Below are 57671 nucleotides of genomic sequence, written 5' to 3'. Positions count from 1 at the left end.
CGAGATTCTGGAGGTGATGCTGCATGCGGGATTGCTGAAAGCGTGTTCCGTTTTCACGGAAGGTCAAGCGGAGCGGCCCATCCGGCTGCCGATGCGGGCATAGAGCTCGATTTGCCGGGCTGAGTTTTCCACCAAGTCGGCTTCCAAACGGACTTTTCCCGGTTCGAAAAGGGTGAGCGTGGAGGATCCGCCAAAGGCGAAATAGCCTTTTTCCGCGCCTTTCGCGACGGTCCGGCCGGGCGTGAAGGTTTGCCGTATGGTGCCCACGCACGTCGCACCGATTTCCATGCAGATCACCGTGCCGAAGCGTTTGGTTTCCAGCTTGGTGATCGTGCGCTTGTTAGTCCAAAGGTAGGCGAGGCGTTGCCGCAGGGCGATCGGGTTGACGGAAAAAAGTGGCCCTTCGATCGTATGCGTTTCACCGGGGATGCCGGCGGCGGGGAAATGAAATCGATGGTAATCCACCGGGCAAAGTCGCGAGAGAACCAGCGATCCATCCGCATATTTCGCCGCGAGTTTCTCATCGCCCAGCAGCGACGGCAGGTCGAATTTCTGCCCCTTTACGAAAACTCCTTCGATGTCAGAGGCCCGCTCGAATCCCAAATGCCGCCCGTCCGCAGGGAAGACCACGCTCGCGTCACCGGCATCCACCGGCCGCGCTTCGGGTTTCAATTTCCTGTAGAAAAACTCGTTGAAACTCCGGTAACTCTCCGGCGCTTCTCCGAAATCCTCAGGATCGAGCCCATATTTTTCGATGAAAGGCATCACCCGCGCCGCCGACTCGGGAGTGCTCATGCGCCGACCGTACCATTTCGAGAAAAACGGCCGCTTCACAAATGCCTCCAGCGAGATTTTTCCCAGCGGATTCCCATAGGACCAGCGCAGAAATCCTTCGCCGTAAACCTGCTCGGTCTCCATCGCTCCCGAATGGCGGTTGAAATAGCGGATTGGTTCCACGGCGCGCTTGTAGCGGCGATGTCGGGGGTCCGCAAGAGTTGATGGATCGCATGTTTGTTGGCATCGGGCTCAGATCCAGACCGTGATAAAATTGGGCCTTGCCAATCTGTTGGGGAATGCGCCTGATTATTTCGTCCATCTTGGTGGACGAGGATTTCGTAGTCCGAACACAGAGCGGTTAGCAATGACCGCCCACATTGCTGCCAAACCGACCCAAGGGCCGGGGAGGCAGCGGCGCATGTCCAGGCTGCTTCTTCGGAAGGGGCTAAAGGCCGTTGCGGTCGTCTCTGTGCGACTCTACGAACTCCCCGTCCACCAGGAAGGACTCGACCATACCTTCCCCATGAAACCAATCCCTCTAGTCCTTCTGGCCTTGATGGCCAGCTTCTCGCCCGTCCGCTCCGAGGACGAAAACTCCGCGATTCCTGGCGTTCCCACCGCCAGCATCCTCGGTGATCTACAGGATGGCACGCCGCCAGCTCCTGAAGCACCAAAGCCCGGATTCATCGTCCCGGCTGAAGACGTTCTTGATACCAGAACCATCGAGCAAGGCGGTCGCACCATCACCGTGCAAAAAATCAACCCCATCGAGGTGCCGGAGCCGACGGTGTCCGCGCCTGCGGTGACCGAGAGCACCCCGGAGGTCAAAGCCCGCATGGCGGCAATCCGGGCGCAGCATCCCAGAGACCTGTTGATCCGCCTCGGAGCAACAGTTTACCTATCAAACGCCTCCCCGCCGCGCACCCTCGCCAGCTATTGGCCGGACGGTGCTGCCCAGCCCGTCAAATTCTGGTCCTCCGCCGATTTCGCACTGCTTTCCGGCTTATCCTCCTTCTCCGGTTCCGACGGCCAAACCTGCATGCTGATGATGATGTGGGACTCGGTGGACATCGACCGGATGACGGGACTGCTGGCTCAACAAGGACGCACCTACGCCGCACCGGAAATCCCCGCGTTTCCCACCGGCAACGCCACTTTCCAAATCACCGCCGGTCAGCCCGATGCCAAGTCACTCGCCGCCATCCAGTCACTTCACGATTTATATAACAACGAACACGAGCGGCTTCTAGCAGCCTTCCAAGGCCGCGAACAGGCCCGTCTCCAACAGGAAGCCGAACTGAAAGCCCACCCTCCGCAACCCAAGGACATCGTTCTCAACTACTGGCTCACCGAAACACCCGCTCCCGCCGCAAAAGGAGGCGATCAATGAGTCCCTCTCTCCGCTCTAGCATGAGTAAATTTCCCCAGACCGTTGGAGCAGCGTCCCGTTCCCTGCTTCTCTTTCTGGTCTCTGGTTTCCTGATTTTGTCCGCTCCGAAATCCCACGCCATCATCGACGCCAACACCAACGGACTCAGCGATGTTTGGGAAATGGATTACAACGGCCAGCTATTTGCTAACACATTCGATCCCCAGGCCGATCCGGACGGCGACGGCTGGACCAACGCCACCGAAGCCGCCGCTGGCACCGATCCCCTCGATGCCAATCCGCCCGGTGGATTCATCCGCCCCGAACTCGATCACCACTCCGCCGTTTACATCACCGGCGAAAACGGCCCCGAAATCCTCACCCCGGAAATCTACACCCTCAGATGGCCCTCCCTCATCGGAAAACAATACACCCTCCTGTTTTCCGCCAGCCTCGCACCGGGAAGTTGGCTCCCCATCGGCCCGCCCGTCACCGCCACCGGGCCTGAAGCACTCGCGGGAATCGCGATCGCCCAGCCGGACGGCAGCATCCCCGCCGCCATCTTCTGGAAAGTGGCCGTCAGCGATATCGACGCCGACAATGACGGGCTGACAGGATTCGAGGAGGCCAGACTCGGCACCGACGATTATAATTCCGACAGTGACGGAGATTCCGTCCCCGATGCCTTGGATGCGGATACCTATGGCAGTTCCCCCCAGCTTGCCCCATCCGGCGCGACCGGAGGCGGCACGGGAAGCGGTACACCCACCACGCCACCCGAGCCGCTCTACATGAATTTCTCCAGCAAATATTATTCGGAATACTCCGCAACCGTATATCCTGAAGACCCCGGCGGCACTGATGAAACCATCTACTACGGCTACACCTACCGGGGATCGTCAACCGTTAATGAAGTTGTCACCGCCGATTTGCAAATATACTCCACAAATCTCAACACATCGGCACTTTCGATTCTAACGGGACGTGACGGTATCCCATATCCTCCATTTCCAGTGTCCGTCAGCGGGGATCGGGTGGGATCCGCCTACGGATCCGCTGAGCATGGCTGGGGGCCGGATGCATTTTACAACTACTCCGAAATTCAAATAGACAATACCAAAGCTGCTAGTGGTGAAGCCGCTTCCACGCGGTTTCGCGTGGAACGGCTCCAGGCCGCCACGACCCCCCGCACCGCGACCTATTTGAAATTACATCAAAACCACTGGTGGGACTCTCCGACCGCCATCGAGTCCGTCAAACTCACGATCCCGCCGAACCAGCTTGTCTCCAACGAGGAGGAAATCAAAACGGATGATAATGAAACCCGGTTGCGTCTCGCCCGCTTCACCATCAGCGACAACCTTCCCGCCACCGGAGTTGATGATGTCTCAAACACGGTGGAGAATTTGCCCGGCTCCGGCTATCAGGACATGCCATGGATCATGGCCCCTTGCGGAGGAGACATCAAAATAGGAACGGCGATCTTCCCGATGACCAACGATGTTTGTATCTACATCGGCAATGACATCCCGGCCTTCATGCAAATGACCTGCGCGAACGCGAACGGGATTTACTTGGATGCTCAGCGCCACCCTGCCGCGACACCACCCCCGATCACCGGTCAAACTGTCCTCCAGACCTCTTGGAAGGGGACCGGAACGGAAACCAGCGAGGAAACCCCTGTCTTCAAATTCGGCACCGGCGCGACCATGCTCTCCACGGAACTCCCCGTGCGGGTGAAGGTGATGAAGAAGCGAACCATCAATGCTAGTGTCTGGTTGGTCCCGCTCTTGAAATCTGATGGGACCATCATACAACCAGTAGTAAAGCCTACAAAGACCGAGCTGGAGGAATATCTGAGCGGTGTTTTCACTCGGCAAGTCAATGCCAATTTCAACTGCACGGTCGTCGAAACGGACCCTATCGATTTTGACAAGGCGGACGGCACGGCCTTCGGCGCTCCCGCCGAAGCCATCTCACTTGGAAATGGTAGTTTGGATACCGATAGAAATGGAAACTCTGAGGCCAAAACGATAACTAACTTGCATTATAATTCCAGTGCGAACATCAATATATACATCATCGGAGGAGTCATCGGGGTGCGTTCTAGAAATTGGAACCAGGAAAAGAATAAATTTATTGGCGATGTTGTTGCTAGCGGACTTACAATTCTCGGAGATAGAATCTGCTTGATTCCCTCATTCTCTATGATTAGTGATGATCCATTGGATCTAAAAGACACAATTGCTCATGAGATCGGCCACATCATTCTGGGAGCCGGACATCCTGATGAATATAAAAAGCCATACACTTATTCTGACGGATCAGTTTCAACGGCAGGTGGCGGGGTCGCCCCATTGCAAGGGGCAGACCCTGTGAGCCGCCTGATGTGCTCTGGTTATAAGCGCCGTAGAGACGGCACTTCCCGACTTCTTGTGAAAGGCGAGTGGGATAAGGCTGATAAGTGGTTGGATGAAAACATCAAAGATCCACAATAATGATTTTACTCAAAAAATTAATCAACCTGTTTGTAGGTCTGCTATTGATTCAAGGATCTAGCATGGCTGCATTACCAGAAGTGCCAGATGACGCGAATGCGGCAAAGGTTTGGAAATTACGACGAGATGAATCTATTAGTGAATTGCTTGGCAAGCCGGAAAATGAGAAAATTCCAGGTCTCGGAGAAATGCTCAGGCAGCTAGAATCTCTTCATTATCGGGAATGCTTGGAGCGGGATCAGGTTGTTTTATCACTCCGTACAGCACTCCTCGCCATACCCGGCCACGCAAAGTATTTCGCCGAAGAGATCGCACGGGAACAGAAAGAGGTGGAACCTTATCTAACGAATACTGGCCCTCGAGTCTCGTACGATTTCAACCGGACCATGTATTTCAAAACATTGAGCTATCTGCCCAGTCCTGAGACCATTGCCGTGCTCGGGCAGTTTTTATCTGATGATAAGGACACTCCCGTTCCCTTGGAATCTCCGGGAAGTGACTGGGGAGAGAACCCTAGGGCCAACTCCTACGGATCAACGGTTACGATCATGGACATCGGATTGAGAAATCCACCCGTCGCCGTCACTCGTCGTGATGAGAATCCAGATACACTGCTGGCCGAGACACGCGCCTGGTGGGACGAAATTAAATCCGGCAGACTCCCTTTCTCCTTCATCGGTCAGCTTCTGGAATACCGCTTCAAGCCGGATGGGACTTGGGAAAGCACGCCTCTGCCACCGTCGGTGCTGGAGCAAGATCCCAAACCTGTCGTCTCACCGGCTTCGCGGGTGGCGCAACCTGCAGCTATGAACACTGCGCCAATCCTAACGACAACGAAACCGCGATGGCCGTGGATTCTGGGTGGCGTCACGGCAATGCTGGTGGGAATAATTTGGTTACGTCTCAGGCTTTCAGCATCGAAATGACGTGAGTCCAATACCTAACAAAAGGCCCGCTGACAATCACCCGCCAGGTATCTCTCATGGGCACGAATTGCCTCAACCGGTTGATTTACTCGGATCTCACCGACAAGACAACGCAAGCTCGACCACAGTCTCCTGGTCAAAGCTGAATGGAACGGGGCGGAAAAGTGGTTTAGCAACGAAGAACAGGAAGGCAGGATGAAAAAATTACTATCGGTAATTTTTCTGTTTTCTAATAGCGGATACAGCTATGAAAAAGAAAAATATGATCTGCTGGTGTGTCATGTTCTTGTGCGGTTCGGTTGCAATATCGCGGGGGGAGGATCAGTGGGATCGCGACCAACTGGCTAAGTTGGCAAGCATGCCAGCCAGCGCGACAGCAGAAGATCTAGCCTACTTATGTGATATCTCCGGAGCTCAGGTAAACGATGATGATAGAAAAGTGGTGGCCCTTGTCAGGGAACGGATTTTAGCTACCCCCGATTTCCCCGAGAAACTGAAAGGGTATCTGGGTGAAGAGCGGGCTAAATGGAAGGCAGGCGGGTGGTTTGGCGATTACGATACACGGCGTTCAAGTCTTCTGGATGGTATCGGACGGATTCCAGATCCAAGAGTGGTGAAGATGCTGGGTGAATTGCTTCCAGATATGGAGTGGAGCGCTGATCTGGCCGGATACTATGCAAGTAAAGCAGATTGGACGCTTATCGCGCCCAACGGATTGTTGGCAGCTGAGTCTCTTGCAAAATTGCTCAAGGATTCTCCTGCTGACAAGACCCCCAATTTTCTTGATAAAGACATCCTTGTTTGGCGCGCTTGGTACGATGAAGTAAAGTCAGGAAAGCGCAGCTTCTCCTTCATCGGCCAGAACGTCGAGTATCGTTTCAGGCCGGACGGCACGGTGGAAAACACACCACCTTCGCCTGTGGGGCAACCCAGCGCATCAGTTGCCGCTCCAACCCATACAGTGGCGAAACCGCTCTGGCTCTGGATCCTCGGGGGGGGATGGCGTTGCTGGCGGGAGTAATTTGGCTGCGTCTCAGGCTTTCCGCATCGAAATGAGTAGAGTCCCATACGCCACACAAGGCGTGGAATTCTTCTGTCCGGCGTAGTTGCCGCAGCAACGGCTTGGTATTTCCGCAAGCACCGGCAGGCCTGATGAACGGGCGAAGAGAGAAGGCGATGATTTTCCCCTTGCGGGCTTCTAATTTTCCGATAGGTCTAACGTGCTTTCAAGCCCATGTGGGGCTTGTCTAGCAAACCAACCGCCCGCGATGCCCCTTTTGTGCGGAGCGGCCGGGAACAACCATTAGAAAATCATCCCTATGGCACTACCCATCATCAATCTCGCCGACCTGGACATCCCGTCGGCGGACCTCACCCAGATCGAAGCGGCGCTGCTGGTTCTGGAAACGAAACTCAAGCCCCACTTCGTCCCTCTAACCGCCCAACAGCGGTCGAACTTCACGAAAATGGGTACCCGCGAACAGCTTGTGCGCCAGGCGGTCACCGCAGCCCAACAGAACTCGGGCGACCTGCCGACTTCCATCGGCACCGCCGCCGCCGTGGCGGATGTGGTGGCGCTGGACAAATACCGCCCGCTGTTCGCGCGGGTGCAAGCCCTCGCGGAGGGCTGCGATGATACGGAGATGGCCATTGGCATCGACCTGATGAACTTTTCCCTGCGCGTCTATGGACAGCTCAAGCTGAGTGCCTCGGATTCGCTCAAGGGCCTGCTGGAATCGCTGGGGAGTTTCTTTGGCGGTGGCCGCCGCGCTGCCACGCCTGCTTCAACTCCATAATTCATTCAAAATCAGCACTTTTTGCCAGATGTTTTACGCAAAGTGGCGTGATTGCCCTGCAAAAAGTGGGATCAACGGCCCGGAAAGCTCCGTGAGTGCGCCAAATTGGCGCGCTGACGGAGCTTTTTACTGCATGGGCAGGGTAATTCACCGGGGTAGCCGGACGATTCTCTGAAGCGGGGAAGCCGTTTACTGAATTGGTAGGGCAACTCGGTGCATCGGCGGAGCGATGCGCAGGAATCCCAGGCCGTAAACATGCTCGGTTTCGAAGGCTCCCGTGTGGCGGTTGAAATAGCGTATCTGTTCCACGGCAGGCTTGTAGGGGCGATGCCGGGAGTCCTCAAGGTCAGCCACGTTGGATTTTGCCGACCATTCAGTTACCCGGAGCTGCCCGTTTCCACTTGCGCGGGACATGGGGCGGGCTTATCGCCGCCTGCATGAAAAACCGCGCCGCCTGTTTGCTTGCCAGCGTTTTGGTCTTCTCCGGCTGCGAGGAGAAAAAGGAAATCACGGTGACGGAGACCCGCAAGGAAACGACCCGCGACACCGCTCCCAAGCTTTTCGCCACCAGTGACGAGCGTTTCCGCGACGCCAAACCCAGCCCGGTCAAGGCCGACACGCCTGCGGGTTGGCTGGCTCTTCCTGCCTCCCAGATGCGTCTGCTGAACTACCGATTCGGCGAGAGCGGCATGGGCGAAGTCTGGGTCACCATCTCCCAAGGTTCCATTCTCGACAACGTCAACCGCTGGCTGAAGCAATTCGGTACCGCCCCCTTGGACCCAGCCGGGGTCGCCAAGCTCCCATCGGTGATCGTTGCCGGTTCTCAAGGTGTCTGGGTCAGCGCGGAAGGCGAATATGATACGAGTAGCATGGGCACAGGGAAAAAAACCGGATTTGCACTCGCGGGCGTGGTTGCGTCGGTTGGGGCCCAGATCCTCACCGTGAAAATGGTCGGTCCCAAAGAAGAGGTCCAAGCCGCAAAACCGGTCCTCGAGACCTTCGCCAAGAGTCTGCGCATGGCTGAATGATTGTCCGCTGAAATTTCGTATTGCGACCCGCTTATTTGATCATGGAAATCTCCGAAACTCCGCCCGCCAAGGCACCCAGATCCCTTCCGGGAAAAATCTTCGACGTGCTTTCCGGGTTTGGGCTCGCGACCGCCACCTTGCTGATTCTCGGTTTGTTGACGTGGTTCGCCACGCTTGAGCAGGTCAACAACGGCCTTTATCCCACACTGAACAAGTATTTCGCCACGGACTGGAGAAATATTTTCCTGCTGCCCGAACTCAACGGCAAGACGGTCTGGCTGCCTTTGCCCGGCGGTTATTGGACCTGCGCCGTGTTGCTGCTGAATCTCATCCTTGGCGGTATCATCCGAATCCGCAAAGGTTGGAAACATGTGGGCAATCTCATCGCCCACTTCGGCATCATTTTCATGCTCATCGGGGCTGGCGTGACCTATCATTTTTCCGAACGTGGGAATATGATGGTTTGGCCGGATGAGCAGAGCGATGCGGCGGAAGACTATTTCGAATACGTCGTCGAAGTCGCGGAAATCAAGGACGGCAAGCCGGAGAACATTCACGTCATCCGAGGCAAGGACATCGTAGATCTGGAAGGCGCGAAACTCCGCACGTTCCACTTGCCTGAAATGCCTTTCGATCTGGAACTGACCGGTTATCTGCCTAACGCGCTTCCCGTTTCCAGCGCCGAACGTGCTCCGGACCAGCAGCAATATGTAGCGGACGGCTATTTCCTGATGGCGAAACCGAACTTGGGGAAAGCGGAAGCCGCCGAACAATACATCGCCGGTTGCTACGCCCGCATTGTTGAGAAGAATGGCCCGAAGTCGTCACCCTTCATCCTCAGCGGCGCGAGTTATTATCCGTTTTCCTACCGCAACGGTGATCGGATCTTCACCGTGAATATGCGCAAGAGGCTATGGCCGATGCCCTTCACCGTGAGGCTCAACAAGTTCACGGCGGAGTTCCACCCGGGTACCATGCGGCCGAAGAAATTCGTCAGTGAGGTCACCCGTTTGGAAAACGGAGTTAAGGCCAACTTCACCATCCAAATGAACGAGCCGATGCGCTACGAGGGGTTGACGTTTTTCCAAGCCAGCTACGGCCCGCTAGATGCGATGCCGGGGCAAACGATGTATTCCGTATTTGAAGTCGTCAGGAATCCAGCCGACCAATGGCCGAAATACAGCCTCATCATTGTCGCCATCGGCATGGCGGTCACCTTCCTCATCAAACTGGCATTCTTCCTCGGTGCCGGACCACGCAAATTCCGCAATGTCTAACTCATCATCAAAAACAGGGCGTTGGGTCGCCGCCGGACTTGCGACACTTCTGCTCGCTGCGGTTTTTTACAACGTGGTCAAGGACAACACGCCAAAGGGAGAGGTGCGGCAGATCGAAGATTACACGCCATGGGAACCGGAAACGCTTAAGGTTGCCGAGACCATTCCCATTCAGAACGGTGGCCGGATCAAGCCGCTCTCCACCTATGCCGGGTTCACCATGCTGAGCCTGCACGGCGCCCGCTCGATGGAGATCACGGGCGCAGCGGACAAGAAAGTGACCATCACTCCGGCGGCTTGGCTGATGGATACGCTGTTCCGTCCCGAACTCGCCGTCAAACTGCCCACCTTCCGAATCGACAATTCCGCCGTGCTCGATGCCATCGGTGTCAAATCCAGTGGCAAGCGTGACCGCTACAGCTACGCGGACATCGAACCCGGCCGCGAGAAACTCGGTGAACTGGCGAAATCCTACGACGCCATTGAGAAGGCGAAACGCGATCCGGTGCAGGAGCAGACCATCGCCCTTGCCTACAACCTCCAGCAATATGAACGGTTGTTAGGTTATTTCGGCTTTGCCCGCTTCGGCGTGATTCTCCACGGCAGCGGCAAGAACGGTGCTCAGGATCAACGGGCGGACATCAGCGCCGTCATGGCGACCGCTCCGGCAATCCGCCAACAGGCCTCGCTCTCGAAATCCCAAGGGCAGCCGGTCGATGAACATATCGTGAGTCTGATGGAGCAGGTCGAGGACGCCACGAACTTCTCGAAGTTCGAACTCTTCATCCTGCCTCCGGCCAGTTCCAAGGCGGTCACTTGGCTGAGCGCCGGCGACTCGATTTACAAAGTGATCGCCGATCCCCAGATGGATCCCCAGCTTGCCATTTCCGATATCAAATCACTGGAAACCACCGCCCGCTCCATCGGTGAAAGCCAAGCTGCTTTCCGCGAGCAACTGGTCATCCTCCGCGATGCGCTCGCCAACCGCGCCGAAGCCCGCGGTGAATACAAGCACATCCAAATGGAAGCTGATTTCTATCGACTGAATTTCTTCCTCAATGCCCTGGTGTTTTTTATCCTCGGCACCCTCACCGCTTTGGCCATGTGGACTGTCGGTAAGGGAACCGCCGGCAAAATCCTCTCGTGGATCACGTTGGGTTCCACTGCGGCAGGCCTGGCGCTATGCGTCGTCGCCATCGTGCAGCGGTGCATCATCATGCAGCGTCCGCCTGTTGGGAATCTCTACGACACCATCATCTTCATTGCCTCCATCGTGGTCTTGATGGCGTTGGTCATCGAGTGGATGACCCGTCGTCGTTTCGCACTCGGCATCGCGCCGATCACGGGTACTCTCCTGATCATCCTTTCCCGCCGGTTTGAACTCGGCGATGCCAAGGACTACATGGATCCGCTGGTGGCCGTGCTGAATTCCAACTACTGGCTGACCACCCACGTGCTCACCATCACCCTCGGTTACGCCGCAGGACTGCTTAGTGCTTTCCTCGCCTTCATCTATCTGCTCATGCGCGGGCTGGGTCTCGACGATGGCGATCGCGACATCCGCCGCTCTCTCACCCGCGCGGTTTACGGAATGGTGTGTCTAACTCTTTTTCTCGCTCTCGTCGGCACCGTGCTCGGCGGCATCTGGGCCAACGATTCGTGGGGGCGTTTCTGGGGCTGGGACCCGAAGGAAAACGGCGCGCTCCTCATCGTGCTCTGGACCCTCTCCATCCTCCATGCCCGCCTTGGCGGCTACATTCGCGAGTGGGGCCTTCATTTCGCCGCTGTCTTCACCGGTGCCGTGGTGACTTTCTCGTGGTGGCACGTCAATTTCCTCAACACCGGCCTTCACAACTACGGCTTCACCGCCGGCAAGGACTCCATCAAGGTGTTTTACGCCATCATCGGACTCATCCTGATCTTCGGCGTGATCGTTAAAGCCATGGAGCAGAGTTCCAAAGACCGCACCGACTCGAAGCCGGTGGAGGCTGAGCCTGAGCCGACGATGTATTGAAACGCCCGGTCCCGCGCGCTCAGTGCGTGTCGCGGACCTTTTGTTTCACGAAAAGCGGAGTCCTCGCTAACAGCGATCCATCGACGATTGCGTCGATGTAGAAAATCCCAGGTTTCGGCAGCGGGAACGCACGGATGTGCCACAGGTGGGTGTGATGCGCGCTGCCGTCGATGTCGATAGTCACGTCGATACTCGAATCCGCCGGGGGAATCACGTCCTGGCCGTCCGGATCGATGATCCGCAGCTTGAGGTCGTGTTTGCCTGAGTCCTGATGGTCCATCCGCAGCTTGCAGATGACCACGCAGGCCGAATGTCTGGCTGGGAAACTGGGAGCCCCGAGATGGTCGAACGACCCCAGCATGTTGAGCATGCCTGCGGAAATGGTGGCTGCGTCCGCGATCGTGAAAATTTCGGTTTGCATGGAGTGGATTGCTTGAAGTTTTACGAAGTCTCGCCGTTCCCGGCAGTTTGGCCAAGGGAATCGCTTGAAATGCACGGTCCGATTTTCCAAGCTGCCGGAGTGCTTGATACCGGACTCCGCCCCATCGCCTTTTTCGCGCACGAGCGCGGCGATGCGCGGGTGATGAAACGGATCGCTGCCTTGCAGGATCAGGGGCGCAAGGTCATCGGCTTCACCTTCCACAGGGTGCGAGACAAGCCGGACACACCGCCGAGCTGGGAGAACATTCACCTCGGCACCACCTACAACCGCCGCTATTTCCAGCGGCTCCGGGCGTTCGTGAAATGCATCGGCGTGCTGTGGACGAACCGCGATCGTCTCGGAAACTGCGGCGTCATCTATGTGGTGAACACCGACAACGCCGTGCTCGCGCTGCTGGGCCGCTTCTTCTCCGGTCGCTCGATCCCGCTCGTGCTGGAGCTGGCGGATATCCAACCGGCGATGACCGGAAGCGGAATCGTTTCGAAAATCCTTCGCACCATCGAGCGGGCGGTATTGCAACGAACCGCCTTGCTGGTCACCACCTCTCCCGGATTCGTCCGCGAGTATTTCGAGCCGATGCAAGGTTACGCTGGTGGAATCTTTCTGCTGGAGAATAAGGTCTATCCGAGCCGCCGCCTGCCGCCGGTAGTTTCCGAAAATCACCGCGCAGTCTCCCATGGCCGACCGTGGGTGATCGGTTGTTTCGGAGCCCTGCGCTGCCGCCGCAGTCTGGAAATCATGCATGCGCTGGCGTTTCAGTTAGGAGAGCGCGTTCGGATTATTCTGCGCGGTTATCCGGCAGGAACCATTGCCGATGACTTCGACAAGTTGTTGGGCGACCTGCCGAATTTCGAATTCGGCGGTTCGTATTTCTATCCGGATGAACTCGCGGAAATGTATGCCGACATCGATTTCAACTGGGCCTTCGACATGAGCGATCCGAACGGCAACTCCGCCTGGCTGCTGCCTAACCGAATCTATGAAGGCGGCTGCTTCGGCGTTCCCGACATCGGTGCGACGGATACCGAAACCGGACGCTGGATCGAAGAACACGCTCTTGGTTGGACCTTCGCAGAGCCGCTGGCGGAGAACCTCGCGAAGTTTTTCGAATCCCTCGATCCGGCGGATTGGGAAACCGTGAAACACCGCTGCGCCGCCCATCCCCGTGAGGAATTCACCGGGGAATCCGACTACGCCAGGCTGGCTGCTTTGCTAGGCGAGCTGGAACGCGGATGAGAGCCATTATAGGGGGCGGGGACGTCTCGTCCCCTATCTCACACTGCCGCCAGTAACTCCGTCAGAATCCGATCCAGCCGCGCCAGAGAATGATCCTCCCGATAGTCCTCGAAATGCGGTGAAGGCGGTTGTTCGTTGGGACCTTTTCCCGCGGTCAGAAGTTGGACTGCGGTGAGGGCTTGCTCCGCATCACCTTCGTGAATCGTCAGCCCCATCCCGTATTTCTCGACGCGCTGGCCGATGCATTCACCGGTTGAGGCGATGCAGGGGATTTCGAACAATGCTGCTTTGCTGAGGGTGCCGCTGCTGCCTTGGAATCCCTCGTAGGCGGCCCAGGCGATGTCGAAAGTTAGAAAAAGCGAGTTGTAGTCGGCTTCCCCCGGAATCCGTCCGGCGGAGGGATCGAAATGGAGGTTGTCGATTTCTCCGGAGGCGATTCCCCGGCTGAGGGCTCCGAGCATTTCCTGTTCGCTCTCGGTGAATTGAGCCAGGCTGATAGTTCCCGCGCAGACGAAGTAATAGGGGAGATTCTGTTTTCGCGCGAGTTCGGCGGTCCTTAAGAGTGTTAGAAAACCCTTGCGGCGTTCGAGACCGATCATGCCGACGATTTTCCTGCCTCTCGCCTTCCTCTGGATTTCCAATGCGAGTGGGAAGGGTTTGGCGGGTAGCCCGCCCTGGGTGACATCGGGATAAGGGATGATGATGCGTCCCGTGTATCGTTCCATCGCCGGGATGAAGCGCTCGTCCAATACGCCGATGCCACGACAGAGATCGCTCCGGAGGATTGCGTCGCCCTTGGCAAGAAGACGCAAGGCTTTGGCCGGTGATTTGGATTCGCCGTGATGGTGGTTTCTGAGGTAAAGCCCGCTCCATGGCCGGTTGAGCAGGAATTTGGGGATGGCGGGGAACGGTAGGAATCGCAAGTAGCTGTCGAGATAAGGGAAATAGACGAGGTCGGATTTCATCCCGCTGTTAGCCTCGGCCTCGGCGAGGACATCGGCCGCCCGCTTCCAGCGGGAAAAAGTGCGGGCGGGATCGCCCTCGAAGCGGCCGTTGAAAAAACTGCGTCCGCCGGAGGGAAGTTTTTGCAAATGCACGCGCTGTTCGAGGGTTGCCGCCATGTCGGGATCGACGGCTTCGAGCAAGTCGCGCATGGCGGCTTCCGGTTCGGGGCAAAGGCCGATGACTTTGGCTCCTGTCCGCAGGAACGAAGCCGTGAACTGGCTGAAATACATCGGATGATGCCCGATCCAAAGGGGATCGATGAGTGCGACGGTCTTTCCACTGGCGGGCATCATGATTCAATTGGCGGGAAGCTGCCGGGAGTTGGTGTGGATCCAAGACGAACGAACCATGAATGCCTGCGGCAGCCCGACCATCATTCCGAAAATGATCCCGACAAGCCGTTCTTGAAATGGATTGGCCGTGAGTGACTCACTGAGGAGGCAACAGGTGGCGACGAACGGCAGAAATGCCAGCCACTGGTCCGGCCCCGGGTGGGTGGCGTTTGCCCGAGCGGCCACCAGACCGAATGTGGCGGTGCTGACGAAGAGAGTGACATAAGCTGCCAGGGCGATCACGCCTCCTGATAGGAGTCCGTAGGTCCAGATCGAGTGACCGGCGAACCAGATGTCATCGAACTCCACCTGGTCCTTCGGGAAGACCATCCAGATTTCCGACATGTAGGCGGGGTCCCAATAATACGAGGTGCCCACTCCGCGTCCGTGGATGAAATGCACTGGATCCTCCATCAGGATTTTCCACATGGCATCTGCCTCGGCCTTGCGGGTGAGGTAGGAAATGTCCGAGCCGAGGTTCAGGGTCCCGGCATTGTGAAACAGGCGCTCGTTCCAGCGCTCGATCATGAGCGGTTGAACCACCGCGATGATCCCCAAGGCCAGGACGACGAGGACGACGGCCGAAGTGAGTGGCAACACGCGTTTCGCCAGGCCCGACCAGCGGAAAATCCCCCAGCGGATGCCGAGCAGGTAGCAAAGAGTGCAAGCCAGTCCGGAGGCCATGACGGGAAATATCAACGAACGGGTCACGGTGATGAAGATGCCGATGAAAAGCACGAGGCAGGCCATCGGCAGCGTCCAATGAAGTCTTTTTCTCAACAGGATCGAGCAGCCGATCCACGCGGCGAGCCAGTTGGTTGCCGGGCTCTGGACTTCGATCCGGACGGTTTCCAAAGTGGATTCCTTGAACAGAAATCCCTGAACGATCCGCCAGAGGATGTTGATGCACGCGGCGGCGAGGATCGGGGTGACGATTTTCGACGGCCGGATCCCCATGCAACCGGCGATGTGGGCGTTCATGATCCCGAACAGGCAGAAGACGAGCGGCAGGATGACCCGGATCGAACGGCCGGGCGGCACACCCTGCAGCAGGGAATTGCACAGCATGAAGGCGATGAACAATCCCCAGAAGGTGACGAGCCACGCGCCCGGACGGACAATTAGATATTTCCAGCCGATGGCGAGGATGGCCACTGACGAGCCGATGCACGAGCTGAGGAAAAGCAATTGGTCGATGCCCGCGCCGCCCGCACCCTCGCGCGCCACCGAGTTTCGATAATCCAGCGCGAAGGACATCATGAAAATCCAGATCAGCCGTTCCACCCAGATGGCATTCCTCGCCGTGGGAATGTGGATGTGGTCCGGTGGATCTGCGCTGAAGAACACGGGTTTACCGGGCGAGGATTTTGTCGAACAGCGCCGCCGTTTTCGCAATGGGGAAGGTGGCCTCCGCATACGCCCGCGCGTTGCCGGCGAGTTCCGAGCGCAGCGGCTCCGAGTCATGCAGCTTTGCGGCGGCATCGAGGAAACCTTCAAGATCACCCGGTGCGACGATGAGTCCCGCCTTGTTCTCGCCGGTGATGCGGGCCGCCAGGTTTTTCAACGGCATGGCTAACAGAAGGGGGCGCGCGGCGCAGAGGTAGCTCAGTGTTTTCGATGGAACGGAAAAAATCCCGGCTTCCTCCTCGAGGATGCCGACCAGCACGTCACCGGTGGCGAGCACGGCGGGGAGTTCCTGAAACGGCTGATAGGGAAGGATCAGCAGATTGGATAGATTGGCCGCCGCGGCTTCCTTTTTCAGCCAATCCGCGCCGATGCCTTCGGAGACGATCACCACTCGGACTTCCGGGTTCTGCGAGTGCCTGCGGGCGAGTTCCAGCAACATCGCCGGATTGTGCTTCATGCCGATGGTGCCGGAGTAAAGATAGACGAATTTGTCATGCAGCGCGTGCCGGCGTGACCAGGCGTTGTCCTTCGGCATCACCGGGATTTCCTCGATCAACGCCCAGTTAGGGACGACGGCGACATTGGCCGGATCGACGCCGAACTCGCTGGATAGAATCGGAGTGAAGTCCTCGGTGATCGCGATGATTTTAGAACTCCGCTGGAACTGCCGGCGGTCGAGACGACGATACCAAGAGCCGACCCAGCCACCGGCCACCGGGATTTTCCGGCGCAGGATCTGGTCCACCGCGAGGCTGTAGAAATCCTGGACCCAGTAGTAAAACCGCCCGCCGTCAGCGATCGCGGCACGGGTGATCGGCTCCTGTGTTTCGGTGGGAGTGTTGCCGGAAAGCACGGCATCAGGCTTCCAAGAAGTGATGAATTTAGCCACCTCTTTTCCGTAACGGACCTCCATGTTGCGGCGGCGGCGGAATGAATATTTATACCGCGGGTAGTTGGGATCCATCTGGATTTCCCGGAAGGCAAGGGTAGGGGAGTCGCCGGATTTACGCGCCAAATCCCCGCGCGGAGTCTGCAACGAACTCGCATAAGCATGCACCACATCATGCCCCCGCGCGGCCAGCGCACGGCTCAGCGAAATTGGAAACGCATGTCCGGCGTAATCGTGAACGACGATTCTCATGAAGGGGGAATAAGGGTGCGGGGCAAAAGATCGACCCGGGGCGAGGCCTTGATCCTAAGGAAGTGCCATGAATAGTCAACGGCACGGGTTCACGCGAAGACGTAGGTTGTGCGGAAATTCCTGATGGAAGAAGGGTGTGGCAGGTGTGCTTGTACAGCAGGAGGGCTTGCGCAAAGTGCTCGAATCCCTGCGCAACTTAGAGTCCTGTAGTCGGTTTACCCCACTCGTTGCCGGGGATCTCCCTGGATCATTCATCATGAAAACAAATCTTGTCCTGATCGGAATGGTGGCGCTGGCGCTGGGAGCCTGCGACAAAAAGGAGGAAGTCAGCGAAACCGGCACCCTGCCGAAAAAGAAAGCTTTTGGCTCCGAAGTGCGACCCACCTCGTTCAAGCCGCTCGCCTCCAAGCCGGGCCCCGTTGCTGAAGCCGGGATCGCACAAATTCCAGCCACCGGCCCCGGGACCGCATCAGAGCCTTCACCGGCAACCGCGGTGGCACCTGCCAAGGTTTTGTCCGCAACCGAGATCGCCACGGAACAACTGCGGCAGGAGCGTCTGGCGCGGATGGCAAAGGCCCGCGAGGAACGCATCGTTCAGGCGACCGCGCAACTCACCACGCGGTTCAAGGAGCAGGACGTCAATGGCGACGGATTTCTGGCCAAGGACGAGGTGGACGGCCGGATGCAACGGCGCTTCGCCGACGCCGATAAAAACAGCGACGGCTTTCTGGATGCCACCGAACAGGAAACGATGATCCAGGCTGCTTCCCAACGGATGGGTGAAGGGGGCGGGCAGCGTCGCGGTGGTCAGGGTGGCGGCTTGGCGGGTCAAGGGCGCGGCAATCGCAATCCGTGATCAAGCGAGACCGGAGACGAGGCTGCGCTTGGACAGATCTCATGGTTTGGCCCTACCGCTGAATTCCAGCGAAGGTGAAAGAGTGTTCGTCCTCGCTCGCGCTGGACGAACACAAGATGCGGAATAAATTTCGCGGTCCAATTTCAGGCGTAGCTGCGGATGGAGACGTGGACGTCTTCGTAAACCAGCGGTTCCTTGTGCAGGGTGGGGGCGTGGTCGTTGCCGTTGTATTGCCAGGCGGAGACGTGGGAGAAATGTTCGTCGTGGCGCTTGGCCTCGCCGGCCTGGGTGCTGCCGGCGATGACTTCCGGGTCGGTATCGAAGAACTGGTGCTCGACGCGGAAATGGCCGCCGCAGGATTCCTCGCGGTCGCGGGCGTCGTAGCACATGAGTTCGCCGAATTCGAGGAAGTCGGCGACGCGGCCGGCCTTTTCCAACTCGGAATTGACGTTGGCGCCGGAGCCGGGGATACGGACGTTCTGCCAGAATTCCTCGCGGATCTGCGGGATTTTTTGGATCGCAGCGGTGAGGCCCTCACGGGAGCGGGCCATGCCGCAATCGTTCCACATGGTGAGGCCGAGCTCGCGATGGAACGAATCGACGGTGCGCTTGCCGTTGATGTTGTGAAGTTTGTTCGTGCGCTCCTTGGTCTCGGTTTCGGTCTGTTTGAACTCGGGCATCGAGGTGCTGATCGAGCCGGGTTTCTGCGTGACGAGGTAGTTGGCGATGGTGGTCGGGATGACGAAATAGCCGTCTGCCAAGCCCTGCATCAGCGCCGAGGCTCCGAGGCGGTTCGCCCCGTGGTCGGAGAAATTCGCCTCACCTAACACGTGGAGGCCGGGGATGTTCGACATCAGGTTGTAGTCCACCCAGAGGCCGCCCATGGTGTAGTGAACAGCGGGATAGATCATCATCGGGCCCTTGTAAGGATCCTCGCCGGCGATCTTGTCATACATCTGGAACAGGTTGCCGTAGCGCGAGCGGATGGTGTCCTCGCCGAGGCGCTTGGTGGCATCGCGGAAATCCAGATAGACGCCGAGTCCGGTCGGAGCCACACCGCGGCCGTCGTCGCAGGCTTCCTTGGCGGCGCGTGACGAAATGTCGCGCGGGGCGAGGTTGCCGAAGGACGGGTATTTGCGTTCGAGGAAATAGTCGCGATCGTCTTCGGCGACGTCGCCAGCGGTGATTTTTTTCTCACGCAGTTTGGCGGCGACTTCCTGACTTTTCGGCGCCCAGATGCGGCCGTCGTTGCGGAGTGATTCGGACATCAAGGTGAGCTTGGACTGATAGTCGCCGCTGACGGGAATGCAGGTCGGGTGGATCTGGGTGTAACAAGGGTTGGCGAAAAGCGCGCCACGGCGGGCGGCTCGCCAGGCGGCGGTGACGTTACAGCCCATCGCATTGGTGGAGAGGAAGAAGACGTTGCCATAACCTCCGGTGGCGAGGATCACCGCATCCGCGGCGTGTGAGGAGATTTCGCCGGTGACGAGATCTCTAACGACGATGCCCTTGGCGTGGCCGTTGACGAGGACGACATCCAGCATCTCGGTGCGCGGATACATTTTCACGCCGCCCTTGTGGATTTCCTTTTCGAGCGCCTGATAGCAACCAATGAGAAGCTGTTGCCCGGTTTGGCCGCGGGCGTAGAAGGTGCGGGAAACCTGCGAGCCGCCGAACGAGCGGTTGTCGAGCAGGCCGCCATATTCGCGGGCGAAGGGAACGCCTTGGGCGACGCATTGGTCGATGATGTTTCCCGAGACTTCAGCGAGTCGATAGACATTTCCTTCACGCGCGCGGAAGTCGCCGCCCTTGATGGTGTCGTAAAACAGGCGGCGGACGGAATCGCCGTCGTTCTGATAGTTCTTGGAAGCGTTGATGCCACCCTGTGCGGCGATCGAGTGGGCGCGGCGCGGGCTGTCCTGATAGCAGAAGCATTTCACCTGATAGCCCATCTCGGCGAGCGATGCAGCGGCGGCGCCACCGGCGAGTCCGGAGCCGACGATGATGACGGTGAATTTCCGCTTGTTCGCCGGGTTGATGAGCTTGGAGTCCATCTTGTGCTTGGACCACTTTTGTTCAAGGGGGCCGGACGGGATCTTGCTGTCGAGGACGATGGACATGGCGGATGGAGTTTTGAAAATGAGGAGAGGGACGGAAGCTTAACGGCCGAATTTGAAAACGTAGATGGCGACCGGGATGGAGACGAAACCGAGCCAGATCACGGCGGAATATGCCTTGGAAAATAGATCGATGGCGGAGGCCGATTTCTTGGAGCGGAGGCCGAGGGTTTGGAAAATGGCACCGACACCGTGACTGAGGTGCGAGCAGAGCAGGGTCATCGAGATGATGTAGAAAAGGACGACGTACCAGACGGAGAAACCATCGATCACCATTTTCCATGCGTTCTGGCGGAACTTGCCGGTGGCCGCCATGTGGGCGAGGTCGGTATAGAATTGGGGGTTGTTATATTCGTTGCCGACACGGACGGTGAAATGCAGCAGGTGATAGATGACGAAGGCGAGGATGGTCAGGCCGGACCAGATCATGATGCGCGAGGATTTCGAGGCCTGGATGGTGGCCTGATATTCATACTGTTTCCGCGCGGCTTTGTTTTGGCAGGTGATAGCGATGGTAGCCGCGACATGGAGGGTGATCGCGACCAGCAAGCCGATGCGTGCCACCCAGATCCCGGCTCCATGGAGCAGGTGATGAAGGAATTCCGCGTAGTCGTTGAACGCTTCCGGCCCCACGAAGACCAGAAGGTTGCCGGTCATGTGGCCGCCGAGGAAAAGAACGAGAACGATACCGGTGATGGCGACGATGAGCTTTTTCCCGATGGAGGAGGACCAGTAAGTATCGAGGCAGCGGGTAATGGCATTCATGACTGTTGAAAATGAGCGGGTGGCATCGCAGGCCGCGCGAGGAATAGACAGGGTGCAAATGGTTTTCAAGGGGAGACTGGTTCGGAAGGAGAATCCGATGAGCGATTCATGAAATTTGCGCCTTCTGGAGCCCATTTGCCCGGCTCGGAGGTCATCGTGAAAAGTCTTGGCCTGCGGCATAAAAAGTTGGCCCGCCTCCTGCTATTCTGTCGGAATACAACCCATGGAAATGTTCAAGGGCTACGACCCAGGTAAGTTTTACGACGAGATGTTTTGCGAAGACGGTGCCGTGCGCCCGCACTGCGCACCGCTTCTCCAGAAGTTCGGCAAGTTGGACCAGCGCGATTTCCTCACCCGGAAGGCCAACTCGGAACTCTATTTCCTTCGCCAAGGCATCACGTTCAACGTCTATCACGACAATCAAGGCACCGAGCGGATTTTCCCGTTCGATCCGATTCCCCGGGTGATGCCTGCCAGCGAGTGGGAACACCTCGAAGCCGGCCTCACCCAGCGCATCGTGGCGTTGAATCTTTTCCTTCACGACATTTACCACGATCAGCAGATCCTGAAGGATGAGGTGATCCCGCGCTTCTACATCGAGAACGCGAAGCACTATCGCCCGGAGTTCCGCGGCGTCGATGTGGCGGAAAACATCTACATCCACATTTGCGGCAGCGACCTGATCCGCGGCGCGGACGGAGTCTACTACGTGCTCGAGGACAACGGCCGCTGCCCGTCGGGTGCCTCTTATCTTTTGGAAAACCGCAACGCGCTGAAGCGGGCGTTCCCGGGAATTTTCGAAACGCTGGGCGTGCGTCCGGTCGATTCCTACCCACGGGATCTGCTGAACATGCTGCATCACATTTCTCCCCGTCGCGAGGGAGATCCGGTTTGCGTGCTGCTCACTCCGGGCTGCCATAACAGCGCTTATTTCGAGCATTGCTACCTCGCTCGGGAAATGGGCATCGACATTGTCGAGGGCAAGGACCTCGTCGTGGTGGATAAATTCGTTTACATGCGCACCACCCGCGGGTTGGTGCGTGTGGATGTGATCTATCGCCGCATCGACGATGATTTCATCGATCCCGTGGTCTTCCGGAAAGATTCGGTGCTCGGCGTCCCCGGCCTGATGAACGCTTACCGCCACGGCAATGTCTCGCTGGCAAATGCGGTGGGAACCGGCGTCGCGGACGACAAGGTGATCTACTATTTCGTGCCAAAAATGATCGAGTATTACCTCGGTCAGGAGCCCATTTTGCCCAACGTCCCCACGTTTCTGGCCTCCGAGGAAGCCGATATGAAACACATCCTCGGCCACCTTCCCGAGATGGTCGTCAAGGCCGCCAACGAATCCGGCGGCTACGGCATGCTCATGGGCCCGACCGCCACCAAGGATGAAATCGCTGCTTTCCGCGAGCGCATCATTGCCGACCCCCGCAACTACATCGCTCAGCCGGTCATCTCGCTTTCCCGCTCGCCGACGTGGTGCGACGGGGCGATGGAAGGCCGCCACATCGATTTGAGGCCCTACATCATTTACGGAAGTGATGTGAAAATCGTGCCCGGTGGACTCACCCGCGTGGCTCTCACCAAGGATTCCCTTGTAGTAAACTCTTCCCAAGGCGGCGGGAGCAAGGATACTTGGGTGCTTCGCCATTAAATCATCATGCTTTCCCGAGTTGCAAATACCCTATACTGGATGGTCCGCTATGTGGAGCGGGCCGATAACCTCGCCCGCTTGATCGACGTCAACCAGCAGTTGCTGTTGGATTTCGAAAGCCTCGACAGCGAGCGCCTGCGTGGTTTCTGGCAGCCGATCATTCTCAGCACCGGTGACGAAGAGGCTTTCAACAAGCTCTACGACGAAACCGGCAGCCATGAGGTGATCCGTTTCCTGACCGACGACCCGCGCAATCCTAACAGCATCTCCTCGTGCATCGCGCTTGCCCGTGAGAACGCCCGGACCGTGCGTGACCAGTTGTCCGACGAATTGTGGGAGGAACTCAACGCGCTCTATCTGTTTTCCCGTTCCGACGAGGCGAAAAAGCTGATCGCTTCAGACCCGTCGCGATTCTATGAGAATGTCCGCCGGTCCGCGGTGACCTTCCTCGGCATCGCTGCGTCCACCATCTCGCGCAACGAAGCTTGGGAGTTCATGGATCTCGGGCGACATCTCGAACGCGCCGACAAGACAACCCGTTTCCTCGATGTTTCAAGTTACCTCCCCGCGACTGAGGAGGGGACAGAGTCTGTCTCCGCCGGAGTTCTCCACTGGACCGCCATTCTTCGTTCCTGCGGTGCGATGGGTGCCTACCGCGCGATGCAGCGCGAAATCAACGCCCGGGGCGTTGCTGACTTCCTGATCTTTTCAAAGGATTTCCCGCGTTCGGTGCGCTATTGCATCGAGCGGGTGGACATCAGCCTGCACCGGATTTCCGGCACCCCGCGAGGTGCGTTTTCCAACGAAGCGGAACGCGAGGCGGGCCGGCTTCTGGCGGAACTGAATTTCGGTTCGGCCGAAAGTATTTTCGAGTCCGGCTTTCACGAATACCTCGATGCGCTTCAAGGTCGCCTGAACCACATCGGTGGTGAGATTTTCGAAACTTACGTCCTCATGCCCGAGCGAGTTCAAACCAGTCCTTTACCCAAGGTGGCGACATTCTCCGACGTGGCTGCATGGCATATGGAACAACAACAACAGTGAACGGATCCAATGAACCGAGTCCGGCATCACTTGGCATGAAGCTTTCGGTCTGTCACCGGACCACCTTCAACTACGCCTCGCCCGTCACCCAGAGCATCAATACGCTGCATCTGGAACCGCGGACATTTCCCTATCAGAAAACCATCAGCGCGTTGGTGCGCGTGATTCCCCCGACCCGGGTGCGGAAATTCACCGATCTTTTTCAGAACATCACGCATCATTTCGAACTGCCTGCGGCGCACATCCGCCTGGAAATCGAAAGCCGGATCAAGGTGCACAACCTGCCGCTGGATATTTCCCAAGCCAGCCGAGAGGCGACATTGGCCGGCTACGATGATCCGTCGATCCGCGAGTTGACGTGGCCCTACCTTCAGGAAAGCCACTGGGTTTCCCGGCATCCGGAGGTCTGGCGCCAGGCGCTCGACATCACGCGTTCGTTGCCATCCGTCTATGATCAGGCAAGCGCGTTGATGGCGTGGATTCATCAGGAATTCCGCTACGAGACCGGTGTTACCACGGCCAACACCCATCTTGAGGAAGCATTCGCGATGAAATGCGGCGTTTGCCAGGATTTCACCCACGTGATGTTAGGCTTGTGCCGTGCGGTCGGCATTCCGGCGCGCTATGCCTCGGGTTACCTCTATAACGGTCCGCGTGACACGCTCGTCGGAGCTCAGGCATCCCACGCGTGGTCGGAAGTCTATCTTCCCGGTGCCGGCTGGATCGGCTTCGATCCGACTAACAACACCCTCGCCGACGAGCGCTATATCAAGATTTCCGTCGGTCGTGACTATGACGACGTGGCTCCAGTTAGGGGCAGCTACAATGGAACCGGCCACTGCCGGATGGAAGTCCAGGTTGACGTCGAGAAGCTCTGATTTTCGCTCGGAATGAGCGGGCGGAGTGGGGAATTCCGGGATTTGGAGGCGGGCTTCCCCAGGAAGCTGATTCGTCGCGTAGTTCCGGGATCCGTATCGTTTCAAACTCTCTCGTTCACCCGCCGAAGTGGCGTGCCACGAGCCGCGCAATTTTTGCGGAGGATTCGGCAAGGGATGGGATCTCAGCAAAAGCGGGCGAGCTAGGGTAGAGATGCAATGAAAACGATTTATCCAGACGCAGCCCGTCATGGGCCGGATTTGAAATCGCTGGCACGGCGCTCTGGCTCTCGGATTGCCTCGTCACGACTTTGTTCGGAATGGAACCACGGAGGAGGGGATGAAGACCTGAGGCTCCGAGAAGCGGTTTGGATCGCTTGGGAGAATGAAGGCGACTGCGAGACGCGTTTCAATTCCTCGGGGCAGGATAATGACTTGAAAATTCGTTCTTTCAACCTTTCGGAATCAAGGCAATATTCCAAGGCTCCATAAGGAGGATTTTCACGGACTTCCGTGGTCATCTATAACCCGAAACTCATTATGAAAACCATATCGGCAATCGTCGAAAGGCGGGCGGACAGGGGGAGTTCCGGAATTGGAATTTTACCTGTGACCCTCTTGATTTCGCTTTTTCTCAACTTGATGGTGTCAGCGTTCTCCGGCGTGTCCAACGGCAGCTTTGAATCCGGCTACGCGGGCTGGAGCACTGCTGGAAATCAATCGATCGCAAGTGTGGCCCCCTATGCGCCAAGCGATGGAACCAAGCTGGTCGCATTCAACAATGGCAACAAGTCGCCGAACGGTGTTTTGTCGCAGACTTTCGCAACCGATCCGGGACAGACTTACACGCTGTTGTTTGACGTCGGCATACTGGCCTATAACGATAGCGAACAACGTTTGCGGGTGGAGCTATCCGGCAGTTCCACGATTTCTTCGCGGGAGTTCGTGATCTCAAGACTTGGCGTCGCTCCAAATCGATGGCTCGCGAAATCTTTGAGTTTCACCGCGGACAGTCCTGCGACGAAACTCACATTTAAGGATGTGTCGTCCACATCGGCCAACCTGGATCTGCTGCTGGACCACGTCCGGATCGAGCTGCCTGTCGCGAGAAATTTGGCGGTGGCGAGTTCTGGAGTGGAGTCGGTTCCTGTAACGGTGGCGGCTCCTGATGGAAGTGGATTGGTCCATGGCGTTACCGCCTTCAGCCTCACCTACGATCAAGGCCGAACCATTGTTCTAACGGCACCCGCGAGTGTGACCACCCATATTCCCTATAAAGGTTATGCGGTTACCAACAGATTCGTTAAATGGCTCAGAAATGGGGTGGATCACGACAGCAACCGGATTTCCCAAGTCATGATGGACGGAGATCAATCCATGAACGCAGTCTTCGAGCCTGGCCCGCCGATCATTACCGAGCAACCGGCCGGAGCGACAGTTGTTGAGGGGAGCAGTTTAATCCTCCACGTCGCGGTGTTTTCTCCCGATACCGGCTATCGGTGGCGGTTCAATGGAGTGGAGATTCCGGGAGCATACTCGGCAAATTACACCATCAGCAACGTGCGGTTGAGTCAGGGTGGAACCTACGACGTGCTGATCGGTGACCTCGGAGGATCAGTTGTTAGCGCTCCGGCGGTTTTGACCGTTCGTGCGAGTTCCTTCGAAAATGCCGGATTCGAATCCAATTTCGACGGATGGACGGCGAGTGGAAATGTGAGAGTCCAGACAGCTGCTCCCAATCAGGCTCCGGAGGGAATCAGGATTGTCGCGTTCAACGCCGGAAACTCCGCGCCGAACGGTGTTTTGTCGCAGACGGTCGCCACGGCTCCCGGAGTGCGTTATCTCTTGTCGTTTGACATGGGAGTGCTCGCTTACAACACCAACGAACAACGCCTGCAGATAGATCTAACGGGAGGCGACTTGTTGGCATCCCGTGTTTTCACGCTCAACGGGATCGGCGGAGGAGCCATTCGCTGGCAATCGCAACGCCTCTCCTTTGTCGCGGACAGCACGGCGACAGTCGTAACCTTCCGGGACAAATCCACCACGAGCAACTCCATCGACCTGTTGTTGGATAACGTCAGGCTTGCGGTGACCACTTCCGGTTTTTCCCTGATCCCTGCCGGAACCTTCGAAATGGGGAGCAACCCCGGTGAAACCGCCCATCAGCCCAACGAAGTCGCGCATTTGGTTACGATCAGCAATTCCTTCTATTTTCATTCGACCGAGATCACTTGGACTGAATGGAAAATTATGCGGCGAGTTACGGATACAACGATATCGGCGTGGGGCAAAACGGCTATCTTGGCGACACGACCGGCACCAATCCCGTTACGATGGTTACCTGGTGGGATGTGATCAAATGGTGCAATCTCAGAAGTGAAATCGAAGGGCGTAAGCCCGTTTATTACACCGACGGTGGATTCGGTACGGCGAACATTCTCCGAACGGGCGAGCCATTTCCCTATGCTGACTGGAGTGCAGAGGGATATCGTCTTCCGACCGAAGCGGAATGGGAATACGCCTGCCGCGCCGGAACGACCACGGCGTTCTATACCGGACCTTGCACGAATCCGAGCGGGGTCGATCCGAATCTGGAACTGGCGGGCTGGTATGACAAGAACAGCGGTGTGAAGACCCATCCGGTCGGACAAAAAATACCGAACTCGTGGAACCTATGGGACACCCACGGTAATGTGATGGAGTGGTGTTGGGACTTCTACGACAATTACCCGGTCACATGGCAGACGGATCCACGGGGGCCGGTTTCAAGTCCCTACGGCCGTATCTATCGGGGAGGGGACTGGGCGTTTCCCGCCTACTTCAGCCGTTCAGCCATGCGCCTCGGCCAGTTTCCTAACAATAGCTATTCAAATGTCGGATTCCGTCCGGCGTTGAACGCGGCTCCCGCGGGTTTCTCGCTGGTTCCGACAGGAAGTTTCCGGAGGGGCGACACCTTCAACGACAGCGGATTGGCGTTAGAATTTCCCGTGCACGATGTCCGCCTCAACGCGTTTTACATGGCGCAGCATGAAGTAACCAAGGTGCTGTGGGATGAAGTGCGGGCTTGGGGTGCCAGCCATGGCTACACCGATTTACCGGCGGGGGCGGGAAAAGGCCCGGATCATCCGGTGCAGTCGATCAACTGGTATGCCATGGTGAAGTGGTGCAACGCCCGCAGCGAAAAAGACGGACTGACGCCATGTTATTCGGCTTCCGGTTTGCTTTATCGAACCGGCTCTATCAACCCGGTAGGCGACTGGACCGCCAACGGCTATCGGCTGCCCACCGAGGCAGAGTGGGAAAAAGCCGCTCGTGGCGGATTGGATGGTGTCAGGTTCCCCTTGGGAGATCTCATCAATCTCACTTCGGCGAACTATTTCGGCAGCAACTATAGTTATGAGGTGGCGCCGAATTCGGGCTATAATCCCATCTACACGGTAGGTGGAGAGCCCTACACCGCTCCTGTGGGAAGTTTTCCCGTCAACGGATACGGACTAACCGAAATGTCCGGGAACGTCGCCGAGTGGTGCTGGGATTGGTATTCCGAGAGCTACTACTCGTCGTCTCCCGATACCGACCCGCGCGGTCCCGCATCCGGAACGGATCGCGTGGTCCGCGGAGGCAGTTGGGCAAGTCTCTCATATTACTGCCGCAACTCTAACCGGAACATTCTATTCCCGGACTACTCGATCGGTACCGGTCTTGGTTTCCGCCTCGCAAGACGGGCGGTTCCCTGAAGTTGAAAAATACTCAGAACGGCTTGGCGACTCCGAGCCATGCAGCGGTGGCTCCGGCGGCGATGCAAAGAGCGAGAACGACCGGACCGGGAAGCACTTTCCGTTTCGAAAGAGCGGGAGCCGCGCCGATGAACAGCCACAGTCCGAGTTTCACCATCCACCAGTATTGCCCCATCGGCGGTTTCTGAAGCATCGCAAAGCCGACGCCGAGGATCAGGAGTAGCGAAACGCCGTGAAGAATGGCGGCCCCTTTTTTCGATGAGCTTCCGAGCGTGATGGCTCCGAGCGAGGCGAAGAGCGCGAAGACTCCGGCGAGATGCAGTGTGACAAGTTTGGGATCGTGGATCATGGGAAAGCGAAGTGCCGGAGTGTCTCCTCATCGAGGGGGGAATCAAGGACGTTCCGACCGTTTGCAATCCGAACGGGCCGTGCAACGGTAGTCGGATGAAACGGCGCATCGCTTGGATTCTGGCTTTTTTGTCCGCCTTGTACCTTCTCACCATCGGGATCCTCCCAGACCCGATCCCGTTGATCGACGAGGCGACGGCCTTGCTGATTTTTGTGAAATCCATGGCCTTTCTCGGCTACGATGTCCGGCGCTGGGTGCCGTTTCTCGGCAAGGGCAGGGGTGTGAAATCGCCGCAAGGAAGTCGGACCGTGGATGTCTGAAAGATGAATTAACGCTGGAAGATCAGGCTTTCGGGGGCCGTAATGCGGTAAATTTATGGCTGACCCTGAAATCACCGCTCCCCGCCGCAAAAAGCCTTGGGCTCTTTCGTTCTTTGGTTTGCTTGCCGCTGGAGGCCTGATCGCCATGCCGTTTCTCGCCGGTCCCCCCGATGGCGGAAAAATGCCGGACATCGTTCGTTTCATCGGCCATTTCCACCCCGTATTGCTGCATTTGCCGATCGGGGTTTTCATCCTGATCGTGCTTCAGGAAATGGGGGCAATTTTCGGCAAACGCCATCACGAACAAGTGGCGAATACGGCGTTGTTCCCGTTGTTTTTTGGTGCCGCCAGCGCCTTCGTTGCCGTGATCGCCGGTTTCCTCCTGTTCCAAGGTGGCGAGGAATACGCTGGAAACGCCCTCGCCGAGCGTCACCTCTGGGGTGGACTCATCTTCGCGGTGGCTGCGATGGTCACCTTCATTTTGAAAGCATGGACGGTGGCGCTCTCTGCTAATCCGGCATTCTATCGACTTTTTCTTTTTGCCAGCGTCAGCGTGATGGGATTTGCCAGTCATGACGGCGCTTCAATCACCCACGGCGAGGACTACCTGACCCAATACGCTCCGGATCCGGTGCGGACTCTGATTGGTTTGCCAAAGAGGGGATCATCGGCAACTGCCGGTGGTGGTCAGGTCGCTTCGGCCAAGAAATTCGACGATCGGTTGGTGTTTGCCGATGTGGTGGCACCGATCCTTGAGCGCCGTTGCATCCAGTGTCACAAGGAAAGCAAGGCCAAGGGGAAATTCCGGATGGATACCTATGAGCTGCTGGTCAAGGGCGGCAAGGAAGGTTCCGGCATCGAGCCCGGCAAATCCGCGGAAAGCAACATCCTCGTTCGCATGGCCTTGCCTGCTGACGACGAGGAACACATGCCCCCCGAGGGAAAACCGAAAATCGAGGATACCGAAGTCGCGATCATCAAATGGTGGATCGACAATGGCGCGGATCCTAAAAAGACGCTCAAGGATTTCGAAGTGCCCGAGCCGTTGAAAGAGGCGATCAGTAAAGTCGTTCCGGCTGCTGCATCGGAATCATCGGAGACAGCTGAAACCTCCTCGCCACATGGTACTCCTGCTGGTCCTGACGAAGCGCTTAAGTCGTCGGTGGCCGGTATTTCCAAGGATTTTCCCGGAGCGCTGAGTTTCGAGTCCCAGACATCCGCCTTACTGACCTTCACCGCTGTTTCACTTCGTGGAAATCTCGACGACACAGGCTTCAAGAAACTGGCTCCCGTCACCGCCCAGTTGGTGACCGTCGATCTATCAGCCACGAAAATCACCGATCAGGCGGTGGCCCAGCTTTCGCCCGCCAGGAACCTGCGCCTCATCCGTCTATCGGAAACCGGCATCACCGACGCATCCATCGATACGCTTCTCAAGCTACCCGCGCTGGAATCCATCAACCTTTACGGCACCAAGGTCACCGACGCTGGAGTGAGCAAACTTTCCGGAATGTCCAATCTCAAGCGGCTTTATCTCTGGAAAACCGCGGTGACCCCCGAGGCGGTCAAGGCACTCAAGGAAAAGCTGCCGAAGTGCGAGATCATCACCGGGATCGAGGCGTGAGATCAGGCGGGCTGTTGCTGTGAAATACAGTGCAACGTGCCGCCTTCCTCTACCAGATCAAGACAATCGATGCCGCCCACTTTGCGATCCGGAAAAAGCTCGCCGATCATCCCGAGCGCCCGATTGTCATTTCGTTCCTGCCGGAACGTAGGCACTAACACCCCGCCGTTCACGATCAGGAAATTCACATAGGATGCGGGCAGGACAGGCAGCCGCCAACCCGGAACTTCGCACCCTTCGGGCAACGGAATCTCAAGCACCTCGAATGCCCGGCCGTTGGAGCCGAGGAATGATCTCAGTCGCGAAAGATTGTCTTCGAGGATGCGCTGGTTGGGAGAGTTGGAATTCCGGTCAATGCAGGCGAGAATCGTTTGTGGATCAACGAAGCGGGCGAGGTCGTCGATGTGGCCATCGGTATCATCGCCTTCGATGCCCTGTTTCAGCCAGAGGATCTCTGAAACACCGAGGCCGTCGCGCAGACGCTGTTCGATTTCCTCACGATCAAGACCTGCATTGCGGTTCGGATTCAGAAGAACCGCTTCGGTTGTTAGGAGTTGGCCCCTCCCGTTGATTTCGATGGCTCCTCCTTCCAGGATCATTTCTCCATTGAAAACGCGCTTGCTGAGAGCGGTCGCAATCCGGGCGGGGATGGAATTGTCCAGATCCCACGGCGGAAATTTTCCGCCCCACGCGTTGAACTCCCAATCGGTTACCGCCACCTCTCCCGTGACGCCGTGTTTCACGAAGATCGGTCCGTGGTCGCGGCACCAGACGTCGTTGTGCGGATGATCGAAAAGTTCAACCCGCTCGGGAACGGCTTTCGCCCGGTTGCAGGCGGCCAGGATGGCAGCGTGATCGGCACCCGGCGCGTTGATCCGCACGGGCTCGAATTGCGAAACGGCGGCCGCGATTTCCGCGAATTTCGCCCAGATCAACTCACGCTTGGCTCCACCCCAGTGCCGCGGATCATTCACCGGCCATGAAAGCCAGACCGCCTCCTGTGCTGACCATTCAGGGGGCATCGAGAATCCTGCTGTAGAAGCTGTCATGCACGGACGATGAACGGATTAGGAGCGATTATTCCAGATCTTTCATCCAAGTTCCTCATTTCCATGTAGGGAGATTGTCCGACACGGCGATAAGATTTCACCCCACTCGATAATGGGCATTCGATGGACTGTCATAAGACAGAGATCATGTGACCGTATGTCATGTTCGTTATAAACCCAATTTCGTACCCAACATCCTCACCGCCTCGGCTCCTTCAAATCCTAATTCCCATCGTCTCGGCCGCAATCGCATTTTCGGTTCAACGAGTAAACGCCGCGCTGACGCCGCCATCCAATCTGACTCTTTCGTTGGCGTGGAATGCCGTTCCCGAGGCAAACATCCAAGGTTACCGAGTGTATGTCGGGACCGCGAGCAACCAATACTCACGGCAATACAATACCGGAAACGTGACGACGATTCCAGTGGGCGAGCTCCTGTCAGGACAGACCTACTATTTCGCTGTGAAGGCCATATCAAGCACCGGTATCGAGGGGCAACCGTCCGACGAACTTGTAGTGCCGGTCACTTCGCGGCCACAAGCGCTCAACGATTCTTACTCGATCACCGGAGACACTCGGTTGGCGGTTCCCGCCAATGGTGTTCTTGCCAACGATACAGATCTGGACTCCTCCTCGTTGACCGCGGTTTTGGATTCGGCTCCATCACATGGCTCTCTTTCCCTCGATTCCAACGGTGGCTTTGCCTACACTCCCTATGCCGGCTTCAGCGGCATCGATTCATTTGTTTATCATGCTAACGACGGCGTGTATGACTCAGCAGCGGCGATCGTTGACGTGAGTGTCAAAAAACCGACGTTCCAGTTGCTTTCCAACGGCAGCTTTGAATCGAACTATTCCGGCTGGATCACCACCGGCAACCAATCGATAGAAACGGCTTCACCCTATGTGGCAACTGACGGCGGCAAGCTGGTCGTGTTCAACAGTCGTGATCTGGCGCCCGGCGGAATGATCTCCCAATCCTTCCCTACTGTCGTTGGCGAGACTTACACCCTTAAGTTTGATTCGGGAATCATCGCCTATAATACAAGCATGCAAAGATTGATGGTGAATGTGGTGGGTGGGATCAACCAGTTGTCGCAGACCCTCACCTTCTACGGAACCGGAGCAGGAGCCAATCGTTGGCAGTCCTATACATACACCTTTGTCGCAGACACCACCACCACCACGCTCAGTTTCAGAGACGATTCTCCCGTTTCCGGCTCGATCGACCTGCTATTGGACAACGTCAGTGTGACAGGGCCGAAGAAATCGGATGCGATTCCCATCGTTGCCGAAAGCGCCAACACCCCGTCACTGGCAGGCAGACCTGGTGCCATGACCGTTGGCATGACAGTGGTAAAGACCGGTTCTTATGTGCTGGAGCGCTCGACGGATCTTATCCACTGGGAAGTGCTTGACACCACGGTGGTCACGACACCCGTTCACATCGAACTCATGGATACGCTGCCTGTCAGCGGCAACCAGCCGAAGATGTTCTATCGAATCGGTCGCCAATAAATCCTCACGCTTTGCGGTGACGAAGACGGTCGATGATCACCGCGATGATAATGATCGCTCCGGTGATTACTTCCGTCCAAGGAGTGGGGATGCTGTTGAGGACGCAGCCCGTGCGGATTGTTGTCATCAGCAACGCCCCGATCACCGCTCCCAGCACCGTGCCCTCGCCTCCGGATAAACTGGCGCCACCGATGACGACGGCGGCGATGATGTCCAGTTCCAAGCCGGTCGCCGTGGTGGGATCGCCTTGCGAGGATTTTGCCATATTCATTACCGCAGCCAGTCCGGCGAGCGCGCCGCTGATCATGTAAACGAACAGTTTGACCTTTCCGACATTCACTCCGCAGAGCGTGGCGGTGTTCTCATTGGAGCCGACGGCGAAGATGTGGCGGCCGAAGCGTGTGTAGCGAAGGAGCAATGTGAAAAGAATAACTAACAAAACCATCAGCCACACACCCCACGGAATTCCCGCGCCGCCCATCCAGGGCTTGAACGAGGTTACGTCGAAGGGGAGGTTCACCGGCGTTCCGTTAGTCACCACCTTTCCCAAGCCTCGGAAAACCTGCATCGTGCCGAGAGTGATGATGAAGGGCAGCAGCCGGAGGCCCACTGTCAGTCCGCCGTTGAGCAAGCCGCACAGTCCGCCGAAAGCAATGGTGGTGAGGAAAACGGCGGCGGCGGGGCAACCTTTTGTGACCAGCATCGCCGCGACCACACCGCACAGGGCGATGATCGAGCCGACCGACAAATCGATTCCGCCGGCGATGATGATGAGCGTCATGCCGATGGCTGCGGTCCCGACAATGACGGTTTGCGTGAGCAGGCTGAGCAGGACATCCTTGGTGAACATCGCGGGATTCATCATCCCGAAAATGGCGTAAACCACGAGCAGCGCGATGAACGGGCCGAGGAGAGTGAGGGCGGATTTCAGGCGGATCGAGGACATGTTGGAAATTTTAGGGAAGGTCGGCGGCCTTGCCGGTGGCCACGAGCATCACGTCGTGGGGAGTTAGTTTTTCAACGGGAACAGCGCGGGTCAACCTGCCCTGGCTCATCACGGCGATGCGGTCGCAAACCCCGAACAGCTCGGGCAGATAGCTGGAAATCATGATGACGGCGCGCGGACGTTTTTCGTCGGTCACCACTTCGTTAATCGCCTCATAGATTCGCGCCTTCGCGGCGATGTCGATTCCACGTGTGGGCTCGTCCAGCAAAAGCACGTCCACATCATGTTCCAGCAGGCGAGCGAACGCCGCCTTTTGCTGGTTTCCACCCGAGAGTGCGCCGACCGGTTGGGCCGGACCCTGGCATTTGATGCCGAGACGATCGATCCATGTGGAAGCCGCAGCGTGTTGTTTCTTCGGCGAGAGCGTGCCGCTGCTGCCGAAACGTTCCAGACAGGTGAGCGTGACATTGTCGGCAATGGATAGATTCAACGCCAGCCCCTCTTCCTTTCGGTTTTCACTCAACAGCCCGAGTCCCTGTTGCCAGCGTTTCCGTGGTGTGGCGGATCCGGAGTTTCCGCCGATAACGACTTCTCCGGATTTAACGCCGTCCAAGCCGAATAAAACCCGCAGGAATTCAGTACGTCCGGAGCCGACCAAACCCGCGATGCCGACGACCTCGCCCCGATGGAGATCGAGGTTCACGAACTGCGGCTTCTCGCGGCCTGATAGATCGCGGATCTCCATCAGTTTCGCGCCCTGCCGGTGATGGGTCCGCGGATAAAGATCCTCGACATCACGCCCGACCATCATCGAAACGACTTCCTCGGGACTGACGGTTGCGACATCGCGCGTGCCGACCACCGAGCCGTCCCTCAGCACGGTGAGGCGCGAGGCCAGGCGTTTCACCTCCTCAAGGAAATGGGAAATGTAGATGATGGAAATTCCCTGCGCCTTCAACCGGTCGATCAAGGCGAAAAGGCGTTCGATGTCTTTCTGCGCCAGCGATGACGTGGGTTCGTCAAAGACCAGCAGCTTGCAGCCCATCGCCAGCGATCGGCCGATTTCCACCAGCTGGAGCGCGGACACGGAGAGTTTTCCCGCGATGGCGTCCGGCTTGATGTCCGGATGATCGAAATGGGCGAGTGCCTCCAGCGCGCGGGCGCGCATTGCCTTGCGATCGACGAATGGGCCACTCATCGGCTCCATGCCGAGGACGATGTTTTCCTCGACGGTGAGATGCGGCGCGATGGATAATTCCTGATAGATCATGCCGACACCGCCCGCGCGGGCGTCGAGCGGATTGCGCGGCTGATAGATCCGTCCGTCGATTTCCATTTCTCCGCCGTCCGCCATGTGGGCGCCGGAGAGGATTTTCATCAACGTGCTCTTCCCCGCGCCGTTTTCCCCAACGAGCGCATGGACCTCACCTGGCAGGACTTCAAGGTCCACACGGCCGAGGGCGATGGTCGGGCCGAAAGTCTTGCGGATGCCCCGCATGACGAGGCGTGGAGGAGTGGAGGACATGGTGGAAATGTGACCGTGTCGCCTGTTACTTGGGCAACTGGGTGTCGATCAACGCGGCGACCTTCGGATCGCTCAGGTTCTCCGGCGTGATCAACGTCGCACCGGTGTCGATGACCGGCGCCACCTTCTCGCCTTTGAGCTTGGCGACAGCGGTTTTCACGCCGAGGTAGCCCATGTTGAGCGGGTCTTGGAGAACGGAGCCATGCATCTCGCCCTTCTTGAGTGCGTCGATGAAGGTGGCGTCGCAATCGAAGCCGACGAACTTGACCTTGCCTGCCAGATTCTTTCCGCGAAGGGCCTGGAGCATGCCGTAGGAGTTGGTCTGGTTGCTGCAGAAAATTCCTTGGATCGAGAGGCCGTCACCGGCGGCGAGACGAGTCAGGAGATTGGTGGCGACATCCTGCGCCTGGCTGGCGGTGGCGCCGGAGAATTGCTCGGAACTCACCACTTCGATGCCGGGGGATTTCTTGATTTCCTCGAGAAATCCTTCCTCACGCTGCTCGGTCGATGCGCTGCCCTGCATGTAGCGCAGCACGGCAACCTTGCCCTTGCCTGATAGAATTTCGGAAATGCGGCGTGCTGCGATCCGTCCGCCCTCGCGGTTGTCGGTCGCGACGTAGCTGGTGATGAACGAGTCGCTGTCGGCGAGGCCGGAATCGATGATGACGACGGGCTTGCCCTTTTCCGAAACACTTTTGACGGAGTCGCGCAACGCGACGGCATCCAGCGGGGCGAGCACGATGGCGTCATTCTGCAGTGCCTGGTTGGTGACGAGATCGATCTGTTGGGACCTGTCATCCTCGCGCTGCGGTCCGATGAAAGTGACCTTCACGTCGAGTTCCGCAGCGGCTTTTTTCGCACCGGCTTCGACGGATTTCCAATAGATGTGCGTGGTGCCTTTCGGGATGACGGCGACGCTCAGTTGACCGGATTTTCCGGACTTGTTACAGCCGGTCAGCAAGGCGGAAAGCGCGATGGCGAGAAGTGGGATGGATTTCATAATGGGTTTGGAGAGACCTATGGATTTTGCAGGTGGCTGGCTAGATTTTTCCGTAGAGCGGACCGTAGTTGGCACAGGCACGGAAGTCCGCGCCTTCGGGATCGGCGGTGCCGAATGCGGTCCATGCGCTCGGGCGGAAAACCCGATCGTCGGCGACGTTGTGCATGTAAACAGGGATCCGCAGCATTGAGGCGAGTGTCAGATAAAGATGTCCGACGTGGCCGCAGGTCATCACGCAATGGTTGGCTCCCCAGTGGTTCATCACTTCGTAGGTGCTGGTGAAGGCTCCCTTGCCCGTGAGGATGGGGGAAAACCATGTGGTCGGCCAAGTGGGATTGGTCCGTTGATCGAGCGCATCATGCACGTCGTCCGGTAGGTCGATGGTGTAACCTTCGGCCACTTGGAGCGCTGGGCCGAGACCGCCGACGAGATTGAGCCGCACCATGGTGGCGGGCATTCCGCCGCGCGTGCGGAAACGGGTGCTGAGTCCGCCGCCGGGGAAATATTCGGTGATGGACGGGTGCCAGGTGGTGGCCTTGAGGCATTTTTCCACTTCCGCATCGGTGATCTCCCAGAACGGTTTCATCGCGGGCTGGCCGTTGGATTCCTGTTCACCGGTGCCATCGAGAGCGGCAGGGCCGGAGTTGATCAAATGAAGGATGCCGTCGCCGACGAGCGGGTGGGTAAATTTTTTCCCACTGGCGGCTTCGATCGCGTCAAGACTCCAGTAGGTGCGGAGGTCGGCGAAAATCTGGGCAGTATTGGTTAGAAGGTTGCCGAAGAGCATGCCGGCGCCGTTGAGCGCGTCGTTTTCCGTGGCGACGACGTAGGGCGCGCGCCTGCCATTCCAATCGAAGGACGAGTTGAGAATGGCTTCGAGGAAGTCTCCGTTAGGAAAGTGGTCGGTCCATTGGCGCTGCCCTTGGAATCCGGCGGCGATGGCGTTGTGACCATGGGCCTGTTCACCGAGGCCCATTTCCGCGAGTTTGGGATTTCCGATCATCAGGTCGCGGGCGATGAGCGTCATTTTCACACTGTCCTCCCATTCGCTATCAATTTGTTTGCGGGTGCGGGTGGTGGCGGGGGAGTTGTAATCTGTTCCTTCCGGACAATTTTCCCTGACCCACGGCAGAGCCTTTTCATACTCGGCCTGATCGTATTGGCCCTTGCTCATGCGGCCGACGAACTCGGTGAGGTCGATGGCTTCCACGCGCATGCCGAACCATTTTTCCCATAGCGATGGATCGACGACGGAGCCGGCGATGCCCATCGATGTGCCGCCCATGGAGAGGTAGCTTTTGCCGCGCATCAGGGCGACCGCGAGACCGCAACGGACGAATGAGAGGAGCTTTCCCCGGACGTCCGCCGGGATTGCGGTATCGGTCGCGGATTGCACGTCCTTGCCGTAAATGCCGAACGCGGGCAGCCCCTTTTGCGTGTGTCCTGCCAGGACTGCTGCCAGATAGACGGCTCCCGGACGTTCGGTGCCATTGAATCCCCAGACCGCCTTCGGCAAATGAGGATCCATGTCCATCGTCTCGGACCCGTAACACCAGCAGGGGGTAACTGTTAGCGAGACGCCCACGTTGGAGTTCTTGAATTTATCCGCACAATTGGCGGCTTCCTTCACGCCGCCGATACAGGTATCGGCGATCACGCATTCCACCGGCGAGCCGTCAGGATAGCAGAGTTCGGCGGCGATCAACGCGGCCACCGCTTCGGCTTGTTGCATGGTGCGCTCCTCGAGGGACTCGCGGACACCGCCGAGCCGACCGTCGATGGCCGGACGAATGCCGATTTTTGGATAGGGTGAATTCTTCACGAGGACGGGTTTGAAATGGGTTGAGCGGCCCGAGGTATGGCATGAACTTTGTAATTGTCAGCCGAATTTTTCTGATTGTGTGAAGAGAGTCTTTGAATGCCGATCGTCGTTACATGAATATTCTGGGATGAGATGGATAATATTGTCTTGATCGGAGAGTGTGCTCCTTGTTGATTTCCCTCGTGAAGAATGCACAAACCGCCAGTTCATTCGTCTCATCCGACGTCGAATCGTCCCGGTTGTTTTTTCTCGATCTGGTCGAAAATGAAGAATTTTCGGTTGTTTTCGGTGGATTCGAGCGCTGTGCGGCAGACTACAGAATCGATCGCCGGGACTTTCCGTGGTATTCGCTGGAATTTGTAAGTCATGGAGAAGGCCGCCTGTGGCTGGGTGGAGTCGAGGCAACCCTGATTCCCGGGAGTTTCTTCGTGTATGGCCCGTCACAGTTTCACCGGATCGAAAGTTCGCGGACCAATCCGTTAGGAAAATATTTTGTCGGCTTTACAGGATCAGGAGTTGAGGCCTTTCTAGAGAGCTTCGGCATGCCGTCAGGATTTGTTTCCCGTTGTCCCAAAGGCGAACTCATCCGGCGGGCTTTTGATACGCTCATCGACCGGGGGATCCGCAAATCGGGATTGGCTCGGCCACTCTGTGCGACCATTACCCGGCAACTCCTGCTGATGTGCCGGGATGACGCGACGGATGAGGAAAATACCGACGGTGCGGCGTTCGCCACCTATTCCCGAGCCAAGGAGTATATCGAACGGAACTTCATCGGAATCACCACTCTCGAAGGGATCTCCAGCGGCTGCGGTATCGACGCCCCCTACATTTGCCGGTTGTTCGCGCGGTACCACGACGAAAGTCCGTATCAATTTCTAACACGCCTGCGGATGGAACACGCCTCGCGAATGCTTCTCGAAAGCGACGCTCCGGTAAAATCCGTCGCCGCCGCGCTCGGGTTTAAGGATGCCTTCCACTTTTCCCGCGTTTTCAAATCCGTCCATCACGTCCCGCCTTCACGCTTCCGGCAAACGATGCATCCCCAGTGGAGCAACCGGAAGCAGGTTGACGAAATCCGCTGAAACAGGAAAATCCCTCCATGCTCCAAACCGGAATCCTCAATCCCCACGTCCTCAATCTTATCGCCCGCATCCGCCACACCAACACCTTGGTGATCTCGGATTGGGCGTTTCCCTACTGGCCGGAAATCGAGACCGTGGATATCTCGCTCACCCACAACATCCCGACCGTGCTCGACGTGCTGGACCTACTGACACCGGTTTTCAAGATCGGCCGGATCTGGCAGGCGGACGAGTTTGTCGGTTCCAACACGCCCGAAACAGTCGCCCGCTTCGCCAAATCCTTCGGCGAAATCCCGCTGACCCGCGAGGCCCACGTCGATTTCAAAAAGCGCGTTCCCCATGCCATCGGGTTGATTCGCACCGGCGACGCGACGCCGTATGGCAACATCATCCTCGAGTCTGTCTGATAGAAATCCATCAGTCCGGTGCGTATTCCTTTCCCATCACCCTGCCATCCTGCATTTTCAGAACGATGCCTTCGTGGTCCGGTTCGGCTGTGGATTCCGGCGTCATGAAAAACTCCAGTTTGGTCGCCGAGTCGTCGGCAATCGTCGGTGGCTTGTTAGACTGATCTGGTGGATACCAGTTCCGCATTTCAGCCAGCACTTCCTCCCGACTCATGCCGACCCGGATGTTCCAGTAAAAAATTTGGAACGTGCGGAAGCGGGCATCGATCAACCACGGATTTTTACCCACGATCAGAATGCCGCTAGGGACCAGCAGGCAGGCGGCCACCAATCCGAAAAACACCCGCCCGGTGATTCCCGTGCTGCGCCAAGCAAAGATGGCGAAGAGGACACCGGCGACCAGCCCGACGAGAATTACCTGGGTGACGGAATCCGTTGATGTGGACATGAGGGGGAGTATTCCAAGCGGAACCTCGGGATGGAGGAGAACCACCTCATCCCGGATTTCAAATCACACGATGCCTCGAATCGTTTGGATTGGCAAATTTCAAAATTCGTTTCCGGGAATTGTCTCGCATGCTTCCCGGCAATCGTGCTCTTGGGTTGAGTGGAAGAATTGATGAATGCAATCGACCGGCAAGGGTGGGCCGCCATCCCGGGGTGCATCGATTTGGCGGATTCCCTCAGATTGAAGGATGAGTGCGAATTGGCTTGGAAAAACGGTGATTTCCGTCCTGCCGGAGTGGGGCGGGGGCGGAACCTTGAAGTCCGTGAGGAAATCAGGGGCGATCGGGTCATGTGGCTGGATCCGCAGGGTTTTTCGGCGGAGCAACTGATCTATCTGGCCACCTTGGAGACGTTGCGGTTGGCCATGAATCAAAGGTTTTATCTGGGGCTTTTCGAGTTCGAAGGGCATTTCGCGATTTATCCGGAAGGAGCATTTTACAAAGCCCATTTGGATCGGCATTCGGGGACCAGCGATCGCATCGTGACGGTGATCCTTTACCTGAACCCCGATTGGAAGCCGGGCGACGGCGGGGAGTTGAAGCTGTGGACAACCGTCGGCGACCGAGACGGCGAGTTCGTGTTGATTGAGCCTCGGATGGGTACGCTGGTGTGCTTCATGGCAGGGGACTTCTGGCACGAAGTCCTGCCTGCGAATAAGTCGCGGCTGAGTATTACCGGTTGGTTTCGACAACGGTGAGAAAAATGCCCCGGTGACCCTGTTTTTGCTACATGCTTAACGATGATTTATAACTAGGATTGATTGTAAATCAGCAGTATTTTAATGGGTAGTAGTTGTAAGTCTTTGAAAACGAATTGCATGGCCGTGGATTTTGTGGGTATCGAATTTTGATCCTTCGGTTACCTTGATCTCACGGATGGGGTTACGTAGTTTTCGGGCCTCCCCCCATGAAAACTACGAAACTACTGATTTGCGCGGTAGCTATCGCGGCCGCCTTTGCGGCAGCTAAGGCTAAAGGACAAAACCTCCCCGCGACTTTGATCGGAATTGATCCCGGAATCGCCGTCACTGGAACAGTTGACAACGGCAGCTTCATCCAAGCCTACCCGTCGGGCGTTTCGAAATTCACGGAATTCGACGCGTTTTGCATCGAGCCGACCCAAGGCCTGTCTTACGGCGAAACCCTCGTCTATCAGGTCCAGAATCCGCTGTCGCTGACCAATACAGACACCATCGCCCGATTGGTAGGTGGCTATCTGGCCTCTTCTCAAACGGCGGAAGATGCCGCTGCGGTGCAGTGGGCGATCTGGGAAGTCACGACTGAATCCCTCTCCTCCTATTCGCTTTCCGACGGCAATGTCAGGATCACTTCACCGCTGAATCAGGATACCATCACGCTGGCGAACCAGTATCTGGCACAGGCACCGAACTACACTGCTGCAAACGTCACTTTTCTGACAAATGCGGACCGCCAGGATGTGGTGACGTGGAACGCGATTCCCGAGCCGGCTTCCGCAGGTTTGTTCACACTTTCCGCTTTGTTTTTGTTCCGTCGTCGTCGGAATTGATTCATTGAACGATGGTTGCGGAGACCTCCTGTCCGAAGCGGCGGGAGATGAGAAAAGCGCGCGCTGGAAATTCCTGGGAATTTCGCAACGGGCGCTTTTTCGTTAGTGAAAAGTAGCTTTGCCGGGGATCAATGATCTCCTTTTTGTGATTCGCCAAAAATAAACCCAATTCTCGGACCTTAGGTTAATCAATCCGTCGACCAAAGGCTTTTGTCAACAAGGAGGCACCACGCTTCTGTTGGTGCTTCCAAATGTGATGAAAAAGAACGACCTTTAGAGACTCGGCAAGTGTCGTGGCTCCTTGTCCGTCGGACCTTGGCCCGACGATGGACTCCGCTGATTTTAGAAATTCTTAATTCCGTTCACCGCTGAGAAACCACGGGCTGGCCTTTCAACAGGCCGATGTAGTCGATCAGGATATTGCGCGCCTCATGGAGGACAATGTCATCGGTTGGTTCAACAGGAAGATCATCTTCGCCGTCCAAGTCTGCATCCGGATTGATTTTGGGTTTCTCCTGAGTGATGAGTTCTCCCGGCCCCGGCTTGGCGAGTGTCTTCAGAGTAAGTTCGTAGGTTTTGGGCTGATTGGTGCCGCGTGCAAGGCGTTCCTTTTTCGCGTTTTCCGCACGTTCCTTGGTCTCTTCTTTTTCCTTCAGACGCTTGGCTTCGTTGAGCGAAACCACCTTGTCCTCCCTGAGCTTTTTGAAGCGTTCGGCTTCCGCCTTCAGTGCTGAGAAATCGGGACTTTTGGCAATGCGGTCCGTGGAACGGGTGCGCAGCGAATCGATCGACGCCGTCACGCGGTTAGAAGGGGTGAATTTCGCCGTTTCGATCGTATCCCAAGGCAAGGGATTGCCGAGGTCCGACTCGCCGATTTCCGGAAAATCGCTTAGCGACGGAATGACTACATCGGCCTTTACGCCTTCGAGCTGGGTAGATTTGCCGCTGGGGCGATAGAATTTACTGATAGTGACTTTCAGTGCTCCGGGATCGGCATTCGGGATCAGTCCTTGCCCTTGCATGATCCGGTCCAACGGAACGATGGTCTGCACGGTTCCTTTGCCAAAGGTAGAGGTGTCGCCGACGACAACGGCCCGTCCATAATCCTGCAATGCCCCGGCGACGATCTCGGAGGCGGAGGCACTGAAGCGGCTGGTTAGAACCACCAGTGGGCCGTCATAGGCAACCTTGCCATCGCGGTCTTTGCCAATTTCCACTTCGCCATCGAGACTGCGTGTTTGGACGACCGGGCCGGATGGGATGAAAAGCCCCGCGAGGCTGATCGCTTCCTGCAACGATCCGCCACCATTGTGGCGGAGGTCGAGGATCAGGCCGGTCACTTTCTCGTCTTTCAGCTTGGTGATCAGCTTGGAAACATCCGCCGTGGCGGAGGTCGGGCCGGCTTTGGCATTTCCTTCTCCGGCATAGAAGGCGGGAAGATCGATAACTCCAATGCGCTGCGCGGCATCACCGGACGGCATGTCGATGATGCGTGCTTTCGCCTGCTGATCCTCGAGTTTGATCTCTTCCCGGACGATGGTGATGTTCTTGCGGACGCTGTCATCGGCGGCGTTCGCTGGGATGACGTTTAGGAAAACCGGGGTGCCTTTTTTTCCGCGAATGAGATCGACGGCCTGTGAGAGTGGCAAGTCGATGAGATCGGTGAATTCGTTTCCTGATTTCTGGGAGACTCCCACGATACGGTCGCCGTTCTTCAGCAAGCCACTACGGGCGGCAGGGCCACCGGGAACAAGTTCCATGATCTTGCAATAGCCATCCTGAGATTGCAGCGTCGCTCCGATGCCGATGAGCGAAAGGTTCATCGTGATCTCGAAGCTCTTCATTTGCTCGGGACCCATGTAATCCGAGTGCGGATCATAAACTTGGGCCAGCGCCTCCAGATAGATTTCGAGAACCGCTTTTTCGTCGAGCTTCTTCATGGTCTCAACGAGCCGCGTCGACCGGCGGCCCAAGGTCTTGGTGATCTCCTCGTCCTTTTTGCCCGCGAGTTTTTCCTGAAGAAATTCGTAGCGGAGTTGCTGGGTCCACAGGATCTTTGCCGCTGCCATATCGGCAGGGTGAGGGGCTTCCTTGCGGTCGTAGGAAAAGTTTTCGTCCGCTGAGAAATCGAATTTTTCGTTGGCGAGAAGGTCGGAAATGAACGTTGCCCGCAGACCGAGGCGTTCGAGGTAGCATTTGAAAATCGTATGGGCGATCTTGCTGTCACCCTCCTCGCGTGTGGCCTTCGCCAGCTTCGGACGGACGCGGGCAAATTCGTCGAGGTCGCTTTGAAGGAAAATCATGTGGCCGCCATCGAGTGCGTTGAGGTAGCGGTCGAGAAACTTGCCCGCCATTTCATCATTGAGCTGTTGATGCGCGAACTGAGAGTTCTCCAGCAGCTTCGAGGTCAGGGCCGTGATCGCCGCATCCGTGCCCTCGGCATCGAGGCGCTCCTCGTTCCGGAAACCGAATGCCACCGCGTAGGAGGTGATCAGGGAGGCCGTGATCGTGACCGCGGGAATGATGATTTTGAACTTAGGTTTCATTTGGTTCTAGTGGGACGGTGAGCATCCTCCGTGCCGGTGATTGTCGAGTGTGATCGAAGACCGGGCAAGCGGGCAATTGGCTTCCAGGAAAGATAACGTCACTGAGCTGGTGGCCTGTCTTGCATCTTTGCGGGCGGGCGGAGTTGCGGGTTTTGTCTTGATTTGTTCATTAAATATTGAACTCATCGGCTTCCGGAAACTTTGAAACGCACCATGAAATTATTTGGAACCGACGGTATTCGAGGCCGGGTCAACGAATTCCCGATCACAGCCGAAGTCGCTCTCAGGACCGGAAAAGCCGTGGCCAATGTCCTCAGGTCATCAGGCTCGCGACGGAACCGCGTCTTGATCGGCAAGGATACCCGTATTTCCGGCTACATGTTGGAAACCGCCCTCACCAGCGGCCTCGTTTCCATGGGAATGGACGTTTATCTTGTCGGTCCGTTGCCGACTCCCGCTGTCGCGCATTTGACAAAATCGATGGGGGCGACTGCCGGGATTATGATCACTGCCTCCCACAACCCCTACGAAGACAATGGGTTGAAAATTTTCGGACCCGATGGCTACAAGCTTTCCGACGACCTCGAAGCCCTCATCGAACGCCACATTATGGGTGACGAACCAGAGGCTGCCCCGTTGCCTCCCGCACAAATTGGCAAAGCGACCCGAATCGACGACGCCCGCGGCCGCTACATCGAATTCGCCAAACACACGGCCGACAACATCCCTCTGCACGGAAAAAAAATCGTCATCGATTGCGGTCACGGCGCCGCCTACTTCATCGCCCCGCTCATTTTCAAGGAACTCGGAGCCGAGGTCATCGTAATCGGAAATCAACCTGACGGCCTCAATATCAACGCCAAATGCGGTGCTCTGCATCCCGAAGCCGCCGGAGAACTCGTTCGCCAGCACCAGGCTGATCTCGGCATTTCCTTCGATGGCGATGCCGACCGCGTCATTTTCACCGATGCAAACGGGCAGGTTGTCAGCGGTGACCGAGTTCTCGCCCTTTGTGCCATCGGCCTGAAGGAACAAGGAAAACTCAAGCACGATACCCTCGTCGCCACCGTCATGAGCAATCTCGGACTCATCGAAGCCATGAAAAAGCACGGAATCAAAGTGGAATGCACCGCCGTAGGAGATCGCAGCGTCATCGAATGCATGCGGAAGAACGGTTACTCCTTCGGTGGGGAAAATTCCGGCCATCTCATTTTCGGAGACCACGTCACCACCGGCGATGGCATCCTCAGCGCTCTCCAGGTCCTGCGGATGATGGACGAGAAAAAGTCCACCCTCGCGGAACTCGCCGCCGTAATGCACGAATATCCGGCGGAGCTCGCCAACATGACCGTGCCATCGAAGCCACCGCTTGATTCCTTGCCCAAGCTCCAGAAACTCATGCGGGAAGCCACTGCGGAGTTTGGGGAAATCGGCCGGCATTTGATCCGCTATTCAGGCACGGAAAACAAAATCCGCGTTCTCGTCGAACATCGCGAGGCCGAGGAGGTCCGCTCGTGGGTCGCGAAATTCTCCACCGCCATTCACGAGGAAATCGGATAACAATGTCAGACGCACCGATCTATCCATGCACGCTGTCCCTCCACAGGAAGATCGCGGATTTCCCTATCGGCAACGTGCCGTTTTCCCAGCATGGAGGTTGGCTCCCCAGTGACTTTGTCATCCGTTACCCGTGGGATTTGCTCCGGGCGAACGAACTCTATATTTCGTTCCTAACTGATAATCTGATCCAAGGCGAGGTCCATTCTTCTGCCGTCATCGAAGGCATCGTCCACATCGGCCCCGGCACCCGCATCTTGCCCGGTGTCTTCATCGAAGGAAACGTCATCATCGGAGCCAATTGCAAAATCGGACCTAACTGCTACATCCGCGGCAACACCAGCATCGGCGACAACTGCCACATCGGCCAGTCCGTCGAGATCAAGAACTGCCTCATCCTTTCCAACACCAACGTCGGCCATCTCTCCTACATTGGCGATTCCGTGTTAGGTGAAAAGGTCAACCTCGGCGCCGGCACCACCACCTCCAATCTCCGCCACGACGGAAAAAACCACCTCTCGATGGTGGGTGGCACTCTCGTCGATACCGGCCGCCGCAAGTTCGGCACGATTATCGGCGACCACGTCCACACCGGCATCAACACCTCCATCTACCCGGGCCGCAAACTCTGGCCAAACACCACCACGCGTCCCGGAGAAATCGTCCAGAAGGACATTCAATCTCCAATCTCCAATCTCTAAATCACCAATTCAAATGTGCGGAATCGTCGGATACATCGGAAAAGCGGATGCAGCCACCGTGCTCATCAACGGACTGCGCCGTCTCGAATACCGCGGCTATGACTCGGCGGGCGTTGCCATCCTCGATGACGACCGCGTCCTCGTTTCCAAGTCGCCGGGAAAAGTCGCCAAGCTCAGCGACAAGGCCCACGCCGATTGGGACGCTGCTCTTTTTCACCGTGCCTCCACCGGCATCGCCCATACCCGTTGGGCGACGCACGGGCCGCCGACCGAGGTCAATGCCCACCCGCATCTCGACCAATCCGGCGACATCGCGCTGGTTCACAATGGCATCATCGAAAACTACCGAGCCCTCCGTGCCCGATTAGAAGGAAAAGGTCATCACTTTTACTCCGAAACCGACACCGAAGTTCTCGCCCATCTTATCGGCGATTGCGACAAGGGCGATCTCTTCCAAGCGGTTTGTGACGCGCTCCACCAAGTCAACGGCACCTTCGGCATCGCTGTTCTATCCGCCCAGGAACCGGATAAAATCATCACCGCCCGTCGTGGCAGTCCCATCGTCATCGGCATGGGTGACGGAGAAACCATCATCGCGTCCGATGCCTCCGCCATCGTCGCCCATACCCAGCGTGTGATCTATCTGGACGACAACGACATCGCTATCGTTACTGCCGATTCCGTCGATATCCGTGACCTCAACAACATCCCGGTCACCCGCGAAATTGCCGAACTCGGCCTCGACTCCGCCGCTGCGGAAAAGGGTGGCTATGAACATTTCATGCTCAAGGAAATCCACGAGCAGCCGGATTCGTTAGGCAATGCCATCCGTGGTCGTCTCGATTTCGACATCGGTTCTTCCGTTCTCGCTGGCATGGGAACCTCCCCGCGCGAACTCGCAGAACTGAGCCGCGTCGTCCTTATCGGCTGCGGCACCTCGCTGCACGCCGGACTTGTCGGTGAGTATGCCTTCGAGGATCTCGCCGACATCCACGCCGAAGTCCAGCAGGCTGCTGAATTCCGCTATCGCAATCCCATCCTCGGCAGCCGCGATCTCGTTGTTGCCATTTCCCAGTCCGGTGAAACCGCCGACACCCTCGCTGCTGTTAGAGAAGCGAATCAAAAAGGCGCGTTCGTCATGAGTCTTTGCAACGTCGTCGGATCCACCATCGCCCGGGAGACGGGTCGGGGAGTCTATCTGCATGCCGGTCCCGAGATTTCCGTGGCATCGACCAAAGCCTTCACCTGTCAGGTCGCGGTGTTGCTCATGATGGCGCTCAAGCTCGGTCGCGGCCGCCGCTTCTCGCGCGAGGATGGCTACAAACTCGCCCGTGAAATCGAAGCCATTCCGGAGCTTGTTGCGAAGGTCATTCTCCAGAACGACAAGATTGCCAAAATCGCCGCCGACTACTCGAAGAATGAGCATGCCTTCTTCATCGGCCGAGGACCGATGTATCCGGTGGCTCTCGAAGGAGCGCTCAAACTCAAGGAAATTTCCTACATTCATGCCGAGGGCTACCACGCCGCCGAACTCAAGCACGGCCCGATCGCGCTGTTGGAAAAAGGCACGCCCATCATCGCCCTCGCCGTGGACATTCCCGGCAAGGACAAGACCCTTGGCAACATCGAGGAATGCCGTGCCCGCGGTGCCCGCATCCTTGGCATCGTCACCGAAGGCGACCATGAAACCGCCGAGTGCATGGACGACTTCATCAGCATCCCGCGTTGCCATCCGCTCGTTGCCACGATTCCCGCCGTCGTTGCCCTCCAGCTTTTCGCCTATCACGTCGCCCGTCTCCGCGGCTGCGAGATCGACCAGCCCCGGAATCTCGCAAAGAGCGTTACCGTGGAATAGGGACTAACGGAATGTTTGGGGCTACCAAACAAGCCATCCCCAAACGATGCCTGCAAGGGCGAGCAGCCCGATGATTCCACCACAAAGCCAGGCGGTAAAACGACCCGAGCTCTTATCCATTTCGGACTGACCAAATACGTGGCGTTCGCGCATCTGGGAATCGGTCTGCCAGATCAGGGCAACCAGCGTAATGAGGGGTTCCAACATATTTCGGGCAACTCTAATGCCTCATGCACCTTTCGACGATTGGAAATTCCTTCGCGTTTTCTCCAGCGTCGGCAACATGCGGAACAGGTAGTAGGTGATCAAAAATAGAACGACGTCCAGCGGCACCCAATAAATCGGATCGACGAAGTAATCCCCCAGCTGGAGATGGCCGAACGGATAGAACCAGTCCACGCCGCCGGAGATCGAGTCGCAGAACATGTGGAAAACGTAACTGAACGACAGGATCGAGGCCAATTGCCAGGAGAGCTTGAGTTTTTTCAAGAGCGTCAGCGAGAACATCAGCACGGTGAACAGCAGCCAGAACGGAAGCCCGTGCGACCAACTGGAGAGGCGAGCCGCCAGCGACAAATGCGGGTTCAGCAAATCCGGCAAGGCACCGGCGATCCCGATGGCAAGGAACCCATAACTACGGAGCCACGCGGGCCGACCAAAGGCAAGCCTGGTGAGAATCACAGGAGCCAGGGCGTGGGTAAAAACATCCATCGGGTGTGTCAGTGGTAATAAAATCCTGACAACCCGACGCATGAGCGCATCCGAATCACCGATTTTCGAAAGCTATCTTTTCAGGGATTATCCGTGCGGACAATTCCAGACTCTGGGGAGGGGTTCCGGTTCGTCGCCGTTGATGCCGGGACGATTTTTATGAATCGCGTGTTCTTCAACGAAGGCTTCCCATTCTTCGTCATAACTATTGAACCAGGTATTGTGCCGTTCGGGGGGATCAACGGCCGAAAGTCTCTGGATTCCAGATTCGGCTTGGACGGGCTGTTTGTCGGAATACCGACGGGCAGCAAGTTGATCGGGGTTGGTTTTCATGGTTTTCTCATTTGCTGAATCAAACAAATTTCACCTTCTTCACTACGCAGGTTAGTTTTCCATTTCAAGGGATTTTCAAGTGACATTGCCGTTGCACAAGCGGTGACCTTGTAGAACCAATGACTGGTATGGATCGAGTCACCGCATTATTTTTCCAAAGAGACCCGGTGACCTGCGCTCGGGAACTCATTGGCGCGAGTTTCCACTGGCAAGGATGCGTGGGAAGGATCGTCGAGACGGAGGCCTACGCCGCGGTGGGTGATCCGGCTTGCCACACGTGGAATCGTCCCGGGGCGAGGCGTTTCGTGGAGAATCATCATCCGGGGGATGCCTACGTTTACCTGAACTACGGCGTTCACTGGCTATTCAACGTGCTGGTGAAGGGCGATGATGGTTCGGGCTTCGTGCTGCTCCGGGCGCTGGCTCCGGAATCCGGTCTGGAGCGGATGCGGGAGAGGAAGCCCGGCATCAAGGATCATTTGCTGGGAGCCGGGCCGGGGAAATTGACGCGGGCTTTCGGGATCGACGGCTCGGCACACGGGATGAGTTTTCTGGAGGCCCCGGATTGCGGCATCTCGCTGGGAAGGTCGGTGAAAACCGTGGCGGGAGGACGCATCGGGATTTCCAGAGCGGCGGAAATTCCCTGGCGTTTCGGGGATCCGTCATCGACCTCGCTGAGTCGGAAATTTTAGTAGCCGCCTGGTCGGTTTGCGTTTGGCGCGGGTCGGATTAGGTTCGGCCCATGATTCCATTTTCCGTGCTGGACCTCGCTCCGATCATTGCGGGCGGAGATGCCAGCCAGGCGTTTCGCAACACATTGGACCTCGCGCGACATGCGGAGGATTGGGGATTTCACCGCTATTGGCTGGCAGAGCACCACAACATGCCAGGGATCGCCAGCGCGGCGACATCCGTGGTGATCGGCCATGTGGCGGGTGGAACTTCCCGCATCCGGGTGGGCTCGGGAGGAGTCATGTTGCCGAATCACGCGCCGCTGGCGATTGCCGAGCAGTTCGGCACGCTGGAAGCGCTTTATCCGGGCAGGATTGATCTCGGATTGGGACGGGCACCGGGCGGCGACCAGATCGTGGCTCGTGCCTTGCGGCGAAACCTCGGCGGCAGCGGTGACAACTTCCCGCAGGATGTGATGGAATTGCAGGGCTATTTCCGGCCGTCGATCCCCGGACAAACCTTGCGATCGATCCCGGGAGCCGGGCTGAAAGTGCCGCTCTATTTGCTCGGTTCGAGCGATTTCAGCGCCCGCCTTGCCGCCGATTTAGGATTGCCGTTTGCGTTCGCTTCCCATTTCGCGCCGGACTATTTGAAAACCGCGCTTCAAATCTATCGACAGGGCTATCAACCGTCGGCTGCCAATCCCAAGCCGCATGCGATTGTCGGTGTCAATGTTTTCGCCGCCGATACCGATGAGGAAGCGCGGTTGTTATTCACTTCGCTGCAACAGCAGTTTCTCAATCTGATCCGAGGAAATCCGGGAGAGCTACAGCCACCCGTCGCCGACATGAAACTCCGTTGGTCACCCGGGGAGGATATTCATCTTCAGAGAATGGTGCGTTACTCGCTGGTGGGATCTGCGGAAACGATCCGTCGTGGCATTCAAGAGGTGATTCAGGAAACCGCCGCCGATGAGTTGATTGGCACCGCGCAAATTTTCGATCACGCGGCAAGGCTGCGGTCGTTCGAGATATTTTCCCAGGTGATGAAATCGCTTTGATCAGCAAACTAGACCTTGAACAGTCCGCCGCGTTTTCCTCCTAACACCGCGGCTCCAATAATCGCAACGGATAGGAAAATCATCGCCCAGACACCGAGTGCGGCGGCGAGTTCCGTGCCATTTCCCAGCGTGCTCAGAAGTGTGTAGATCGCTTTGGTGATCGGGTAGTGCTGCGCCTGTTGGGCGAGGATGAGGCTGTCGCTGACTTCCAGCATGGCGAAGGCGAAGGCGAGAATCGATCCGGCTGCTAGATTCGCGCCGATGAGCGGGATGGCGACCCGTCGCAACGTGCGGAGCGGTGTGGCTCCGAGGGATTTCGCGGCCTCTTCCAGCGTGGGATTGCTTTGTTGAAGCCCGGCAACTGCGGATCTCACGATGTAGGGGAGCCGCCGGAACGCATAGGCCACCACGATCAATAAAAACGGACTGCCACCGGCACCGACGAGGAAATGGAATGGCTTTCCTTCCTGAGAGAGAGCGAGATAGCCGAATGCCATCACCAGTCCCGGTACCGCCAGCGGCAGCATGACCACGGCATCGAGGAAATTGCGCGATTTTAAATTCGACCGAACCACCACCCAAGCCACCGACAGTCCGATGACCAGCGCCACCAAGGTCGCGCAGCCGGCGTAGAGCAGGCTGTTCTGAATCGATGGGACGACCAGTTCATTGCCCAACGCCTCGATGTAATGATGCATCGTCAGCTCATCCGGAATTACCGTGCCATACCAGCGTCCGGCGAAGGAGAGCAGCAGGACGCCCAGATGCGGAATCGCCGCGACCAGAAAAACTGCTAGAAAGAACAGCGAGCACGCGGCAGATTTCACCCCGCTGAGCCGAAGCGATGTCGAGCGGCCTTTCGGACGAGGCGCTGTGCCGAGCGGCGCACGCCCCATGACCAGTTTCGACAAGGCGAACACTCCGGCTGCGACGATCAGGAGAATGGCGGTGAGCGCGTAAGGAATCGGATTCTTGTCGAGGCCTTTGAGTCCGTCGAAAATCTGCACCGGCGCGACCCGTGCGAAGTCGAACACCAAGGGCACGCCAAGCTCGGTGAAAGCCCAGATGAAAACGATGGAAGCGCCGGCAAACACCCCGGGCATGGCCAGTGGCAGGGTGATCCGGAAAAAGCGCTTCCACGGCGGGCATCCGAGATTTTCCGCAGCCTGCTCCATGGCGGGATCCAGATTCGCCAGCGCGGCGGCGATGTTCATGTAGAGAATCGGATAGAGATGCAGCGCGTTCATCAGCACGATGCCGGTGAACCGCCCGTTTGCCAGCCAGTCGTAGGGCATGGCAGCATCCATGAATCCGGACTTGATGAGCAGCGCGTTGAAAGCGCCGTTCACTCCTAACATCTGCTTCACTCCCACCGCTCCGACAAACGGCGGCAGGATCATCGGCGCGAGGACCAATACGCCGAGCGCGTTTTTCCCGAAGAAATCATAGCGATGACCGATGAGCGCCAGCGGAAACGCAATGGCCAGCGTCGCCAGCGTGCTGGCGATTCCCAAGGTGAAGGCGTTCCACAGTCCTTCCCGATAGATCGGGTTCCGGAAAACCGATCCGATGAAATCCAGCGTGAAGAAATGCGAACCGTCGGCACGGGTTCCTTCGAACGCCTGCTTCACCACCATCCCGGCCGGATAGATGAAAAACACCGCGAACAAGACGCTGACGATGATCGTGATAAAAATGGCATTGCCGCGTTTCATCGGGTGGTCTTGGCGGTTGAGGATTTCGCGCGGGCCATGGCCTCTGCCTTGCGGTAATTCGCACGGAACCACTCGCCGAGTTCGGAGGCGCGGTCGGCGGCTTTGAGCGCGTCCGGACCATCAAGGATCGGATCGCCATGGCCGGCCTTGGCATAGTTCACGATCGAAACGTCGGAGAAGACCGCCAGTGCGTCTTCCGGCATTCCGGCTTCACGCATCGCCCTCCACGCGGCTTTCATTTCCTCGTGGGAATCGATGCACATGATCTTCACGAGTTGGCGCAGGGTGTTGAACGATGCGCCGGTGAGTTCCCGCTGATAGACAAAGTTGCCGGGATCGTCGTAAGGATGCGCCTTCGGCATCGTCGAGTTCGCGAGATTTTCCGGAGTATAAACATCGCGGCGGATCGGTGACCGGTAGAGCGCGCGGTCTTTAGGGCCTCCGGGAGTTCCGGGTTTTCCAAGCCACAGGGTCTGGCCTTGCGGACTCAGGCAGAATTCCACAAAGCTCTGTGCCACATCCATATGTTCCGCGCCTTTCAATACCGCAACCGGATCACCGCTCAATGTGGTGCCGCCGATGGGGGCGATCCACACCACCCGCGGCGCACCATCCGCCGTTGTGAGTTCATTGGAATAGGAGCGGCCGTAGAAATCGATGCACATGCCGGCGGCTGCGTTTCCTTGCCCGACATCCAGAGGTATCTTGGAGGCGCTGTCGGTGAAATAACGGGCATTGGCCGCCATCCGCTGGATCAATTGAAGGCCCGCAATCCATCCGGATTCCTTGGCTTTCTGGGGATCCGCTCCCGGCGAGGAAATCTCCCGCAGCATCTCGCTTTGAACTAACACCTCGAAGGTCCGCGCGACCGAGCCGCTCTTCGTGGGATCGGCGAGTGCGAGCGTTCCTTCGTAGGCCGGGGCACCGAGGTCGTCCCATTTCGCAGGTGGATCGATTTTCAGGCGGCGCAGGACATCCGGATTATAACAGATGCCGAATTGCGACATGCAGGTTCCGACCCACACATGGTTGGCGGCGTAGTAGCGTTCACCGGTGAAGGTCTCCGGGATCGGGCCACCTTCGGCAAACAACTCGGGATGGGAATCGAAGACCCGTAGTGGAACGAGTCGGTTTTTCTTTGCCAGCCCGGCGAAATCCGGTTCGCCGCCGCCGAAGAAGACATCCACGCCGATGCCGTCGCGCTTCGTTTCATCCGCAGCCTTGAATCCGGCATCCAGCACCATCCGGATTTCGGAAGTTCCGCCCGGTGTTCTCCAGTCGATGTAAATGGAACGGCCGGTTGATTTTTTCCAATGGGCGGCGAACGCCTCGCCGAATTCCTGGCGGATCGATTCGTTGTGCGGACTCAGGATGACGAGAATATCGTTGGCCGTGTGCGGGCTGGTCGTAGCGGTCTTGCGACGCAGAGCCATCGGCAGCGCGACGATCAGCGCCAGCAGTCCGAAAATGATCCAAGCTCTTGTTTTCATCCCGATAAATCAGTTAGGCTTTCAGGATCACCACATCTTCGTGTCGCGAATGAAGCACGACCGGAGCATCGCCCGGCTCTTGGATGATGTGCGGATTCATCTCGACCACCTGTTGGCGGCCGGCTGTCGTCTCCACCCAATATTGGATGCGTTGGCCGAGATAGCTTCGTTCGCTGATCGTTCCTTGAATCGAATTGTCGCCGCCCTCGCTTTTCAGCCGCCATGCCTCCGGTCGGATCGACAATCGCAGCGCTTCGCCTGGGGCAGGGGACCATTCGGGATCGGAGACTCGGCCGACCAAAGGTCCTGCGGTGGTTTTCGCCAGCGTGTAACCATCGCGAGTTTCGATCGCCTCGCCGGTGATCAAATTCGTTTCGCCGATGAAATTCGCGACATAGGCGCTCGTCGGAGTGCGGTAAATTTGTTCAGGCGTCCCGATCTGGCCGATTTTTCCATAGGACAGCACCGCCATCCGGTCGGCCATCGCCAACGCCTCTTCCTGATCGTGGGTGACATAGATTCCGGTCAGTCCATTTTCCTTCACGATCCGGCGGATTTCGCGGCGCATCTCCACTCGGAGCTGGGCATCAAGATTCGACAAAGGCTCGTCCAGTAGAAGGCACTTCGGTTTTACCACCAAGGCGCGGGCAAGGGAAACCCGCTGCTGCTGGCCACCCGACATTTGGTCGATCGACCGATCACCGTAGCCCGGCAATTTGACCATTTCCAAGGCTTCCTCGACGCGTTGCTTGATTTCCGCCTTAGGCACCTTCCTCTCTTCCAAGCCGAACGAAATATTCTGTCCCACCGAAAGGTGCGGCCACAGTGCGTAGCTTTGGAAAACCATCGCCGCCTCGCGCTTGTGCGGAGGCATTTTCGTCACGTCCCGCTCGCCGAAAAGGATCGATCCGCTCGTCGGCGTCTCCAGTCCAGCGATGCAACGGAGCAACGTGGTCTTGCCGCAACCGGAGGCACCGAGCAGGAAAAACAGCTCGCCGGGTTCGATGTGGAGGGTGATTCCGTCGAGGGCCCGGGTATTTCCGAAGGATTTGACGACTGACTCGGCGTGAATGGATTCCATGGCAATTGACTACCCCATGCTTTCGTTTGGAGGCGATGAATCAAGTCCTAAGCAGTTTGAATGCGTGACGATCATTTTTTTCGAAGATTCTCTTGCAAACCCGTGGGTCGGACCTTAACAAGTGCGCCCACCCAACCGGTAATGCTCGGATGGCGGAATTGGTAGACGCGCTAGACTAAGGATCTAGTAGGGTAACCTGTGGAGGTTCGAGTCCTCTTTCGAGCACCATCTGTTGAGGATGAATGAATTAGGGAGCCTGAAAAGGCTCCCTTTTTTGTGCCGGGAAAGGCACTTTGCCAAAAAGTTTGGCAAATTTATCGTCTCCTTAAATCAGTGGATTCATGGAAGAAACATCTCCTCGAAAAAAAGGCTGAGGGCCGCCAGCAAGACGCCGCGTGTGAGCCGGCTAACCGGCTGAACCCCACTTTCCTTTGAGCATGCGAGTATCGAGGGAAGTGATTCCCGAAATGGTCGGACCACGAAACCAGGTTGCCACCGAGTGAATTCGATTTGCCACACGGGAAGCAGGGGGGGCGGGAGGCTTGAAACAGTTCCATGACTTCGATGTAGACTGAATCGTGATGGACGATGCTGTTCGCGCCTCCCCACGGATCCAATGCCGGACGTTATCATTGGGAGAGGTGATAGCAGTAGCGAGCGCTCCGATATCGGCTTCTAGCAAGGAAATGCCCAATGGCCACATGGGGCCATTGGGCATTTGGATCACGACGTTATAATCAAATCAAACGGCTTCCTTGAGAAGCTTGTCTGCCTTTTTCACCGTTGTAGCAGGGAGTTTGCCATCAACCAACTTTGACGCGGTGAGCAGGGCTTTGAGGCTCGCCAATCCGGCTTCGGCGGCGGCCAACGACTTTTTGCCGCTGCCGAACTTCTTGTCGGAATAGTATTTGGTGAACGTCGATCCTTTGCAGCTGATGCATAAGCGCCAGCCCTCAAAGGCTGCGGTTTCGTAGGTGAAGCGGGTCAGGTTTTTCTTCGATTGGAGTGGTTTACTTGCGGCCATGGCTCTTTCTACGCTAAATCAGATCAAGAATCAAACAATTTATCAGATAGGAAGACCCCGGGGCCTCGACGACATGGCCAACGGGGGGGCGGCGTTAGTTCGCGTCGCTCTGGACGCCCGATCCGCGCCGTGGCACACTTCAAACGTTCGACCACGAACCAGTCTATCTCCACGCCCATGAAGCCACTCGCCATCCTATGCTTCTCCGCAGTTACGGCAGCGCTATCATCATGCGTCAGCACTGGGCCAAGCGCCCGAGGCCATGCATCCTCCCCCGAGTCGGTGGCAGTGAGCTCTGGAGTAGGTTCTTCGTATCGCAACGCGATTACTATCAATGCACGTAGCGAAGCGGAAGGGGTCCCAGCCGAATACGAGTGGTTGGAAGCACATTTTCCTGGTTCAAAGGTTCTTGGGCAGTCACTCGCCAACAACGCAGGGAAGGCTTACGACGTGATGCATGTTCAATTGGCTAGCGGCCAGAAGCGGGATGTTTATTTCGATATCAGCGGCTTTTTTGGGAAGTCCTAAGCCGATGGCGCCAACCGTGAATCCATGCAGACTGAATCAACAACAAAGCGGGGTGGACATGACGAATCATTGAACTGCTTGTGCCGCGTCTGTCATGTTTTCGGAGTCTTGCTCTCGCTCCCGCTGGTATAAATTGACGTTCCCATTCCAACTGACATCCCGCCACCACCTTGGTAGAAGGAGTGGATGAACGCACCTGCGAAGTGTCCGAAGTGTGGCGGACGAATGGAAAAAGGTTTTGTTCTCGATCAGACCTATGGGGCCAATCTCGTGTCAAAGTGGATTGAGGGCAGGCCCGAATGGCACTGACTTAAGCGAGATTTCGGCGAAAGGAGTGGTCGGAAATCCGGTGATCAGGTTGCTTCTCGTGTGACCTCAAACCAACCCTTCCTCACCGGATTTCCTACGCAGATT

Annotated in this window: 52 protein-coding genes and 1 tRNA gene (1 of these 53 running past the window's edge); 29 read left to right on the top strand and 24 right to left on the bottom strand. The window is 57.3% G+C overall.

Translation table 11 applies throughout. The features are described 5' to 3' along the window. Positions 1-25, bottom strand: the beginning of a protein-coding gene (gene glnD, locus ABIQ96_RS21700; RefSeq protein WP_348216737.1) for a [protein-PII] uridylyltransferase. It extends 2735 nt beyond the left edge of the window; 25 of the gene's 2760 nt are visible here — the first part of the coding sequence; its start codon is at positions 23-25; its stop codon lies off the left edge, out of view. Between the two features lie 38 nt (positions 26-63). After that, a complete protein-coding gene (locus ABIQ96_RS21695) occupies positions 64-957 on the bottom strand; it encodes a phosphatidylserine decarboxylase (RefSeq protein WP_348216736.1) in 894 nt (297 codons plus the stop codon). Positions 958-1300: 343 nt separating this feature from the next. Between ABIQ96_RS21695 and ABIQ96_RS21690 the strand changes: the two genes are divergently transcribed. The 5 genes from ABIQ96_RS21690 (at position 1301) to ABIQ96_RS21670 (ending at position 7366) form a co-directional block, all read left to right on the top strand. Then, on the top strand, positions 1301-2167 hold the full coding sequence (locus ABIQ96_RS21690; RefSeq protein WP_348216735.1) for a hypothetical protein: 867 nt from the start codon (positions 1301-1303) through the stop codon (positions 2165-2167). 20 nt (positions 2168-2187) lie between these two features. Further along, positions 2188-4644: a hypothetical protein gene (locus ABIQ96_RS21685; protein ID WP_348216734.1), complete on the top strand. Its 2457-nt coding sequence runs from the start codon at positions 2188-2190 to the stop codon at positions 4642-4644. Further along, positions 4644-5570 carry a hypothetical protein gene (locus ABIQ96_RS21680; RefSeq protein ID WP_348216733.1) on the top strand — a complete coding sequence of 309 codons (927 nt, stop codon included), beginning with the start codon at positions 4644-4646 and terminating at the stop codon, positions 5568-5570. Before ABIQ96_RS21685 ends, ABIQ96_RS21680 begins: the two co-directional genes overlap by 1 nt. A gap of 247 nt (positions 5571-5817) precedes the next feature. After that, positions 5818-6591 carry a hypothetical protein gene (locus tag ABIQ96_RS21675; RefSeq protein WP_348216732.1) on the top strand — a complete coding sequence of 258 codons (774 nt, stop codon included), beginning with the start codon at positions 5818-5820 and terminating at the stop codon, positions 6589-6591. Between the two features lie 298 nt (positions 6592-6889). Beyond that, positions 6890-7366 carry a hypothetical protein gene (locus ABIQ96_RS21670; protein WP_348216731.1) on the top strand — a complete coding sequence of 159 codons (477 nt, stop codon included), beginning with the start codon at positions 6890-6892 and terminating at the stop codon, positions 7364-7366. A 189-nt stretch (positions 7367-7555) separates the two neighbouring features. On the opposite strand, the gene ABIQ96_RS21665 is transcribed toward ABIQ96_RS21670, so the two are convergent. Next, on the bottom strand, positions 7556-7780 hold the full coding sequence (locus ABIQ96_RS21665) for a hypothetical protein (RefSeq protein WP_348216730.1): 225 nt from the start codon (positions 7778-7780) through the stop codon (positions 7556-7558). Between the two features lie 23 nt (positions 7781-7803). Between ABIQ96_RS21665 and ABIQ96_RS21660 the strand changes: the two genes are divergently transcribed. From ABIQ96_RS21660 to ccsA, 3 genes are read left to right on the top strand one after another with little or no spacing between them, the layout of a single operon-like run. Continuing rightward, positions 7804-8394, top strand: a complete 591-nt coding sequence (locus ABIQ96_RS21660; protein ID WP_348216729.1) for a hypothetical protein — start codon at positions 7804-7806, stop codon at positions 8392-8394. 41 nt (positions 8395-8435) lie between these two features. Next, positions 8436-9671 carry a cytochrome c biogenesis protein ResB gene (locus ABIQ96_RS21655; RefSeq protein ID WP_348216728.1) on the top strand — a complete coding sequence of 412 codons (1236 nt, stop codon included), beginning with the start codon at positions 8436-8438 and terminating at the stop codon, positions 9669-9671. Continuing rightward, positions 9664-11685, top strand: coding sequence for a cytochrome c biogenesis protein CcsA (gene ccsA, locus ABIQ96_RS21650; RefSeq protein ID WP_348216727.1), 2022 nt, complete (start codon positions 9664-9666; stop codon positions 11683-11685). The genes ABIQ96_RS21655 and ccsA overlap by 8 nt, the downstream gene beginning before the upstream one ends. Positions 11686-11704: 19 nt before the next feature. Here the strand turns inward: ccsA and ABIQ96_RS21645 are convergent, their stop codons facing one another. Beyond that, the gene (locus ABIQ96_RS21645) at positions 11705-12106 is read right to left on the bottom strand and encodes a hypothetical protein (protein ID WP_348216726.1); all 402 of its coding nucleotides are present in this window, start codon (positions 12104-12106) and stop codon (positions 11705-11707) included. Positions 12107-12175: 69 nt separating this feature from the next. Between ABIQ96_RS21645 and ABIQ96_RS21640 the strand changes: the two genes are divergently transcribed. Continuing rightward, positions 12176-13363: a glucosyl transferase gene (locus ABIQ96_RS21640; protein WP_348216725.1), complete on the top strand. Its 1188-nt coding sequence runs from the start codon at positions 12176-12178 to the stop codon at positions 13361-13363. A gap of 38 nt (positions 13364-13401) precedes the next feature. Here ABIQ96_RS21640 and ABIQ96_RS21635 read toward each other — a convergent pair whose 3' ends face one another. Genes ABIQ96_RS21635 through ABIQ96_RS21625 form a run of 3 tightly spaced genes read right to left on the bottom strand, consistent with a single transcriptional unit; the run spans position 13402 to position 17248 of the window. Continuing rightward, on the bottom strand, positions 13402-14661 hold the full coding sequence (locus ABIQ96_RS21635; RefSeq protein ID WP_348216724.1) for a hypothetical protein: 1260 nt from the start codon (positions 14659-14661) through the stop codon (positions 13402-13404). A gap of 3 nt (positions 14662-14664) precedes the next feature. Continuing rightward, positions 14665-16047: a hypothetical protein gene (locus tag ABIQ96_RS21630; RefSeq protein ID WP_348216723.1), complete on the bottom strand. Its 1383-nt coding sequence runs from the start codon at positions 16045-16047 to the stop codon at positions 14665-14667. A gap of 4 nt (positions 16048-16051) precedes the next feature. After that, complete coding sequence (locus ABIQ96_RS21625) at positions 16052-17248, bottom strand: glycosyltransferase family 4 protein (RefSeq protein WP_348216722.1); 1197 nt, start codon at positions 17246-17248, stop codon at positions 16052-16054. A gap of 256 nt (positions 17249-17504) precedes the next feature. Between ABIQ96_RS21625 and ABIQ96_RS21620 the strand changes: the two genes are divergently transcribed. Further along, entirely contained in the window at positions 17505-18104 is a 600-nt protein-coding gene (locus tag ABIQ96_RS21620) for a hypothetical protein (RefSeq protein ID WP_348216721.1), read from the top strand. A gap of 143 nt (positions 18105-18247) precedes the next feature. Here the strand turns inward: ABIQ96_RS21620 and ABIQ96_RS21615 are convergent, their stop codons facing one another. Together ABIQ96_RS21615 and ABIQ96_RS21610 are read right to left on the bottom strand one after the other, a co-directional pair. Continuing rightward, positions 18248-20218: a fumarate reductase/succinate dehydrogenase flavoprotein subunit gene (locus ABIQ96_RS21615; protein ID WP_348216822.1), complete on the bottom strand. Its 1971-nt coding sequence runs from the start codon at positions 20216-20218 to the stop codon at positions 18248-18250. Between the two features lie 45 nt (positions 20219-20263). After that, positions 20264-20986 carry a succinate dehydrogenase cytochrome b subunit gene (locus ABIQ96_RS21610; protein ID WP_348216720.1) on the bottom strand — a complete coding sequence of 241 codons (723 nt, stop codon included), beginning with the start codon at positions 20984-20986 and terminating at the stop codon, positions 20264-20266. A gap of 229 nt (positions 20987-21215) precedes the next feature. Between ABIQ96_RS21610 and ABIQ96_RS21605 the strand changes: the two genes are divergently transcribed. From ABIQ96_RS21605 to ABIQ96_RS21585, 5 genes are all read left to right on the top strand, one after another. Beyond that, complete coding sequence (locus tag ABIQ96_RS21605; protein ID WP_348216821.1) at positions 21216-22646, top strand: circularly permuted type 2 ATP-grasp protein; 1431 nt, start codon at positions 21216-21218, stop codon at positions 22644-22646. Between the two features lie 6 nt (positions 22647-22652). Then, positions 22653-23690 carry an alpha-E domain-containing protein gene (locus ABIQ96_RS21600; RefSeq protein ID WP_348216719.1) on the top strand — a complete coding sequence of 346 codons (1038 nt, stop codon included), beginning with the start codon at positions 22653-22655 and terminating at the stop codon, positions 23688-23690. A 35-nt stretch (positions 23691-23725) separates the two neighbouring features. Then, the gene (locus ABIQ96_RS21595; protein ID WP_348216718.1) at positions 23726-24568 is read left to right on the top strand and encodes a transglutaminase family protein; all 843 of its coding nucleotides are present in this window, start codon (positions 23726-23728) and stop codon (positions 24566-24568) included. Positions 24569-25183: 615 nt separating this feature from the next. After that, positions 25184-26923: a DUF642 domain-containing protein gene (locus ABIQ96_RS21590; protein WP_348216717.1), complete on the top strand. Its 1740-nt coding sequence runs from the start codon at positions 25184-25186 to the stop codon at positions 26921-26923. Beyond that, complete coding sequence (locus ABIQ96_RS21585; protein WP_348216716.1) at positions 26809-28305, top strand: SUMF1/EgtB/PvdO family nonheme iron enzyme; 1497 nt, start codon at positions 26809-26811, stop codon at positions 28303-28305. The genes ABIQ96_RS21590 and ABIQ96_RS21585 overlap by 115 nt, the downstream gene beginning before the upstream one ends. A gap of 13 nt (positions 28306-28318) precedes the next feature. Here the strand turns inward: ABIQ96_RS21585 and ABIQ96_RS21580 are convergent, their stop codons facing one another. Then, positions 28319-28654, bottom strand: coding sequence for a hypothetical protein (locus tag ABIQ96_RS21580; RefSeq protein WP_348216715.1), 336 nt, complete (start codon positions 28652-28654; stop codon positions 28319-28321). Positions 28655-28749: 95 nt separating this feature from the next. Between ABIQ96_RS21580 and ABIQ96_RS21575 the strand changes: the two genes are divergently transcribed. Together ABIQ96_RS21575 and ABIQ96_RS21570 are read left to right on the top strand one after the other, a co-directional pair. Further along, positions 28750-28974: a hypothetical protein gene (locus ABIQ96_RS21575; protein ID WP_348216714.1), complete on the top strand. Its 225-nt coding sequence runs from the start codon at positions 28750-28752 to the stop codon at positions 28972-28974. Between the two features lie 55 nt (positions 28975-29029). Continuing rightward, positions 29030-30598 (top strand): c-type cytochrome domain-containing protein, encoded by a 1569-nt coding sequence (locus ABIQ96_RS21570; RefSeq protein ID WP_348216713.1) that lies wholly within the window; start codon positions 29030-29032, stop codon positions 30596-30598. A gap of 2 nt (positions 30599-30600) precedes the next feature. On the opposite strand, the gene ABIQ96_RS21565 is transcribed toward ABIQ96_RS21570, so the two are convergent. Beyond that, positions 30601-31647, bottom strand: coding sequence for an agmatine deiminase family protein (locus ABIQ96_RS21565; RefSeq protein WP_348216712.1), 1047 nt, complete (start codon positions 31645-31647; stop codon positions 30601-30603). A 162-nt stretch (positions 31648-31809) separates the two neighbouring features. On the opposite strand from ABIQ96_RS21565, the gene ABIQ96_RS21560 reads away from it, so the two are divergent. Next, complete coding sequence (locus ABIQ96_RS21560; protein WP_348216711.1) at positions 31810-33165, top strand: Ig-like domain-containing protein; 1356 nt, start codon at positions 31810-31812, stop codon at positions 33163-33165. A gap of 4 nt (positions 33166-33169) precedes the next feature. Here ABIQ96_RS21560 and ABIQ96_RS21555 read toward each other — a convergent pair whose 3' ends face one another. The 4 genes from ABIQ96_RS21555 to ABIQ96_RS21540 are packed head-to-tail and all read right to left on the bottom strand — an operon-like array spanning position 33170 to position 38458. Further along, entirely contained in the window at positions 33170-34111 is a 942-nt protein-coding gene (locus ABIQ96_RS21555) for an ABC transporter permease (protein ID WP_348216710.1), read from the bottom strand. A gap of 10 nt (positions 34112-34121) precedes the next feature. Further along, the gene (locus tag ABIQ96_RS21550; protein ID WP_348216709.1) at positions 34122-35636 is read right to left on the bottom strand and encodes a sugar ABC transporter ATP-binding protein; all 1515 of its coding nucleotides are present in this window, start codon (positions 35634-35636) and stop codon (positions 34122-34124) included. A gap of 25 nt (positions 35637-35661) precedes the next feature. Beyond that, positions 35662-36636 carry a substrate-binding domain-containing protein gene (locus ABIQ96_RS21545; protein ID WP_348216708.1) on the bottom strand — a complete coding sequence of 325 codons (975 nt, stop codon included), beginning with the start codon at positions 36634-36636 and terminating at the stop codon, positions 35662-35664. A 40-nt stretch (positions 36637-36676) separates the two neighbouring features. Then, positions 36677-38458 carry an L-fucose isomerase gene (locus tag ABIQ96_RS21540; RefSeq protein ID WP_348216707.1) on the bottom strand — a complete coding sequence of 594 codons (1782 nt, stop codon included), beginning with the start codon at positions 38456-38458 and terminating at the stop codon, positions 36677-36679. A 182-nt stretch (positions 38459-38640) separates the two neighbouring features. On the opposite strand from ABIQ96_RS21540, the gene ABIQ96_RS21535 reads away from it, so the two are divergent. Beyond that, positions 38641-39543, top strand: a complete 903-nt coding sequence (locus ABIQ96_RS21535) for an AraC family transcriptional regulator (protein WP_348216706.1) — start codon at positions 38641-38643, stop codon at positions 39541-39543. A gap of 17 nt (positions 39544-39560) precedes the next feature. Then, positions 39561-39950, top strand: coding sequence for an RbsD/FucU family protein (locus ABIQ96_RS21530; RefSeq protein ID WP_348216705.1), 390 nt, complete (start codon positions 39561-39563; stop codon positions 39948-39950). Positions 39951-39960: 10 nt separating this feature from the next. On the opposite strand, the gene ABIQ96_RS21525 is transcribed toward ABIQ96_RS21530, so the two are convergent. After that, positions 39961-40398, bottom strand: a complete 438-nt coding sequence (locus ABIQ96_RS21525; protein WP_348216704.1) for a hypothetical protein — start codon at positions 40396-40398, stop codon at positions 39961-39963. A 348-nt stretch (positions 40399-40746) separates the two neighbouring features. Here ABIQ96_RS21525 and ABIQ96_RS21520 point away from each other — a divergent pair, with 348 nt between their 5' ends. Continuing rightward, a complete protein-coding gene (locus ABIQ96_RS21520) occupies positions 40747-41154 on the top strand; it encodes a 2OG-Fe(II) oxygenase (protein WP_348216703.1) in 408 nt (135 codons plus the stop codon). A gap of 209 nt (positions 41155-41363) precedes the next feature. Beyond that, a complete protein-coding gene (locus ABIQ96_RS21515; RefSeq protein ID WP_348216702.1) occupies positions 41364-41984 on the top strand; it encodes a PEP-CTERM sorting domain-containing protein in 621 nt (206 codons plus the stop codon). A gap of 362 nt (positions 41985-42346) precedes the next feature. Here the strand turns inward: ABIQ96_RS21515 and ABIQ96_RS21510 are convergent, their stop codons facing one another. Beyond that, on the bottom strand, positions 42347-44530 hold the full coding sequence (locus ABIQ96_RS21510) for a carboxy terminal-processing peptidase (RefSeq protein WP_348216701.1): 2184 nt from the start codon (positions 44528-44530) through the stop codon (positions 42347-42349). Positions 44531-44743: 213 nt separating this feature from the next. Between ABIQ96_RS21510 and glmM the strand changes: the two genes are divergently transcribed. From glmM to glmS, 3 genes are read left to right on the top strand one after another with little or no spacing between them, the layout of a single operon-like run. Then, complete coding sequence (gene glmM / locus ABIQ96_RS21505) at positions 44744-46090, top strand: phosphoglucosamine mutase (protein ID WP_348216700.1); 1347 nt, start codon at positions 44744-44746, stop codon at positions 46088-46090. Positions 46091-46092: 2 nt separating this feature from the next. Next, entirely contained in the window at positions 46093-46788 is a 696-nt protein-coding gene (locus ABIQ96_RS21500; RefSeq protein WP_348216699.1) for a hypothetical protein, read from the top strand. Between the two features lie 13 nt (positions 46789-46801). After that, positions 46802-48643 (top strand): glutamine--fructose-6-phosphate transaminase (isomerizing), encoded by a 1842-nt coding sequence (gene glmS, locus ABIQ96_RS21495; protein ID WP_348216698.1) that lies wholly within the window; start codon positions 46802-46804, stop codon positions 48641-48643. A gap of 21 nt (positions 48644-48664) precedes the next feature. On the opposite strand, the gene ABIQ96_RS21490 is transcribed toward glmS, so the two are convergent. From ABIQ96_RS21490 to ABIQ96_RS21480, 3 genes are read right to left on the bottom strand one after another with little or no spacing between them, the layout of a single operon-like run. After that, positions 48665-48850: a hypothetical protein gene (locus tag ABIQ96_RS21490; RefSeq protein WP_348216697.1), complete on the bottom strand. Its 186-nt coding sequence runs from the start codon at positions 48848-48850 to the stop codon at positions 48665-48667. A 21-nt stretch (positions 48851-48871) separates the two neighbouring features. Beyond that, positions 48872-49396, bottom strand: a complete 525-nt coding sequence (locus ABIQ96_RS21485; RefSeq protein WP_348216696.1) for a metal-dependent hydrolase — start codon at positions 49394-49396, stop codon at positions 48872-48874. A 45-nt stretch (positions 49397-49441) separates the two neighbouring features. Then, complete coding sequence (locus ABIQ96_RS21480) at positions 49442-49687, bottom strand: hypothetical protein (RefSeq protein ID WP_348216695.1); 246 nt, start codon at positions 49685-49687, stop codon at positions 49442-49444. 119 nt (positions 49688-49806) lie between these two features. Between ABIQ96_RS21480 and ABIQ96_RS21475 the strand changes: the two genes are divergently transcribed. Then, entirely contained in the window at positions 49807-50379 is a 573-nt protein-coding gene (locus ABIQ96_RS21475; RefSeq protein WP_348216694.1) for a DNA-3-methyladenine glycosylase, read from the top strand. A 50-nt stretch (positions 50380-50429) separates the two neighbouring features. After that, positions 50430-51419, top strand: a complete 990-nt coding sequence (locus tag ABIQ96_RS21470; protein ID WP_348216693.1) for an LLM class flavin-dependent oxidoreductase — start codon at positions 50430-50432, stop codon at positions 51417-51419. An 8-nt stretch (positions 51420-51427) separates the two neighbouring features. Here the strand turns inward: ABIQ96_RS21470 and ABIQ96_RS21465 are convergent, their stop codons facing one another. From ABIQ96_RS21465 to ABIQ96_RS21455, 3 genes are read right to left on the bottom strand one after another with little or no spacing between them, the layout of a single operon-like run. Continuing rightward, positions 51428-53134: an iron ABC transporter permease gene (locus ABIQ96_RS21465; protein ID WP_348216692.1), complete on the bottom strand. Its 1707-nt coding sequence runs from the start codon at positions 53132-53134 to the stop codon at positions 51428-51430. After that, complete coding sequence (locus ABIQ96_RS21460; RefSeq protein WP_348216691.1) at positions 53131-54624, bottom strand: extracellular solute-binding protein; 1494 nt, start codon at positions 54622-54624, stop codon at positions 53131-53133. Before ABIQ96_RS21460 ends, ABIQ96_RS21465 begins: the two co-directional genes overlap by 4 nt. Before the next feature lie 13 nt (positions 54625-54637). Continuing rightward, positions 54638-55705: an ABC transporter ATP-binding protein gene (locus ABIQ96_RS21455; RefSeq protein WP_348216690.1), complete on the bottom strand. Its 1068-nt coding sequence runs from the start codon at positions 55703-55705 to the stop codon at positions 54638-54640. Between the two features lie 143 nt (positions 55706-55848). Between ABIQ96_RS21455 and ABIQ96_RS21450 the strand changes: the two genes are divergently transcribed. Continuing rightward, a tRNA-Leu gene (locus ABIQ96_RS21450) sits at positions 55849-55933 on the top strand. A 514-nt stretch (positions 55934-56447) separates the two neighbouring features. Here ABIQ96_RS21450 and ABIQ96_RS21445 read toward each other — a convergent pair. After that, entirely contained in the window at positions 56448-56729 is a 282-nt protein-coding gene (locus tag ABIQ96_RS21445; protein ID WP_348216689.1) for a hypothetical protein, read from the bottom strand. Positions 56730-56906: 177 nt separating this feature from the next. Between ABIQ96_RS21445 and ABIQ96_RS21440 the strand changes: the two genes are divergently transcribed. Continuing rightward, the gene (locus ABIQ96_RS21440; protein ID WP_348216688.1) at positions 56907-57257 is read left to right on the top strand and encodes a hypothetical protein; all 351 of its coding nucleotides are present in this window, start codon (positions 56907-56909) and stop codon (positions 57255-57257) included. The last annotated feature ends 414 nt before the right edge of the window (positions 57258-57671 follow it).

It is taken from the genome of Luteolibacter sp., assembly GCF_039920825.1.
GTDB lineage: Bacteria > Verrucomicrobiota > Verrucomicrobiia > Verrucomicrobiales > Akkermansiaceae > Luteolibacter.
Note: the sequence above shows the minus strand (reverse complement) of the source record. Positions and strands in the feature narration are given on the sequence as shown.

Coding starts and splice junctions, on each gene's coding strand:
- ABIQ96_RS21690 (WP_348216735.1), top strand. CDS start 1,301: ATGAAACCAATCCCTCTAGTCCTTCTGGCCTTGATGGCCAGCTTCTCG.
- ABIQ96_RS21685 (WP_348216734.1), top strand. CDS start 2,188: ATGAGTAAATTTCCCCAGACCGTTGGAGCAGCGTCCCGTTCCCTGCTT.
- ABIQ96_RS21680 (WP_348216733.1), top strand. CDS start 4,644: ATGATTTTACTCAAAAAATTAATCAACCTGTTTGTAGGTCTGCTATTG.
- ABIQ96_RS21675 (WP_348216732.1), top strand. CDS start 5,818: ATGAAAAAGAAAAATATGATCTGCTGGTGTGTCATGTTCTTGTGCGGT.
- ABIQ96_RS21670 (WP_348216731.1), top strand. CDS start 6,890: ATGGCACTACCCATCATCAATCTCGCCGACCTGGACATCCCGTCGGCG.
- ABIQ96_RS21665 (WP_348216730.1), bottom strand. CDS start 7,780: ATGTCCCGCGCAAGTGGAAACGGGCAGCTCCGGGTAACTGAATGGTCG.
- ABIQ96_RS21660 (WP_348216729.1), top strand. CDS start 7,804: ATGAAAAACCGCGCCGCCTGTTTGCTTGCCAGCGTTTTGGTCTTCTCC.
- ABIQ96_RS21655 (WP_348216728.1), top strand. CDS start 8,436: ATGGAAATCTCCGAAACTCCGCCCGCCAAGGCACCCAGATCCCTTCCG.
- ccsA (WP_348216727.1), top strand. CDS start 9,664: ATGTCTAACTCATCATCAAAAACAGGGCGTTGGGTCGCCGCCGGACTT.
- ABIQ96_RS21645 (WP_348216726.1), bottom strand. CDS start 12,106: ATGCAAACCGAAATTTTCACGATCGCGGACGCAGCCACCATTTCCGCA.
- ABIQ96_RS21640 (WP_348216725.1), top strand. CDS start 12,176: ATGCACGGTCCGATTTTCCAAGCTGCCGGAGTGCTTGATACCGGACTC.
- ABIQ96_RS21635 (WP_348216724.1), bottom strand. CDS start 14,661: ATGATGCCCGCCAGTGGAAAGACCGTCGCACTCATCGATCCCCTTTGG.
- ABIQ96_RS21625 (WP_348216722.1), bottom strand. CDS start 17,248: ATGAGAATCGTCGTTCACGATTACGCCGGACATGCGTTTCCAATTTCG.
- ABIQ96_RS21620 (WP_348216721.1), top strand. CDS start 17,505: ATGAAAACAAATCTTGTCCTGATCGGAATGGTGGCGCTGGCGCTGGGA.
- ABIQ96_RS21610 (WP_348216720.1), bottom strand. CDS start 20,986: ATGAATGCCATTACCCGCTGCCTCGATACTTACTGGTCCTCCTCCATC.
- ABIQ96_RS21605 (WP_348216821.1), top strand. CDS start 21,216: ATGTTCAAGGGCTACGACCCAGGTAAGTTTTACGACGAGATGTTTTGC.
- ABIQ96_RS21600 (WP_348216719.1), top strand. CDS start 22,653: ATGCTTTCCCGAGTTGCAAATACCCTATACTGGATGGTCCGCTATGTG.
- ABIQ96_RS21595 (WP_348216718.1), top strand. CDS start 23,726: ATGAAGCTTTCGGTCTGTCACCGGACCACCTTCAACTACGCCTCGCCC.
- ABIQ96_RS21585 (WP_348216716.1), top strand. CDS start 26,809: ATGGAAAATTATGCGGCGAGTTACGGATACAACGATATCGGCGTGGGG.
- ABIQ96_RS21580 (WP_348216715.1), bottom strand. CDS start 28,654: ATGATCCACGATCCCAAACTTGTCACACTGCATCTCGCCGGAGTCTTC.
- ABIQ96_RS21575 (WP_348216714.1), top strand. CDS start 28,750: ATGAAACGGCGCATCGCTTGGATTCTGGCTTTTTTGTCCGCCTTGTAC.
- ABIQ96_RS21570 (WP_348216713.1), top strand. CDS start 29,030: ATGGCTGACCCTGAAATCACCGCTCCCCGCCGCAAAAAGCCTTGGGCT.
- ABIQ96_RS21565 (WP_348216712.1), bottom strand. CDS start 31,647: ATGACAGCTTCTACAGCAGGATTCTCGATGCCCCCTGAATGGTCAGCA.
- ABIQ96_RS21560 (WP_348216711.1), top strand. CDS start 31,810: ATGTTCGTTATAAACCCAATTTCGTACCCAACATCCTCACCGCCTCGG.
- ABIQ96_RS21555 (WP_348216710.1), bottom strand. CDS start 34,111: ATGTCCTCGATCCGCCTGAAATCCGCCCTCACTCTCCTCGGCCCGTTC.
- ABIQ96_RS21550 (WP_348216709.1), bottom strand. CDS start 35,636: ATGTCCTCCACTCCTCCACGCCTCGTCATGCGGGGCATCCGCAAGACT.
- ABIQ96_RS21545 (WP_348216708.1), bottom strand. CDS start 36,636: ATGAAATCCATCCCACTTCTCGCCATCGCGCTTTCCGCCTTGCTGACC.
- ABIQ96_RS21530 (WP_348216705.1), top strand. CDS start 39,561: ATGCTCCAAACCGGAATCCTCAATCCCCACGTCCTCAATCTTATCGCC.
- ABIQ96_RS21525 (WP_348216704.1), bottom strand. CDS start 40,398: ATGTCCACATCAACGGATTCCGTCACCCAGGTAATTCTCGTCGGGCTG.
- ABIQ96_RS21520 (WP_348216703.1), top strand. CDS start 40,747: ATGTGGCTGGATCCGCAGGGTTTTTCGGCGGAGCAACTGATCTATCTG.
- ABIQ96_RS21515 (WP_348216702.1), top strand. CDS start 41,364: ATGAAAACTACGAAACTACTGATTTGCGCGGTAGCTATCGCGGCCGCC.
- ABIQ96_RS21510 (WP_348216701.1), bottom strand. CDS start 44,530: ATGAAACCTAAGTTCAAAATCATCATTCCCGCGGTCACGATCACGGCC.
- glmM (WP_348216700.1), top strand. CDS start 44,744: ATGAAATTATTTGGAACCGACGGTATTCGAGGCCGGGTCAACGAATTC.
- ABIQ96_RS21500 (WP_348216699.1), top strand. CDS start 46,093: ATGTCAGACGCACCGATCTATCCATGCACGCTGTCCCTCCACAGGAAG.
- glmS (WP_348216698.1), top strand. CDS start 46,802: ATGTGCGGAATCGTCGGATACATCGGAAAAGCGGATGCAGCCACCGTG.
- ABIQ96_RS21490 (WP_348216697.1), bottom strand. CDS start 48,850: ATGTTGGAACCCCTCATTACGCTGGTTGCCCTGATCTGGCAGACCGAT.
- ABIQ96_RS21485 (WP_348216696.1), bottom strand. CDS start 49,396: ATGCGTCGGGTTGTCAGGATTTTATTACCACTGACACACCCGATGGAT.
- ABIQ96_RS21480 (WP_348216695.1), bottom strand. CDS start 49,687: ATGAAAACCAACCCCGATCAACTTGCTGCCCGTCGGTATTCCGACAAA.
- ABIQ96_RS21475 (WP_348216694.1), top strand. CDS start 49,807: ATGACTGGTATGGATCGAGTCACCGCATTATTTTTCCAAAGAGACCCG.
- ABIQ96_RS21470 (WP_348216693.1), top strand. CDS start 50,430: ATGATTCCATTTTCCGTGCTGGACCTCGCTCCGATCATTGCGGGCGGA.
- ABIQ96_RS21465 (WP_348216692.1), bottom strand. CDS start 53,134: ATGAAACGCGGCAATGCCATTTTTATCACGATCATCGTCAGCGTCTTG.
- ABIQ96_RS21460 (WP_348216691.1), bottom strand. CDS start 54,624: ATGAAAACAAGAGCTTGGATCATTTTCGGACTGCTGGCGCTGATCGTC.
- ABIQ96_RS21455 (WP_348216690.1), bottom strand. CDS start 55,705: ATGGAATCCATTCACGCCGAGTCAGTCGTCAAATCCTTCGGAAATACC.
- ABIQ96_RS21445 (WP_348216689.1), bottom strand. CDS start 56,729: ATGGCCGCAAGTAAACCACTCCAATCGAAGAAAAACCTGACCCGCTTC.
- ABIQ96_RS21440 (WP_348216688.1), top strand. CDS start 56,907: ATGAAGCCACTCGCCATCCTATGCTTCTCCGCAGTTACGGCAGCGCTA.